This window comes from Sphingopyxis sp., from assembly GCF_016704835.1.
In the GTDB taxonomy this organism is placed as follows: domain Bacteria; phylum Pseudomonadota; class Alphaproteobacteria; order Sphingomonadales; family Sphingomonadaceae; genus Sphingopyxis.
The window spans coordinates 1-55,151 of record NZ_JADIZJ010000002.1; the positions used below are offsets into that span (position 1 = coordinate 1).

Genomic DNA, 55,151 nt, shown 5'->3' on the forward strand with positions numbered 1-55,151 from the left:
CATCAGAAAATTGGACCAGTTCAGGCTACCACCGCCGGGCAGGGTCAGAGGATGTCATGATCGCCGGTGCACCGCAGGCGCGCAACCCCGCCGCGCAGCTTTGGACGGCATACGCCACCAGGGATCCATTTTCGGTTCCAGTTTTGGCTGCTGATTGCTATCGATCTGTTGACATAGGCGCGCGCCCGTACAGTCAACTGGGCGAGTGACTCCCGGTTCCGCTACGTATGTCCAGGCGTCGGGTTAGCGTGGCGGTTCATGCTCCAGATGCGTTTCTTTTGCTCGGTCACTTTTTTCGCGATGCAACGCCTAGAATAATAATTGATTATTAAACAGTTTGGCGAGGTATACTTTTCAACTGCGATCCATCTTGGTCGCAACCTTGAAAAGGAACGTGGACACGAAACATTATCATCCCCCCCGGCGCCGCCCAGGACGAAACCCTCGCGCTGCCGTCGGGCCAGCAGGACGTCCAGCCTGGGACAAGTTTATCCTCGGCGGCTTCAGCGCCGACGATTGATCGATGCGTGGCGGGCAGTCCGCGCATCTCCATCGCCATCGTTCCTGGTCGCGCTTCCATGATGAATGTCATCAGTTCAGCCGCCACGCATTGGTGTGCATTTGGCGGCAACCTTCGTCTTTCTGGACTTGTCCTGTGATCGCTATTTCACGCTGAGCAGAGGGCATTTGGATCGCTTTGCCGGATCGCCGAAGCGCGCAAGAGGAGGGCGACGCGGACTGGCTTGCCGCACGCGGTTTGGTACCACCTGGGCGCCACCGGATTGATCAATCTTTTCCGTAAGATCGCCCGACCAGCAGCCCTCTAGGAGGAGCGGATCTCTGGAGGGGTTCTGCGGCTGAAACGGCCTGTGCGGTATTTGCCCTGGCCAGCTCAGCGGTACGTTCCGGAATCCGCTCCATTAGAAATCTCGGCCCAATCTTTCGCAGGGGCGGCGCCAGTACCACCGCAGCCTCGAACGGTCGGATGCGGCGCTGGCAGCAGCCGCTGCGTTTAAGCGAGCGCGGCATTATCTTTCCGGCATGGATGAATGCCTTCAGGCCGCGGCGTCGCGATGCGCCTGGCGCTGGCTGGAAAAAGGGGTGCGAGGCCCGGCTGGTGGATCGGCGTAACTTTGCCATTCGCAGCAGCACTGCTGGGTGCAGCTGGGCTCGGCGGTATTGGACCGATCCGCTCGATGTGCAATTTCGCCATTACCGATATTGGTCGCCTGATGCCGAGGTATTTTCGCATGGAGATTTCGACGCTTCAGGACAGGCTGATCGTGACGAGATTACGGACCTTACTCCACCCATATCGCTTCCAAGCGCGCGTGGCTCGGGTACGATCAATACCCGCTTGCCCTGGGTGTGCGGATATCTGATCGGCCATCTGTTCTGAGCGAGAAAAGAGCCGCCGCGTCGTTCAATCTGAACGAGAGACGGCGGTAGTAAAAATCGAGGCGCCCAGCGGCCGGTCGCTCGTGTCCGACTATTGGGGCGGCTATGTCGCCATCCTGGCACGGCCCGGTGGAGGTCTCGCGATATTTCGCGACCCGTCGGGGTTGTTGCCCGTTCATTACCGCATTGATGGGGCGGGCGTCACAGCGTTTCGAAGCTGACGCCGCCGATCTCGGCAGACGTGGCGGTGTCGATTATCCGGCGGTTGCGCGGTTTCTGGCCAATGGGGCGCGCCTAGCCGAGAAACCCGCCCGAAGGTGTCCAGGTACTGCTTCCGGGGAATGCCTGATCATTTCTCCTGCATCGCATCGTCTGGAAAGCTGGTGGTCGCCGTGGGATTGGACGCAGGCCTCCCACAAGCGGTTCGATGCGGCAGCGCGTGAGCTTCGTGTCGTGGCGCTCGACTGTATCGAAAGCTGGGCGTCCTGCTTCGATTCCATATTGATCGGCGTATCTGGCGGCCTCGATTCCTCGATTGTCGCCGGCGCCGCATCTCGCCACGCCGCCGCGCTTCATTGCCTGACGATGATCGAAGACGATGCGATTGGTGATGAGCGCCGTTATGCTTCCATTCTCGCCAAGGCGATCGGCGTTCCCTTGCTTGAAGCCCACTATGGCCTGGGCAAGGTTGATATTGGTCGCGCCGTGGCACCGCACCATCCTTGGCCGCACGCGCCATTCTACATGCAGGCAATCGCGTCGGTTCATGAAGAGCTCTGCCGCGAGAATCACATCGATGCCTTCTTCTCGGGCAATGGGGGGGACAATATCTTCTGTGCGATCCGCAGCGCCTCGCCGTTCGTCGATCGCTTCATGGCGCAAGGGCCGCGTCATGGGCTCTTCGACACCCTGCGCGATCTGAGCGATCTGACGGGAGCCAGCGGTGCGACCATCTTGCGGCACGCCTGGGATCGCTATCGCGACTGCAGCCGTCCCCCGCGCCTTCATCGCGACACTTCCGGGCTTTCTTCCGCCGCGATCGCCGAGCTGGATCAATCCGGACCCTGGCACCCGTGGATGGAAGCGCCCGATGGCACGCCGCCCGGCAAGGCGGCGCATGTCAGGCTGCTGGCGCGCGCGCAGCGCAGCATCGAGCTCTATCCCCGCCGCACCCATCCGCAGCATGTCGCGCCGCTGCTGTCACAACCGATCGTCGAAACATGCCTGTCGATCCCGACATGGCAGTGGATCGAGGGCGGCAGGGATCGCGCCGTCGCTCGGGCGGCATTCAAACCCATCGTCCCTGTGCAATTATTGCGCCGCACGTCCAAGGGCGGGCCGGGCGGCTTCATGCAGCGCATATTTCAGGCGAACGCGGAACATGCCGGCGACCTGCTGCGCACTGGCCTGCTAGCGCGGGCCGGTCTGCTCGACCTCAGGACATTGAAACGAGCCTCGCAGCCGACCGTGGCGGGGTTCGAGCAGGCGCAGCGCATCCTCGCGCTTTGTGCCGCCGAAAGCTGGGTTCGTTGGTGGACCGACGTGGGCGCGTCATAAGGCTATCGTCGCTCGGCGCCTGGCGCGCGCGTGCACCCCGGCCTCCATTGCGCCGCCATCTTCGCCCAGCGGTCGAATGCACCTCTGTCATCCAGTTGCGGGTCGCGCCGGTCGCGGAGCCAAAAATCGAACCACGCCAGATTCTCTCGCATCGCGCGTAGCCGATTCGACGGGATATGAAACAGATGGGTCTCATCGGTGGCGGTCGTCTCGCCGGGGTAGAGACTGATCTGCGCGGGAACTTTGGCTTCGCGAAGCGCGGCGTAGAAATCGATCGCTCCCGCAAAGGGAGAAGCCATTTGCTGGAGGATTGGGCCGCACGCCTTATCGGCCCGGAGCGAGGGCGACAGCTGGCGATAGGCGTCGAGGTGGTTGCCGGAAGGGGGACCACCGAAGACGACGTGGTACCCGTCTTTCGGATCCGAATAGGACGCGGGTTCGAGATAATTGCCGTCTCCGCTGGAAGCGGCGCGGAAAATATCCGATTGGGTCATGGCGACATTCACCATCTGCGATCCGCGGCTGTATCCGGCAATGCCAACGCGGTCGGGATCGACAATGCCTTCGCTTGTCAATTCAGCGATCGCGTCTTCGAAACTATAGACGCCGTTGAGCCAGATCAGCTCGCGCAGCTTAGCGGGACCGAGTGTGCCGGGGCCTCCCGACCACTCCATATAGGCGTTCCACAGGTCCGCCTGCTGCCGCGCCGAGGGGTCGTTCATGAGAATGACGACATAGCCGCGCTCGGCGAATAGCTGGGCGGGGTAGTTCCATTGCAAATCTGCGTTCGCGAAGCGCTCGTCCGCATCGCTGCCGTGGGTGATGATGATCGCCGGGTAGCGGCTGTTTGCCTGGTAATCGCGAGGCCAGATGATGAATCCGGTCGAACGGAAGCCAAGCCGGTTTGTCCATTGATGCGGCGTGACGCGCAACGGTGCGATCGGCTCATGGGCAGCGGAAAGCGGGGCGATGGTCTGCACGCGCCCGTCTTTCGGTTCGACATGGACGAACCGTGGCGCCTGGTTCAGACCTTCCTCGACGCAAATGCCCCACGCGAGATCCTCGCGAAAGTCGCAGGCCGTCAAGCTGCCGGGGCGGAGCAGCGACGTTGCGTGCCGATCGGTAAGCAGAACCAACCCGTACCGTGGATGCGAGGTCGTTCGCACCCCCAGCAGCGCGCTTAGCCCATCTCCCGAAAGCCAATTTCCTGCCGAACGCGGGTCACCGATGTAATAAGGCTGGCGACCATAGTGAGTTTTTCGGCCATCGGTGTGCGTCTCCCTGAGGGCAAGCGTGCTGCCGAAACCCTCACTTGCAAGAGTTCCGCCATTCGGGCCGCGCACCAGACCGATCGCCGGAAAACCCAAACTTTCCTGAATGGGCCGACTGGCCTTGGTTACAAAGCTCCAGGAAAAGGTCCCGATGCCGTCGGCCCGCTCCGCATCGGATTGCTCTAACTGGTAGCGCGGCCCTTCGTCGGTCCATTCGACATGGCCGCCATAATAGAAAGCAAGCCGGTCGCCGGATGGCCGCGATGCGACCAGCCAGTCTTCGCCCGTGGCCGACCGAATGCGCAGTTCGACCATCGCCCCGACCGGCGCGCGACGCCGATTGCGCTGGCTAACCACCGCGTCGTCGATGGTAACATCGACGGGTTCCGAACTCGGCTTTAGCGTGGCGTACCAAAGCCATTGTCCGTCGGGAGACCAGTCGTGATATAGAATCCCGATCCGGCGCGGCGCACCGCTTCGTACGGCGAACAGCGCGCCTTCGGTTTGGCCGACGGTAACCTTCGCATCACGCACCAGCAGCGGTGTGATCGTCCCTTCGGCGTCGAGCGCATAGAGCTGAAGCCCGTCGCCCAGATCGAGCAGGAGGCTCCAACCCTTGCCTTTCGGCAGCGGTCGGAGCTGCTCTGCATTTGCCGCTCGCAAAATCTCGCGCGAGGCGCGCGAGCGCAGGTCAAACAGATGAAGAATCGAGACGGTCTCATTCTTTTCAAGATCCGCTCGCCGTTCGAGATAGGCGAGCGACTTGCCGTCGCTCGCCAAGCTCAAATCGAAATCCGCCGGGACGGTCACCACATCTTCCACCGTCCAGCGCCGACCTTCCTCCGCGAAGACCGTCCCGCCATTCCCGAGACTGGCAAACAGAAGGAACGGCCATAGGCGGATGCTACCAGTCATGCCGAACCGTGACGCTCAGGAAGCGGCCAATTGCTGACCCGTTCGTCGTGTCAAACGGTGCATCGAAAGGCGAGGTGGTAAAGATCGGTTCGGGTTTGCTGTTGAAGACATTCTGTGCGCTCAGCGCGACCTCGGTCCCGACCCCCGTCCGAATTCGGGCGGTGAGGTCGAGCGTTGTCGATCCGCTGAGTTTGACGGCTGCCGGACGACGATTGTCCGTGACGCTCGCGCTGTGATTGAGAAAGGCCGCGAGCGAGAATGCCTTGTCGCTCAGCGTGAGCCCGCCACGCGCTCGAAAATGCGGCGGGCGGAAGATCGTTCCCGCAAGGTCGGTCACCGGCAGGCCGGGAAGCAATTGCTGGCTGCTGTCGAGCCAGGTGGCTCCAGCGTTCACGCTCAGCTGCCGGTCGCTGCCAAGCTGGGCATCATATCGCACCGCGATGTCGACGCCGCGATATTTCTGCCGCGCGATATTGCGGTCGCGGGCATCAAGGAAGGCGACCACGCGCGCGGGGTCGTAGGGAGACCCCGTAATGTTCTGGAGCCCGCCATCGGCACCGGCGAAGATGGTGTCGAGCAGGGCAGGCGCAGGATTTAAGGTAACGAGCTCGGCAAAGATCGGATTGTTCAGAACCCCGGCGCCCGAGGCGAGCGGCGGCGCAACCCGATCCTTATAGTCGATCCGGAAATAGCTTGCCGATACCTCCAGACCTTGGAGCGGTTTCACGGTCGCGCCGAAGGTCCAGTTTTCGGAGCGTTCAGGCTCGAGCTGGTCGTTTGGCCCGAGAGCATAAGCGACGGTCGAACCAGCGGGAAATCCCTGGCCGAAGCCGCCGACCGGCACGAGCAGCGCAACATAGCCGGAATATTGTTGATAGAGCGTCGGAAGTTTGAAGGATTTGCCCCATGACACCCCCAGCCGGACCTGCTCGACCGGATCATAGACGAAGCTCAGCTTCGGGGTGACGATGTCGCCGGAGTCCGAATAATCCTCATAGCGCAGCGCCCCGGTCAGCGAAGCGCGGTGCGCAAAGGCAAGATCCTGATCGGGGTCCGCGATCGGCAATAAAAGCTCGCCATAGGCAAAATGATTGCGGCGCGCGCGTGAAAAGCTGCGGGTTCCGATTTCGGATTTGAAACGGTTGGTGCGATAGCCGCCGCCAAAGGCCAGTCGCGCGGGGCCCGCGGGGAGCTCGAACAACGACCCCTCCAGTCCCGCCTCCACCGCGATATTCCGGTTGAAGAAGTGGCGGGCGGTGGCGGTGCTCGGCGCGCCGCCGCTGAAGTTCTGGCTGAGGCCATCGGTCGTGTCGGCGCCGAAAAACGCGCCCGCTTTCAGCTTCCAATTGGCCGACAGTTCGGCCGACAGCGTCGGTGCGACGCCAAATGTTTCGAATTTGGTGCGCGCCTCGAGCCCTGAGTTTCGGAGCGGCTGGGCGACCGTGAAACCGGTCGCTGACTCCATCCGTCCGCGTTTGTAAATAAGATCGGCAGCCAGGGTGACGCCGCCGCCAAGCGACTGGTGACCGCTCAGCAGAACCGCGTGTCGGCGAAGGTTGGGGAACAACGTAGAATCGGGGTTGTTCGCTGACGCATAGCTGCGATCCTTCGCCCGGATCGCCGTGCCGTGCGAATAATCATAGGCCGCGATGATGCCGCCGTCCGACCAGCGCGAGCCGCCGAGAAGATTATATTGCTGCTGAAAATTGCCGCCGTCGGTCGACAGGCCAAGCCGCGCGCTGGTCGACACGCCCTCATAGTCGCGCTTGAGCAGAATGTTGACCACCCCGGCGACTGCATCGGCGCCGTAGATGGCCGATGCTCCGTCGGCCACGATCTCGACACGGTCGACCGCCGCGATGGGAATGGCGCTGACGTCGATCACCGAATTGACGCTGCTGTAGGCAAAGCGATTGCCGTTGATCAGCGTCAGTGTCGCATTGGGACCGATACCGCGCAGGTTGAAAGTCGATGCGCCATTGGCGTTGACATTTTCATTCGCCGCGCCTTGCGAATTTCCGATCCCGGGGTTTTGGCCTCCACCAAAATTCTGCGGCAAGCTGCGCGCCACTTCGCCAAGATCGGCATGGCCGGAGTTGCGGATATCTTCCGATGTCACCCGGATCACAGGGGTTGCCGTGGGCGCGCCCGTAACCCTCGACCCCGTCACGACAATCGGCTCGGCGTCGGTCGCGGCGGCATTGTCGGCAGAGGCAAGTCTGGAAATGACGACCGAGCCGACTTCGAACCTCGCGGTGAGCCCGCTACCCTTGAGGAGCGCCTCGATTGCTTCGCGGCTCGTCAGATCGCCTTTCAGCGGCGGTGCGGTCTTTCCTTCCAGATCGCGCGATGACGCGTAGAGTTCAATGTCGGCAATCGTGGCAGCGCTGCGCAGCGCGTCGTCGAGATCCTGCGCGGGCATATCGTAGGGCTGGCGCTGTTGCTGCATGGCCAGCGCAACCGTAGGTGAAAAACAGGCGGCACTGCCGACCAGCAGCGCGACCAGCGAACGGGACTTCTTCAACATTATCACTCCCCCATTTCCTCGGCCGTGCTTCAGGCAGGCGGCCGGTGGGGGTGCGTTGACGGGGCGAAGGGGAGCCCCTTAGTCTTGGGTGAAAAAATTATCGGCGGCGCAGAAGGATGGCTCTCGCCGTGCGTTCGACCCTGAGACCGAACAGGATTGCGATACGTTCGGCGAAGGCATCGGTCTCGCTGAGATGGAAGCGGCCGGAAACCTCAAGTGCCGCGCTCGCCGCATCGTCGATCACGATCGGGATGACGGCATAGCGATTGGCCTCCGCAACCAGTCGGTCGAGCCTTATCGAACGATATTCGGCCCAGCCTTCGGGCCAGTTTGCGGGAATGTCAGACGCTTGGGCCCTGCCGAGCAGCAACTTGCCATCACGCTGGTAGGTCAGCGGTTTTCCCTGCGACAGCGCGGTCGCAGGACCGGTTTTGGCGTCTGTGCGCACGTCTGCCTCGCCGCGCCGGAGGACCGCGCTGACCGTTCCGGCCTCGTCGAGGCTCAGATCGATCTCGGCATCGTTCGCGATTGCTGCGCCTCGCCCGGCGTCGATGTGGAGCGGTATAGCCTGCTTGGAGATGGAAAGACGGACCCGGCCTTTTACCAAGCGGACGCCGCGGTTGCCGTCTCCGAACGCGACGTCCAGCCGACTGTCGGTATCGAGCGTCGCGCTCGAGCCGTCGGCAAGCTGGAACGTGCGGATCTCGCCGCGCTGCGTCATCAGCGGTTCGGCGGCGAGCGCGGTGGACGCGCTGCCGGGCTGGCCGGGAAGGGAGGCGCCTCCGGCCCCGATTGCTACAATCAGCAGCGCGATTGCCGTCGCGGCGGCGCCCCATGGCAGCCAGCCGCTTACCCAGCCCCGCCGAGCTTCGGCATGGCTTGTTCCGTACCGCTGCGATGTTTTGAGAACCGCCAACGCCGCCATTCGGTGTTCGGCGCGGCGATAGGCTTCGCCATGATCTGCCGACGCGAGGAGCCAGGCTTCAAACTCTCCGCGCAGCGCGCCGGCATCCTCGCCGCGCATCTTGATCAGCCACGCCTGTGCTACGTCGTCGACGGGGTAGTCGCCGCCGCTTGTGCTGGTCATCGGCCGCCGTCCACCACCTTCGAAATCTGACCGAGCGCTTTCATCATATGATATTCCACCGTCGCGATGCTGATGCCCAGCAGTTCATGTATCTCGCGGTAACTGAGTTCGTCCACCCGGTGCATGAGGAAAACGCGCCGCGTCTTTGGCGGCATGGCGTCAACCGCGGCTTCGTACAGTCGCAGCAAGTCCGCCGCTTCGAGGTTCCATTCCTGCGCCGCAGGCGTCGCGCCGTCGCGTTCCTCGCGGAGCGGAAAGAAGGTCGCTCGCGCGGACTTCTGGCGACGCGCGCGATCGATAAGAAGATTTTGGGCGATACGGCGAAGAAACCCGCCCGGATTGACGAGCTGGTGGCGCTGGGCGCTCCCCGCGGCGCGAGCAAAGACTTCCTGCATCAGATCGGGCGCTTCCTCGGATCCCGCTTTGCGGCGCAGGAAATGGAAGAGCGATATGCGATGCGTCCGATATATCGCGTCCAGATCGTGCCCGGCTTCAGGCTGCTGCTCGACCGGCGGCGGACGATCGGCCGGATGGGCATGGCAGGCCGAGGACACCGAAAAAGGGTGACGCGGCGGGGCACGGTCGCCGCAGGTACAGGAAGACACGACATAAATCCCGGAGGCACGAGCGGGTGCGACCGGCGCCTGCCGGATACCCGTCTCCCAGTGCTGTGCCGCCGTTCGGTCGCTTGCGCGGACCATGGTCCGGTTGGGCCGCCGGTCCGAGTGGGGACTGGCGCAAATGATGCCTGGCGAAATATTCCGCGCAGGAGCTGCCAGCGATGCTCGTGCGCGGACGAATCATGTCAATTGTGGGCGGCCCTGACAAGCAAAACGTCACTTCCCTTTCGGCAGCGATCATGGCTGTCGACCCGGATGCCCGGCGAGCGTCCGGGCGTAGGCTGCCGCATCATGCGCGCGCTTCTCATGATAGCCGAGCAGGAGGCTCCGAACGTGCGCCTGTGGTTCGGCTTCGGCGACAGCGTGGGCGATCGCATCATACTCCGCGTCGACATCGGCGAGGATCGCGGCATCGAAATGACGCGATAGTTGAAGCCTGTCGCCGATCGCCGCGATGCTCGCGACTATTTCGCTGTTCGACGAGCGTTCGGCGATTGCCAGGAACAGGTCGGCGACGCGATCGGGATAGGGCTGGTCAGCGGGCACCGACGTTACCGCCCCTTTTGGCGCCGTCGCGAGCGCCGCGAGCAGCAGGATCAGGTGCAGCTCGAGCAGGTCGCGAAACTCGGTCTCGGTCATCCGATGGACGTGAAAGCCCTCGCCGGGCGTGAAATCGACCATCCGCTCACCATTGAGCCGGTAGAGACTGTCGCGCACCGGGGTCATACTGACCCCGAAATCGTCGGCGAGACGGGCCGCCTCGATTCTGGTGCCGCTCGCCCATTCTCCGCTCATCAGCCGACGCTTGATCGCCTCATAGGTCGGCTCGAACACATGCGCCGGGCTCATTGGCCGTTCCTTTCGGCAGCGGCGAATTCGGCGACCGCATCCGTCTGGTCGGGCCGCAACGCATCGATCGCGCCGATATGATCTGGCCTGTCATCTCTCAGCAGGACCGAAGGGCATTGGCCTTCATAATTGCCGAGATTGGGGCGGTGCTGGGCATAACCGGCGAGCGCGGCGAGTTCAGGCGGAAACGTCCTGGCGACCTCAGGCGGATAGGCGAGCCACAAATTCTCGTAGGGCTTCAGCCATCCCAGGCTGTAGCTGACGAGCACGCCGCGCCGGACTTCTTGGCTGAGGTTCGAGCCCGCCCCATGCGCGGTCGATCCCAGAAAGCATATCGCTGCTCCCGGCTTGCCTTCGGCGAAAATGGGTGGCCCAAGATCGGTTTTCGCCATCCCCTTCACGCCGTGGCTCTTCGGAAAGATCCGCGTCGCGCCGTTTTCCTTCGTGAAGGGTGTCAGCGGCCAGAGGACGTTGACGAGATATTCCTGGCTACCGTCGGCGCCGCGCCACATATCCTGGTCGCGGTGTGGGAACTGCCGCACTTCGCCGGGATGAATCTCGATCGCCTGGGTGAGGCTCAGCTGGATCCGGTCGCAGCCAGTGCCGAGGATCGTCTCGACGGCGGAAAGTATGAGCGGGTTCAGCACCAGCTCGGCCATGTGCGGCGATCGTTTGAGCAGGCTGCCGAACCTTTTCGTACGGCGGCCATAGAAATTGCCTTCGCAAAAGGGCGTCGCCGAAAAGATGGGATCGAGATCCCTCGCGAGCGCGTGGACACGCGCGACGGCCTCGTTGCGAATGATGCAATAGCCTTTGCGGCGCAGCTCATCGACGAGCAGGCCAGGAAGATCGGCTTCGGTCAGATCCTTTTTCATCGCCCGGGCTCCCCGCCTTCCTCGAATTTGAGGACAAGCGGCGCGTAGGTGCCGGTGCGCTTGAGCCCTGCGAGCGTGTCCTCGTCGATCGCTATGCTGAGGGCGAGGATCCGGCACGCGCCATCCCGGTGAACCGCACCCAGCGTGCGGCATGTCCAGCCGAATTTGCTGATCGTGTGATACCATCCCGCTTCGGCGACACCGACATATTCACACATGCCGTGGCGGAGAGCATGGTCCGCGAGCGCGGTGACCAGCTGGTTGCGCGCGTCGCGGCGCTCGACCGCTGTTTGCGCCGGGTCGAGGCAAAAGCGGCTGATCTCCCACACGCTTTCACCAGACGGCGCCCCGTCGGCGCAAAGATGCGAATAGATGTCGCCGAGCAGGTGCGGCGCCGTGGTTGGGAGCAGCCGCGCCGACGCCCGGTGGCGCAGATCATCGGGATCGAGCAGGATGAGATAGCGCGCGTCCTGCGTATCGAACTGGTCGAGTTCGAAGCGGCCATCGAGGGCGGGCAAATCCCATTTGAGTTTGTCGATGAAGACCTGCTTGCGGGCGGCGAACATGGCGCGCAGTGCGGCGTCGCCGGGCGCGTCTTGCGCCTGCGAGAATTGATTGATCATGATATGTCCTTGGCTTGTCGGTGCCAGGATCAGACCATCATTCCCGCCGCGCGGCTATGCCCAGAAATGGGCAAGCCATAGCGGTTTTATGTGCGAGCATCAGAGCGGGCGCCACCAATCATAGACATCCGAAAAGCCGATGACCCCGTCGAACAGGGCGCAGAGGATCAGCATTTGCCGACACGGCACCGAATAGCGCTCGCGCGCGATTTTGAGGTGGCGCACCACGGTCTCTTCGCTGATGCCGAGAATGCCGGCGGTCTCGCCGGCGGTCTTGCCGCGCGCCGACCAGAGCACGCATTCGCGCTGGCGCTCGGTCAGCGTCGCCCGCCGTGTATAGGAGCCGGTCCCGATAAGCCGCCGCGCCGCGGCGAGCGCGACCGCCCCGACGATCTCGGCGGCATGGAGCATCTCGAGCGGAATCCTGGCATTGGGAGCGACGGCAAAGGAGCAGCTTCCGGTGGCTTCGCCGGGCAAGTGCCGCGGGACCGTGAAGCCGTCGCCGATGCCGCTGTCGCGGGCGACCTGCAGCAACTGCCGGTCACCGCGGGAAAGCGGGATGTAGTGATCGACATTGCGCCATTGGAAACCCGTCATGGATTTTTCGCCGGCGCGCCGGATCGGGTCGGTGCCGCTGAGATCGAAGCCGACATAGACATTCGCCCAGGCGTCGGGATAATTATGCACCAGCATCGATGCGGCTTTGTCGCCGCCGCGGCGATCGAACGCGAGCGCGAAAAGATCGAAACCCATGCGGTCGGCGGCGTTCGACAAGGCGGCAAAGAGCCGCTCTTCCTTGTCGGCGCCTGATATGTCGTGTGCGAGTTCCTCCGTCAGATTAAAATGCTTCACTTCGATTCATCGGCCGCCGGCACGTTCCCGACCCGTCCGCCCGCGATCCGCTCCATGGCTCATCGCTCCCGTTTCCTCTCCGGGAGACAATGAAGTTGGACAAGCTGCGCGATGGTCCTCGCACTGCGGCGGGCGAGTGATACCTCAGCCTCTCTACGCAATGCCGATCGCCTCTTCGGTGTAACGACAGGAAATCGCCTGATAAAGCGGCTTGGTGTGCTAATCGGACCCAGATTGACACCAATCGGTCCCTTTCGAAACCGGGCCGCGACAGGCCTCGGGTCGGGACTCAGGCACATGAATGACGATCGCCAAATGGCATTTGCCGACAACATGCGTCTTGCTTCGATTTCTCGATTGCCAAACCGTAAGCCTGGTCCAGGGATCGCGGACGGGTGCATGTGACAAAAGCTCCCACTGAATTGCGATGAGTCAGAGGTTTTGTCATATCGCGAACGGAGCAGCGGGGTCTTTCCTACATTGTCCGGCCATGGCATCGAGGGCCAATGGATCGGGAACCGAAATGGAAATCGCGTGCACTGGCGATCGAATTCTGGTTCGCGGCCGTGCTCGTTGGCGGCTCCTTTATTGCCGGACTCGTTGGCGCGATCCGATCCCTGTTCGGCGAATAAGGGATCGGCAGGCGATCCGGACCTTTCAAATTCATCGGGATCGTTGGGCAGGAGTCCGTTCGGCGCCGGCGCGCGTCACGACCCCCAAGCTAATGCGTCGCGAGGAGCGCTTCGCTTGCTTGGACGAGCGGCATGACTTCGACGCCACCGCCAAGCGGATATGTCTCCGACCCCGGATAAATGAGCAGACGCCGCGCCGGCTCAAGATCGAGACAGGCTTGGTGAAAGCCGCGTTCCAGCTTCGGCTGCAGGCTTCGCTTGATCTCGACGGCCCAACGCGCATCGCCCGGCAGCGTCAGCACGAGGTCGATTTCGGCACCGGCGGACGTCCGGTAGAAATTGGCACGCGTGCCTTCGGGTGCGGCGGCAATCAGGGTTTCGACCACAAGGCCTTCCCAGCTGGGGCCGGCGATTGGATGCCCAAGGATATCTTCGCTCGTTGTGAGCCCGAGCAGCGTATGCACGAGGCCGCTGTCACGCACATATATCCGCGGCGATTTGACGAGACGCTTGCCGGCGTTGCTGTGCCAGGGCTCTAGTCTGCGCACTAGGAGGAGATCGACCAGGAGGTCGAGATAGCCCGCAACCGTCTTGGCATCGACGCCGAGGCTGCGGGCGAGTTCGGCTGCGTTGAGCAGCCCCGATTGGCGATGCGCGAGCATCGTCCAGAAGCGCCTAAGCGTTTCCGCAGCGATGCGCGGACCCAGGAGCGGGATATCGCGTTCCAGATAGGTGCGGATGAAATCCTGCCGCCAGCGCTGGCTCGCCCGGTCGCTGCTGGCTAGAAAGCTGTCGGGAAAGCCGCCGCGCACCCAGAGGTGATCGAGCCGATCCGCGCCGACTTCGAGCGCATCGAGCGGGTGCATTTCAAGATAGCTTATCCGCCCGGCGAGACTTTCGCCCGATTGGCGGAGCAGATCGATCGACGCCGAACCGAGCAATAGAAACCGTCCGGATTTTCGCCCGCTGCGGCGGCCCGCATCGATGAGGCCGCGAAGGATCTGGAACAGGCCCGGAAGCCGGTGTACTTCGTCGAGGATGACGAGCTTGTCGGCATGGGCGGCGAGATAAAGCTCGGGTTCCGCGAGCTTCGCCCGGTCGGCATCGGATTCAAGGTCGAGATAAACGGAAGGTAGTGTCTCGCCCATCTCGAGCGCAAGCGTCGTCTTCCCGACCTGCCGGGGTCCAATCAGCGCAACAGCTGGTACTTCGTCCAGCCTTTCCGCCAACTCGGCTGCAATTCGTCTCTCAATCATGCTTGCAATTATGGAGTTGTATTCCCGATTTGCAAGGTTATTTTGCCGATCGGATCCAAATCCAATTCTTCGGTATCGGAAAATTATCGGTACCGCAGATCCAGTTTAGACATATCAATCGCCGCTCGGAACCCTGCGTCGTCGGCTACCTGACTCAAAGGAAGGTGGGCGTATCAGCGCTTTGGGGCTTGCGGCTGAACCAGGGAACTTCGGTCCGCTCGACCTCGAGCCGGTTTGCCGGATATTGGGTGACGAGCTTCATCGCTTCTTCGGGCGGGGCCTGAAGCCAGGCGTCATGATCCGCGGCGTGAAGAATGACCGGCATCCGGTCGTGAATGTCGAACAGCTCCTCGGTCGCGTCGACCATCACCATTGTATAGCAATCGCCCCACTCGTCGGTCGGACGCCAGAGGCCTGCACAGGCCGCGAGCGGCTGGTCGGTCACACTGAGCCAGGTTCGCGTCATCTTGCCTTTCTCGCCTTCGGCCTCGGCGAAGGCCGTGATCGGGATGAGGCAGCGCTGGGCGGGATTGGTGAACCAGCTTCGCCAGAAGGTCATCAGCTTGTCGTCGCGGGCGTTGTTGACAGGCTTGGGCTTGCTCGTCGGTTTCATATGCTTGAGCCGAACCGGGAAGCCCCAGGTCATCGACTGGAGCGCGCGCGTGCCCGCATCGTCGCGGACCACAAATCCTTGTCCGCCCGGATAGACTTCGCCGGGCTGCGCATTGGTGAGCGGGCGCCTCGCTCCGAACGCCGAGGCCACTTCGGCAACCGAAGCCTTGAGGGTCACGAGATTGCACATGGCGGCGGTCCCCTTGGGCTGTATCGGTCAGGCCGCGCCGAGCATTTCGTCGAAATTCTGCTGGATCGGCGGCATGATGCTGAAGCTATTCTTGGGGAAAGGCCGCAACATGTCCAGCGGCGGCCGTACCCCCATCAACCAGTCGAACCAGTCCTCGGGGCGGACCACGCCGACGTGGCGATCCTTGTGCGGCGCCAGATCGTCATAGGCCGGGACGGTGAGCGCCGCGAAACTCTCGGGCCATAGGCGGTGCGCCGGACGCCAGATGGCTGCGATGCAGAAGAAAGGCTCGTCGCTGATGAGGCTCGCGGCATAGACCGTCTTGCCGCGCTTCACGAGACCGAACTCATTGGCGAGCAGTAGGCAGGGCCGGTCGATGATCGCGGTCTCGGCCTTCAGGAGCGGGATCTGGAATATCTCGGCATCGCGCGAGGGCAGCCCCCACAGCATCTCCTTCTCGCGTTCGCGCTGGCCGTCCCACACCATCACGCGGTGGAGTGGGCCGATGCCGACCAGTGCGTCGTCCGTCTCGATATCCATAAGGTCAGTCCTCAGGCGCGGAAACGGCTCAGCGCGCGCTTCCATTCGCGTTCGTCGGGCATCGGCAGCGCGATGTCGTCGGGGCTCGGGTCGACAAGCTCGATCCGCACCGGGCGGACGCGCTTGCCTGTCCGCGCGCCGCAGCGGACACACCAGAATTTCTGGCACACCTTGACGAGATTGCCGTCCCACATCCTGCACTCGAAGCGCCACCAGATCCCATAGGGATTGAAGGTCGCGCTATGCCCGCAGCGGCAAACGGGCTTGATCGCCCGAAACCAGGCCGCGGCTTCGAAGACATGCGTGGCGCGATGCTGTCCGTCCTTCGTCCAGCCGCCCACGTCACAGGGAGAGTCCAAGCTGGTCGGGGCTTGCGGGCTCCGCGCCGGCACGGACGCTCTCGACGATCGCACGGGCGAGTTCGAACGCGGCCTCGACACGGATGTGATTCGTCGGCGCGGTGATACCCACGCGCGCCCAGCCGGGGGCGGAAAGGATGGTCTCTGCGACTCGGGCAGTATCGATATTGTCCATGCCCTAATGAGAACATAGAGAGAACAATTTGGCAAGTGGGTGCCGGGACAGCGCGGGCGGCCCGCATGGTCAGCGGGCGCTTGCCGCGGCTGTCGCCCGTCGCCGCCCGGTCCCGGGCCGCGGCCGCCACCGGCAGCGCCAGATACCGGCGAGGAAGAGATGGGCCGCCCCCTGGGTGGCGGACCGGGCGCGGCGAGAGAGGCTCGCTGCCGGCCGCCCCAGGAGACGCATGCCATGAAACTCTTGACCCCCGCGTTCGAGGCGCAGCTTCGCGCCAATCGTGCCGCCCGGATCGACGCGCTTTCGCGCGGCGAACGCGAGCTGGACCCCAAACCGGTTGTCCGCCTGTTCAGCCCCGTCGGCGCGGCGACCTGGCTCGCGACCGAAATCGACGACGAGGGTATTTTCTTCGGCCTCGCCGATCTCGGTTTCGGCTGCCCCGAACTCGGCAGCTTCGCGCTGTCCGAACTCGAGTCCGTCCGCCTGCCTTTCGGCCTCACCATCGAACGCGACCTCCACTTCACGGCAAGCCACCCGCTATCGGCTTATGCCGAAGCGGCGCGGCGTGCGGGATCGATCGTGCTGGGGGAGCAAAGGCTCCGCCGCGCGGCCGAGCGGCTTTCGGGGCGCGGCTGACGCCCCTGGCCGCCTTCCGGGACCGCAACGCGCGGCCCCGGGAGGAAGAGGGGGGCTGGCGCCTTCGTGACGGGTCCAGGAGCCGGGAGAGTGTCTCGCGGCGGCCCGTCATGGAGAAAGCCCATGGCCAGACAGGCCCCGAAACTCATCCTCAGCCCGTCGCGCGACATCCCGTTCGACCGGCTGTTTCTCTCCCAGTCCAATGTCCGGCGAGTGAAAGCCGGCGTGTCGGTCGAGGCGCTCGCCGAGGATATCGACCGGCGAACCCTGCTCCAGAGCCTCAACGTCCGGCCCGAACGCGACGCCTCGGGAAAGGAAACCGGCCGCTATGAAATACCGGCCGGGGGACGGCGCTATCGCGCGCTCGAACTGCTGGTCAAGCGCAGGCGTCTCGCGAAGGATGCGCCGATCCCTGTGTCGTGCGCGCGGCGGACAGCGAAATTCTCGCCGAGGACGACAGTTTCGCCGAAAACGCCATGCGCGAGAGCCTCCATCCGCTCGACCAGTTTCGCGCGATGCAGGCGATGGTCGACAAGGGCGACGATGTCGAGGCGATCGCGGCGCATCATTTCACCACCCCCGCGGTCGTGCGCCAGCGGCTGAAGCTCGCCGCGGTGTCACCGAAGCTCCATGACATCTACGCCGACGACGGCATGACGCTCGACCAGTTGATGGCCTTCACCGTCGCCGACGATCATCAGCGCCAAGAGGAGCTCTGGGCGCAGCTCGATCACAGTTTCAACAAGAGCCCCGGCTTCATCCGCCAGAAACTCACCGAGGACAGCGTGCGGGTCACCGACAAGCGCGCAGCGTTCGTCGGCGTCGATACCTATGTCACGGCAGGCGGCGGCGTGGTGCGCGACTTGTTTGAGGCCGACGGAGGCGGCTGGCTCACCGACCCGGCGCTGCTCGACCGGCTGGTCGACGAAAGATTGAAAGCTGAAGGCGAGCGCATTCTCGCCGAGGGCTGGAAATGGGTGACCACCTCGATCGACCTGCCGTGGGACGCGACGCGCGACCTGCGCGCGATCGACCGCACGGAGGTCCCGATGACCGACGATGAACAGGCCCGCGTCGCCGCACTCGAGGCTGAAAGCGAGGCGCTTTGCGAGCAATGGTCCGAGGTGCCGGAGGTGCCCGCCGAAGTGCATGCGCGGATCGATGCGATCGACGCCGAACTCGGCGCGCTCGTCGACCGCCCGCTCGTCTTCGATCCCGCCGAGATGGGACGCGCCGGCGCCTTCGTCTCGATCGACCGCGACGGGTCGGTGCGGGTCGAGCGCGGGTTCGTGCGGACTGAGGATGAGCTGGAGCGGGAATTGGCCGAGGGCGCGGCTGCTCCGGAAGCGAAAGCAGGAGGCGAAGGGTCCGGGCTGCGTGGCGGGGGAGATGGCGATCACGTCATACCGCCTGTGGACAGCGATGGCGGAGACAGATCCGATGCGCTGCGTCCGCTTCCCGATCGCCTCGTGTCGGATCTCACCGCATGGCGCACACTCGCGCTCCAGGACGCCTTTGCCCAGGATCCGGCCATTGCCTTCGCCGCAGTGCTCCATGCTCTCGTTCTCGGCTGTTTCTATTCCGCTACCCGCGAAAGCTGCGTCGAGATCGCGCCGAACCGCGTCTATTTCAGCAACGCGCCGACGAACCTGCGCGATTGCGCGCCGGCGCAGGCGATCGACGCGCGCGCGTCGGCATGGAAAGAGCGGCTTCCGCAGGACGACAAGGAGCTTTGGGACTTTCTGCTGACCCTCGACGGCGAGGAGCAGGCGAAACTCCTCGCGCATTGCACCTCGCTCTGCGTCAACGCCCAGGCCGAGATCGTTCCCAAATATGACAATGGTCGTATCTCGGCGCACGGCGTTGCGCGCCGGATTGCGCACAGCGATGTGCTGGCGCGGGCGGTTGGGCTTGACCTCGTTGCGGCGGGCTGGCGGCCGACGGTCGAGGGCTATTTCCGCTCGGTGACGAAACCGCGGATCCTCGCCGACGTCGCCGAGGCGCGCGGGCCGCAATTTGCCGAGATGATCGATCATCTCAAGAAGGCCGACATGGCGCGCGAGGCGGAGCGTCTGCTGAATGATGCAGCATGGCTTCCGGGGCCGATGCGCACGCCGGGGCTCGATGATGCTGAGCACGTCGACGCGGGGGCGATGCCGCCGATGGCGAATTGCCTGCTTTCCTTGCCGAGGATGCAGTCGAACTGGACGACGCGAACGACGCTGAACTGCCTGTCGCGGCCGAATAATCGGCTTCCGCCCATAACTCACATTCGAAGCTCGGACCCGGCAGCGATGCCGGGCCGAGCCCTTTTTTGGAGACCTGACATGAATAATGCAAATCCCATTCGCCGCTCGAACGATGGAGGCTGTCATGGCTGATCGCGTTCCCGCATCGATCCAGATCGGCGGCGAAATCTCTGCCGCAGTTTTCGCAGAGCTGCTCCATATCATCGCCTTTGAGGGCCTGTCGCCCGAATGGGGCGGCGAGCCCTTCGACGCTCAAAGCCGCGTCGTGGGCCAGCCGCTCGCGCTGTTCGACGAGAGCTGCGCCTGGGGCAAGATCGACAATCTCGAGGCCTTCTGCGTCGAGAAGTGTCTGCCCTTTGTCCGTTGGTCGGGCAGCTATCCCGGCGAATGGTCGCCCGAGCGGCTCGTCTACCGGGGCTCGGGTACGGTCGACAGCTATATGATCGATGAAAGCGACCGGGTCCTGCTTGATCGCCGTCTGCTCGTCGATCTCGGCTCGATCGAGGCCGCGATGGCCTATTTCGACGCTGCGGATTTCGAAGTGCCGCCTCTGGTCGTCGAGGGCGATCCGCCGCCGGTGCCGGCGGCGGCGGAAAGCGCTGCCGCACCGGAGGAGGTGAGCCATGGCTGACTATTTTTCCCAGACCGTTATCCGTCCGGATATCCCGCGCACTGCGATGACCGCGCTCGAATATAAGGTTCTCGGCCAGATATTCGATCATGAGGATGTCGGCGACGATGTCTATTTCTGCGCCGGCCATGGTCCGAACGATCTGCTGTTCCTGGACCTCGCGGAGGTGAAGGCGCTGCTCACCGAAGATGAGGGTGTCGCAAGCGGCCTTGCCGATCTCGTCCGGCAGGAGATTGCCAAATGCGATGCCGACGATGCCGAGCTCGAACTCGATATGTCAGCGATCGGCTTCGAGGGCATTTTCCAGGACATCGTTCAGCGGTCGGCGCTCGATTATGTCGAGGTCGAAGCCGCATGGACCTGTTCGAAGATGCGACCCGACGGTTTCGGCGGCGCCGCGACGCTGATCACGGCGGACGAAATCGAATCGGTCTCGACGGCGGGATGGCTCGAAGAGGCCATCGCCCGCCTGTCCGGCGACGCCCCCGGCTGACGCCTGTCCAGACCATCGTTCACCGACTGCGAAAGCCCGGCCCGCGCGCCGGGCTTTCGTCTTTTCGGGCCCTTGACGCGAGAGGAAGATCCCATGCCCTCGATTATCGAAACGACCGTTTATTGCCTTGATGAACTGCCCGAGGCCGCAAAGGAGAAGGCGCGCGCCTGGTATCGCGAAGGCGGTTTCGACTATGACTGGTTCGAATCTGTCTATGAGGATTTTGAGCGCGTCTGCGACATATTGGGGTCCGTCTCGACACGACCCCGGTGCGCCTCTTCGGCGGCGGGACGCGCCGGAAGCCCCGCATCTGGTTTTCCGGCTTCTGGAGCCAGGGCGACGGGGCCTGTTTCGAAGGCGATTACAGTTACGCCAAGGGCGCATCGGCGGCGATCCGCCGCTACGCGCCCAAGGATGGCGAACTTCATCGCATCGCCGATGCCCTTGGTTCGATTCAGCGCCGCAATTTCTATCAGCTCCGCGCGCGCATTGGCCATCGCGGTCGCTATTATCACGAATATAGCATGGACATTGCGGTCGAGCGCGACAGCCCCGTCGTCCAGGATATGACGGCTGACGCCGAGGACGATGTGAAGGAGGCACTGCGCGACCTGGCGCGCTGGCTCTACGGGCGGCTCGAGAACGAATATGAGCATCTGACGTCGGACGAGGCCGTCGAGGAGATGATCCGTCTCAACGAATATGGCTTCACCGAGGACGGGGTTCGCTTCGGTTGAGAGGGAGAGGTGGGGCCGGGAAGGGGGAACCCCCGGATCCTGGAGAGAGCAGCGGGCGGTTCATTCCTGCCCCGCTCTCTCAAGGATTTCAGCCATGCATATGACCTTCCCCGATGCGGCGGCGCGCGGCGCGGCGACCGCTCCTTCCAGCTCGGTCGCGCCAGCTTCCGGCGCCTGCTCGATGCCGCTCAGGCGCTTCAGCCTCTACTCGAGACGGGCCAACCCTTCTCCACGGCCCAGCTTCGCGAGGCGATGGCACGCGCCTTCGGCGCGACCGATGCTGAGGGCGCGTGGGACTGGAAGACGGCCTATGACGCGTGCGAGGCGGCGCAGATCCTGCTGCTTCGTCGCTATGGCCGCGCGCTCGTGGCGCGCGGCCGCTCGCCGAAAAGCCAGCTCGCGACATGGGAACGGCTGGCCGCGCGCATCCCGACGCAAACGCGCCGCTCGGAGGAAGGCCAGTCCCTCCAGCAATTTTCGACGCCCTTGCCGCTCGCCTTTGTGACGGCGCACGCGGCCTCGATCCATGCCGGCGACCGCGTGCTCGAACCTTCGGCCGGGACGGGCATGCTCGCGATCCACGCCGAACTTGCCGGGGCCGCGCTCGCGCTCAACGAGTTGGCCAGCGGTCGCGCCGAACTTCTCGAGCTGCTGTTTCCCGCCGTGCAAATCACGCGCCATGATGGCGCGTCGATCGACGACCGTCTCGACGCTGCTTTCGTCCCCGACGTCGTCCTCATGAACCCGCCTTTCTCCGCCACGGCGCACGTCGACCGCCCGATGCGAGGAACCGCACTTCGCCATATCGCCTCCGCGCTAGCGCGGCTCCGCGACGGCGGGCGGCTGGTCGCGATCGTCGGGGCGAATTGCGCGCCCGAGGCGGCCGCCTTCCGCGCCGGCTTTGTCCGATTACAGGAGCAGGCGACGATCCTGTTTTCGGCCGCGATCGCCGGAAAGTCTATGCCAAACATGGGACGACGACGGCGACGCGCCTGCTTGTTATCGACAAGGTGCCTGCAGCCGATCCATCCTGCTGCCAGCCAGCCATGGGAAGCACCCGACCTGGCGACGCTGCTGGCTTGGGTGACCAGCCATGTGCCGCCGCGACCTGCCCCGCCGGCCCCTGCGCCAGCGGCAACTCCGTTCCTCCGCGGCGCATCGACTGCTCTCAGTCCCCTTGCCAAGGGATCCGTGCGACCAGAGAAGTCCGCGTGCGTCGCTGCGGGCGAGCTGGTCTATGAGACGATCGCGTGGTCGCCGCCCATCGGTCAGCTCGGCGAGGCGATCTACGAGCCCTATGTGCTTCAGTCCTTGCGCATTGCGGGGGCGTCACCCCATCCGACCGCGCTGGTCCAGTCGGCGGCGATGGCGTCGGTCGCGCCGCCGCGCCCGTTCTATCGTCCGCATCTTCCCGAAAATCTCGCTGCCGACGGTCTCCTGTCCGACGCCCAGCTTGAGTCGGTCATCTATGCGGGCGAGGCCCATGCCGGCCATCTGTCCGGCGCGTGGACCGTCGACGAGACGTGGGACGTGGTGAGTGCCGCGAGCGAGGACAATGAGGCGGCGGTCCAGTTCCGGCGCGGCTGGTTCCTCGGCGACGGGACCGGCGCGGGCAAGGGCCGCCAGGTCGCGGGGATCATTCTCGACAACTGGTTGAAGGGCCGCCGCCGCGCGCTTTGGATCTCGAAGTCGGACAAGCTGCTCGAGGATGCGCAGCGCGACTGGTCGGCGCTCGGGCAGGAGCGCCTGCTTGTCACGCCGCTGTCGCGCTTCCGTCAGGGCACGGCGGTCCGGCTCGCCGAAGGCATCCTGTTCACCACCTATGCGACGCTTCGCTCGCAGGGCCGCGAAGGCAAGGCGAGCCGCATCGAGCAGATCATCGAATGGCTCGGGCCTGACTTCGATGGCGCGATCATCTTCGACGAAGCGCATGCGATGGCTAATGCGGCGGGCGGCAAGGGCGAGCGCGGCGACCAGAAGCCGTCGCAGCAGGGGCGGGCGGGGCTGCGGCTTCAGCACGCGCTTCCCGACGCGCGCATTGTCTATGTCTCCGCCACGGGGGCGACGACGGTGCAGAATCTCGCCTATGCGCAGCGGCTCGGCCTGTGGGGCGGGAACGACTTTCCGTTCGCTTCGCGCAGCGAGTTCGTCGCCGCGATCGAGCAGGGCGGCGTGGCGGCGATGGAGGTGCTTGCGCGCGATTTGAAGGCGCTCGGCCTTTACGCGTCGCGCTCGCTGTCGTTCGACGGGGTCGAATATGAGCTGCTCGAGCATCGGCTGACCGACGAACAAAGGCGGATTTACGACAGCTATGCCGGCGCCTTCCAGGTCATCCACAACAATCTCGCCGCCGCGATGGAGGCGGCCGGGGTGACGAGCGCCGAGCATGGCACGCTCAATGCGCAGGCGAAATCGGCGGCGCGATCGGCATTCGAGAGCACCAAGCAGCGCTTCTTCAATCATCTCATCACCGCGATGCAGACCCCGAGCGGCATCGCCAGCATCGTGCGCGACCTCGAAGCTGGCCATGCGTCGGTGGTCCAGATCGTCTCGACCGGCGAGGCGTTGCAGGAACGGCGCCTCGCCGAGATCCCGGCGGACGAGTGGGGCGACGTGTCGGTCGACATCACCCCGCGCGAATATGTGCTCGACTATCTCGCGCACGGCTTTCCGGTCCAATTGTTCGAGCCCTGCACCGACGGCGAGGGCAATCTTGCTTCGCGGCCCGCCTATGACGAGGCCGGCAACCCGATCGTCAGCCGCGAGGCCTGCCGGAGGCGCGACGCGATGATCGAGAAGCTCGCCGCGTTGCCGCCGGTGCCGGGCGCGCTCGATCAGATCGTCCAGCATTTCGGGACCGACCTGGTCGCCGAGGTCACGGGGCGCTCGCGCCGCATTGTCCCGCGGGTGGGGGAAGGCGGCGACGTCCGCTTCGCGGTCGAGAACCGCCCCGGCAGCGCGAACATCGGCGAGACCCACGCCTTCATGGACGACGAGAAGCGCATCCTTGTCTTCTCGGAGGCCGGGGGAACGGGCCGCTCCTATCATGCCGATCTCGGCGCGAAGAACCAGAGGCGGCGCATCCATTATCTGCTCGAGGCGGGATGGAAGGCCGATGCCGCGATCCAGGGCTTCGGCCGGACAAACCGCACGAACCAGAAGCAGCCGCCGATGTTTCGTCCGGTGTCGACCGACGTCAAGGCCCAGAAGCGCTTCATCTCGACGATCGCGCGGCGGCTCGATTCAATGGGCGCGATCACGCGCGGCCAGCGTCAGACGGGCGGGCAGAATATGTTCCGGCCCGAGGATAATCTGGAATCCTTCTATGCCCGCGACGCACTGCGCCAACTCTATGTGCTGATCGCGGGCGCCAAGGTCGAAGGCTGCTCGCTTTGCACCTTCGAGAGCGCGACCGGATTGTCCTTGCTCGACGTCGACGGCTGTCTGCGCGAGGAACTGCCGCCGATCACCACCTTTCTCAATCGCATGCTCGCGCTCACGATCGACCTGCAGAACATCCTGTTCGATGCTTTCGAGGGTCTGCTCGTGCATCGCATCGAGGCGGCGGTTGCTGCGGGAACCTATGAGATCGGCCTCGAAACCCTGCGCGCCGAGAGCTTCGCGGTGAACGCGCGGCAGACGATCTACACCCATCCCGGCACCGGGGCGGCGACGCAGCTTCTGACGATCGAGCGCAAGGAGCGGGTACTACCGCTCGACCTTGACGATGCATTGGCGCTCGTCCGCGAGCGCGGCGGCGAACTGCTTGTGAACCAGCGCTCGCAGCGCGCCGCGGTGAAGCTCGGGGCGCGCAGCGTGATCGATGACGACGGCGCAGTCCACCGGCGCGTGCGGCTCCATCGGCCCCTCGAGGCCAGCCACATGCTGCTCGCCGATTTTGTCATGAGCCATTGGCAGCCTGCCGACCGCGATCAGTTCGCCGATGTCTGGAAGGCCGAACTGGCGGACATTCCCGATTACGAGACGTCGACCCTGCACATGGTGTCGGGCTTACTGCTGCCGATCTGGCGCCAGCTTCCCAAGGAATCGTCACGCGTCTACCGGCTCCAGACCGACGAGGGCGAACGCATCATCGGGCGCAAGGTCTCGCCGGGCTGGGTCGCATCGGTGATCCGCGACACGCCGTGCGACCTCCCAAAAGACGAAGCGTGGCAACTTCTGCAGAGGGGCGAGGCTGTCTTTCACCTTGCGGACGGCCAGATGCTGCGCCGCGTTCGCGCCATGAACGACTGGCGGATCGAGCTTTCCGGCTTCAACGATCTTGGTGTTGACCGGCTGAAGGCATTTGGCTTGATTTCCGAAATCGTCTCGTGGCAACTGAAGCTCTACGTGCCGGCAGGGGCTGCTGGCGCCGACGTGTTCGCGCGGCTGGTGGATCGATTTCCGATCCAGCGGATCGCGGATCGCAAGGCCGCCTGAAGGAGCCCCGCCATGGAAAGTCCGGTCCGTGAACTTGCGCGTCGTCTCGGTGAAAATGCCGAGGCGGTGTGCCGCCACTATCTCTCGAACGGTCGCCGCGAAGGCCATTATTGGATGGTCGGCGATAAGGGCAATGCGCCTGGGCGCAGTCTTTATCTGCGTCTGGTCGACGGCGATGGTCGCCGCACGGCGGGCAAATGGACCGATGCCGCAACAGGCGAACGGGGCGACCTGCTCGACATCATCGCCGCCAACTGCGCGCATAGGAACCTCGCTGAAACGCTCGCCGAGGCGCGGCGATTTCTGAGCTTGCCTCCATCCGACGCGGGCACGCAGGGGCCGCGTCCGCGTCCGCGCCGGGCGCCCGCTGGCAGCCCGGAGGCGGCAGCGCGGCTTTGGGCGGCGTCGAAGCCCATCGCTGGGACACCCGTGCGCACCTATCTGGCGGGCCGTGCGCTTCGGCACGTCGGCGATGTGCCCGCGCTGCGATGCCACCCGCATTGCTACTATCGCCGGTCCGAGGAGGATGGCCCGTCGGTCAAACCGGCCTATCCGGCGATGATCGCCGCGGTGACCGACCTCGGCGGCTCGCTCATGGGCGTCCATCGCACATGGCTCGATCCGCACCGATCGACCAAGGCGCCCGTTGCTTATCCGCGGCGCGCGATGGGACATTTGCTGGGTCATGGCGTCCGCTTCGGGCTGGCGGATGAGGTGATGGCGTTTGGCGAGGGCGTCGAAACCATGCTCACGCTGCGCGAAATCGCCCCGGCACTACCGCTCATCGCCGGGCTGTCGGCCGCCCATCTCGCGGCGCTGGAATTTCCTGCGCCGCTTCGCCGCCTCTATGTTGCCCGCGAACGGGATGCAGCCGGACGCGCTGCATTCGCCGCTCTTGCCGAGCGAGCCGTCCAGCTAGGGATCGATATCCTGCCGCTCGATCCGGCCCTCGACGATCTGAACAGCGATCTGATGCAGATTGGCCGCTCGCAGCTTGCCGCTTCGATCGCCCCGCAGATGCACGTCGTCGATGCCGAGCGGATGCTCGATGCAGCCTGATCGCGCCTGGCGCCAGCGGCGCAACGCCTCCAGCAGCGCGGCGGCGAATTGGGACGTCGCAATCGCGCGCGCCATCCTCATGATGCCCGAAATCCCATAGTTGTTTCGGAAAGCGGTGTGTCACCTCGCCGCGGGGATCGGATCAAGCCGGTCCGGGAAGGGGAAGCCCGATCAGCCTGTTCTCGGGAGGCCGCGCCTCGGCCTTCGCTGGAGGGCGACTGCGGCAGCGTGCGCGGGCCGTGCAATGGCTCTGCTCGCGGCTATTTTCCGCCGGGGCTGGCGCCCCTTTGCATCGCGAAACAAAATAGCCGCGAGCCCGCCATCCTTCGCTGGCGCTTCGGCCGCGCGGGGTGCCGCGCGGTGCGAACCCGCACCCGCCGCCGCCGAGGCGTCGCCGCGAAGGCCGCGAGAGGCGCGGCCCCAGACAAGAGAAATGACATGATCGACCTGTCAGACCTTCCCGAACGCGGCGAACCGCAGCAACCCGGCGCCAGCGCCTACCTCCTCCAGGAAATGCAGCTTTACGGTCATAGGCCCTATGAGGACGAACCCGACGCACGGCCGCTTCCAGACGACCGGCTCGCTGGCGGCGCCGTCGCCGATATCTTCGACGCATTGGCGGGCTGCCTGGTCGATACCCGCATCGAGCCCGATCTTGAAGATCTGCTCTGGGGCATCGTCAATATCTTTCACCGCGCCGGCGAACGGATCGAGCGCGAGCTCGACCGCAACGAACAGGCGCAGCGCGAACTCCAGCGCGAGCAGGATGGAAGCGAAATTCGCTCGGTCGAACTCGAGCGCGCGATCGCCGAGGGCATCACGATGATCGAGCGGCGCGACACGATGGAATTTTTCCGCGAATGCGCCGCCGAGCAGTTCCGCATCCATGCCCGCAAGGCCTGGACCCCGCGCACTGGGTCGCGCGTCCGTCACAAGACGATGACCGCGGCGATGATCGACAGCCGCGACTTCATGGACAAACGCCTCCGCGAAAAGGCCCAGGCCCTGATCCCCGAGGGAACGCGCATCGCCTTCAGCGGCGGACCGGCGTGCAACGATCACCGCCACATCTGGTCGGCGCTCGACAAGGTTCATGCGCGTCATGCCGACATGGTGCTGATGCATGGTGCGACGCCAACCGGCGCCGAGCGCGCTGCGGCCTGCTGGGCCGATGCGCGCGGCGTGCCGCAGGTCGCTTTCCGGCCCGACTGGAACCGGCACAAGAAAGCGGCGCCGTTCAAGCGCAACGAGCGGCTGATCGATGCGATGCCCGCCGGGCTGGTCGTCTTTTCGGGCACCGGCATCCAGGACAATCTTGTCGACAAGGCGCGGGCGTTCGGCATTCCGGTCTGGGATTTTCGGCTCAAGGAAGCCTGAGTTGTCGATTTGGATCTGACGGCGCTTGCCATCCGGCGAGCAGGATTACAGGATGAAAATCAATGAAAACCGATCTCGATCATCTTCCGGCGAACAAGCAGCGCGAGCTCGAACGTGTGAAGGCGATCATCTTCGAAGAATTCGAGGATGCGATCGCGCTCGGCACCATGGGCTGGAAAAAGAAGGGTCGGATCGACAAGGTCATCCTCTACGGCAGCTATGCGCGCGGTGGCTGGGTCGACGAGCCGCACACCGCAAAGGGCTATCGTTCGGACTTCGATCTCCTGATCATCGTCAACGACAAGCGGTTGACCGACAAGATCGACTTCTGGTCGAAGCTCGACGACCGGCTGACCCGCGAGCTTGCGATCGACAAGACGCTGCACACGCCGGTCAACTTCATCGTCCACACGCTGCAGGAAGTGAACGATGGGCTGGCTCACGGCCGCTATTTCTTCATGGACGTCGCGGGCGACGGGATCGCGCTCTACGAATATGACGACAAGGAATTGCACAAGCCGAAGCCCAAGACGCCCGAGCAGGCGCTGGCGATGGCGCAGGAATATTTCGACGAGTGGTTTCCGCTCGCCATGCAGCGGTTCGAGCTGTCCAAGATGGGCCGCGAAAAAGGGTTTCTGAAGCCCGCCGCGTTTGACCTCCATCAGAGCAGTGAGTTTCTCTATCATTGCGTGCTCTTGGTCTGCAATTTTTACACGCCCCACGTCCACAACCTGGGATTTTTGCGCACGCAAGCCGAGCGATTAAACATGCGGCTTGTCGATGTTTGGCCGCGCGAGGTGAAGGCAGACCGCGCGCGCTTCGAGAAGCTCAAGGAAGCCTATGTGAAGGCTCGCTACTCCAAACATTATCGAATCAGCGAAGAAGAATTGCTCTGGCTGGCTGGACGCGTGGAGGAGCTGGGCCGCGCCGTGCATGCCATCTGCTCTGAACGGATAGCGAACCTTGAAGAAGCTGTGCAGGCTCCGGAGTAGACCCGGCACATGCGCGTTCGTGACTTCTTCCTTCTCGTCGCCGTGTGCCTGATCTGGGCATTCAACAATGTCCTGAGCAAGATTATAGTAACGGACTGGGCGGTCCCGCCGCTTTTCTATGCGGCGCTACGCTTTGCGGTCGTCGCGATGGTCATGTGGCCATGGTTGCTGCCGATGCCGCGGCCGGCATGGCGGATTGTTGCCATCGCCCTGTGCCTGGGCGGCGGAAGCTTTTCACTACTTTTCGTCGGTTTGCAGACTGTCTCACCTTCTGAGGCCGCGATTATTCTGCAGCTCGGTGTCCCCTTTACCATGCTGCTCTCGGTGCTGGTGCTCGGCGAGCGTATCTACTAGCGCCGCGGACTGGGCATCGCGCTGACATTGGTCGGCGTGCTGATCGTGACCTGGCGGCCCGGTGGACTTTCGCTTTCGACGGGGCTCTGGTTCGTCGCCGCCAGCGCCTTCGCCGGCGCCGCTGGCGCGGTGCTGATGAAGCAGGTTGATGGCGTCAAACCGTTCCGCTTTCAGGCCTGGGTGGGACTGGTGTCGGCGACCGTTCTGACACTCGCTTCGATCTTGCTTGAAGACGGTCAATGGACGGCGGCGACGACCACTGGACGGCCGCTTGTCGCCGCTGTCGTATTCACGGCGCTGATCGTGTCGGTCGGTGCGCACTCCGTCTATTACCACCTCATCGACCGCTATGAAGCGAACTTGCTCGCACCGCTGACATTGATGACGCCGCTCGCGACGATCGGGCTCGGTGTGCTGATCACCCACGATCATTTCGATATGCGGATGGCTATCGGCGGCGGGCTGGCAATGCTCGGTGCGTTGATCGTGGCGCTGCGGCGCAAACCAGCGACGAAATTGCTTGTCGAACGGGAGCTGCGATAGTCGGGGAAATTCGATCCGCATCGCGCGTATGGTGAAGAGTTGCTGCGACGGTCGTTAACCGATGGCGGGGGGGGGGGGGCGATGCAAGATACGTGTCAGAACTCTGGCTAAAGTGATTTTGTGTTGCGCCAATGCATCAGTCACGCGTAATTCCGTTACGGAATACTGATTTCGATGGCGTGCATTTTTTGCTGCTGTATGCGCCCCGATGCGACCCAAAAGGAGGGCTCCTCCATTCAACTTTGGCGGCCTTTTAGGCCGCCTTTTTTGTATGTCGGCTTTGCGCCTGTTTGTCGCTGTCCAAGTGAAAGAAGCGCGGATCCGAAAGCGGTCATTCATGGACTCGGCCCAATTGGCTATTGGCTGGCACTCCGTTTCTCGGCAATTCTAGCGCGATGCGCGTTTACCACTTCGTCAACTGCGAATACGGTCTCCAGGACATCGCCCGAAGGCGGTTGAAAGTCGCGACTCTCGCTGACGTGAATGACCCGTTCGAGATGCTTTCGTTGAACCTGAAAGATAGTGGTCTCCGCGCCACCTTGGGCAAGGCCCGAAAGGAATTCGGTGAGCGGCGGGGCATGCTGTGCTTCAGCCGAGGCTGGCGCAACCCGGTTCAGTGGAGCCACTATGCAGACCATCACCGCGGGTTGTGCCTGGGCTTCGACGTGCCTGACCGGCTGCTGCGGGATGTGCAGTACCGGAAGTCCCGCGCCGCCGTCGATGCCACCGTCATCGATGCGCCCGGGTTCGACATGGGATCATTCGTGCTGAAAGCGCTGGACGTGAAGTTTGTCCATTGGACCTACGAGGATGAAGTGCGCATGATCGTCGACCTCGAAACCTATGATGATGCGTGCCGGATCTGGTATCGCGGCTTCGATGGCGACCTAGTCCTGCGGGAGGTCATCGTAGGCGCCGACTGCCCCGCGACGCGCGCTCAGGTCGCAGAGGCGCTTGGCGATGGGGCGCGGGGGGTTGTAGCGCACAAGGCGCGCCTGGCATTCGGGACGTATCGCGTAGTTACGCAGCGGAGGGAGGATCTGTGGCAGTAATGGGTGGTTCGGAAGGCGAGGCGAGGGCCGAGGGCGATGGCGTTCCCGTCGTCTTGGATCTTCCTAACGATGAACTCGGCGCTGCGGCTGAAGGGCTTTTCATCTATCTTTGCCCGCGCGCGCTTATCGTCTGTAACAAGAGTGACCGCGACCGTTCGGGATGGGATTTCGTCGTGGACCTGCCTATGCAGGACGGCATCCTGGACCAGCGCAGCAAGACGACCTGTCATGTCCAGCTAAAGGCCACGAAGTCGGTCGGGACTGGCAATGTCCAACTGCGATTGTCCGCCGCGGACTTGCTTGCGAAAAGCCCGCTTCCCGCGGTCATCATCGTCTTCAGGATGAGGCCCGATGGCACGCCGATCAGGGGCTATGTCGTCCATCTTCTCGGCGCGCCGCTTGAGAAACTGCTCCGCAGGTTGAGGCACGAGCAATTCATCGGAAACCGCGATATCAACCGACAGTCGATCTCCTTCGACTACCGCAAGCTCGGCCACCCCTTTGAGGTAACGCCGCAGGGCCTTCGCGCAGCGATCGAACGGGCATGCGGCCCAGATCCTGCCGCCTATTCAGCCGAGAAGCTCGGCCAGCTCGCGGAACTGGGTTACGGTGATGACCGCATCGTCGGCGACGTCTTCTTCAGACCGGACAGCGACGAGCAGCTGACCCGCGTCGTGCTCGGCATGGTTCCGCTGAAGCCGTTGGCTATTCAGGCCTTCGACAATCGCTTCGATATGCCGGTGCCCTATGATCACGACATGCTGAACGCGGTTGAGGAGATCATGCTTTCGCCTCCCTCAGCCGGTGGTTGCGAGATCGTGGTGACCGGCGCGCCACTGACCCCGCCTGCTACCTTCCACGCCGAGATATTCTTCGCGCCTCCCTTCGACGCGCGCCTGCGGATGCTCATCCGTCACGCCGACTTCAGCTTCCTGTTCCATGAGCGCGAGGCGGATTTCGAGACCAAGGGCATCTTCGAGCAGGGCGGCCGGACGCTCGACGACCTCGTGATGCTGCTCCGCGCAATGGCCAACCTCGCCTCGGGCGAAGGTGCAATCGTAATGAGCGGTGACGACGGTCGCTTTGGCCCGATCAAACTGCCTATGAGCAATGTGCTAACCGGCCCCGACGTCGAGGACCTGCCGGCGCTTTACAAGATCGCCTCCGATTGGCGGCGGTTGCTTGAACTGGCCGGCGTGCGATCCAAGGCCTCCCTCGCGATTGGTGACCTGTGGGACAGCCGCTGGATCCAGCTGGCTGCGGATCTGCTTCTTCGGGCAAAGCCAGAGGCTCGGTTCGCATTCGACACGGATACAATCGCGGGGATGGGGGCGCCTTAAAGGCGATCTACTTCAACAGTGCCGAGCTCGCGGGCGACGGCATTAGCTACGGCGTTGAGATTGAACTTCAGCCCACCACGCGTGATCAGCGCGTCTACAGTTCGGTATCCTTTCGACCAATTGACGTGCGGCCGATGGTCCCCGATCTCTATGAGTACATGGAGGAGCTTGCATCACGATATGAGCATCCAATCATGATTCACCCCGATCACCTGCGGGAGGTCGGTCCGGAGCGGCTTGAGGTCGCCGAAGCCGTAGGTAACGGATCGGATTCTGGTCGGGAAACGCCGCTCCCTAGCCGTCAATGACCTCAACGGTTCCGGTTTATCGGCTTGATGGACCGCGGACGCCCTGAGCTCGCAACTTACACTTCGCACCTTCTACCCGGGTGGCTTCGTCGATTTGCTGGCGAGAACTTCGATGAACTTCTCTGCAATATCGAGATCATAGGAATTCAACCCGTCCAGATGCTTTTGGAGCTTCTGCGCAGCCACGGACGTGCCCACATCCTCGCTGCGCCCGAGCAGATAGTCGGTCGTAACATCGAGCGCGTCGGCGAGCCTCAGCAGATTGTCGAAAGATGGTTTGCGACCGCCACCTTCGAAATGCGAGATCGAACTTGCCGGGAGGCCAGTTTTTTTTGCTAGGTCGCCTTGGCTGATTTTCCTTGCATCACGGGCACTTGCAAGCCGGGCCCGGAAAATCTCACCTGATCCGCTGTTATCGGTCATGGCGATTTCGCGATGAATATATTGACATAAACGACATGTTTCCTATTTTAGCGTTATCGACACGATCATCATGTCGAAAACGTCAACAAGGCGCAAGTGCCTTCGTATGGAGAAATGTTGTGACGAACGAGAATTCCATGTCTGGGCGCTTTGCGATCACGATCGACGGCGTCGAACATCTGCTGAGCGACCCACTGGTCAAGGGCCGCGACCTGCTCGAAATCGCGGGCCGTATCCCGGTCGACGAGCATCTGCTCTTCTATCGCCAGGGCGACGGGTTGCTCGAAGACATCAACCTCGCTGAAGAAATCGACCTTCGCGCGAGCGGCAAGGAAGAGTTCAGCTCGGTGAAGGCCGACCGCCTCTTCTTCCTTGTCGTCGACGGGCGCCGTTTCCCTTGGGGTAAGGATGAGATCAGCGGCGCGGAACTCCGCGTTCTCGCGCTAGTGCCGGCGGCTAAGGATATCTTTTTCGACCCGAAGGGCGGCAGGGACGACCTCGTCGAGGATACCGAGAGCGTCACCCTCAAGGGCAAGGAGGTCGAGCACTTCTACACTGCCGACCGCTCGGACGAACCGCGTTACGTCAATGTTGACCTCAACGGGGACAAGGTCCGGATCCTCGCCGGCGACTATACGACCGAAACGTTGAAGGACGCGCTCGGCGTATCGGCTGATCTCGACCTCGACGTCGTCGACAAGCAGGGCAGCTTCCGCACCCTGCAGCCCGGCGAGGCGATCCGCGTGATCGCCCGCATGAAGTTCGTCAGCCACGTTCGCCAGGGCGGCTCCTCGTGAATGCCGAAGATCAGTTCGACCGCATCAAGGCCATCTACCCGGATGCGGTCGCGCTGGTCGAAGGTGGCCGTACCTTCGTCCATCTGCCCGGGCTGGTGATCGCGACGCGGGCGGGACCGGTGACGCGCGATGCGCTGCTCTGCCCTCACGAGCATAGCGGCTATAAGACGCGGCTCTTCCTTAACGCCGCCGTTCCCGGTCATCTCGCAAACTGGACCCAGCACAATCTCTTCACCCGGAACTGGTTTTGCTGGTCCTGGAACTACATCGAGGCAGAACAGCCATGGACTTCCATCCTTGCAAATCATCTGGCGGCCTTCCGGTGAACGTCCATTTCAAGATCCGCGCCCCGCTTCTCGACGCCATTCGAGGCGACTTGAGGCGGCGTCACGCCTTCGCATATGAGCGCGTTGGCTGGATTTCGGCGGGCGTGTCGCGCATCGGCGATGGCAGCCTATTTCTCCTCGCGCAGGATTATCACCCGGTCGAGGACGCCGACTATATCGACGACCCGAGCGTCGGCGCGATGATGGGGTCAAAGGCAATCCGCAAGGCGCTGCAGCGCAGCTACCAGTCGCGGACTGCGGCGCTGCACGTCCATATGCACGAACATCGCGGCCGTCCCGGGTTCAGCGGCACTGACATTCGCGAGAATGCGAAGTTCGTGCCCGACTTCTTCAACGTCGCCGCACATGTACCGCATGGCGCGATCGTGCTGAGCGCCGACAATATAGCGGGAGACCTCTGGCTTGCGCGTGGTCAGGGACCGCTCCCCATTGCCCGGTTCACCGCGGTCGGCGCCACCCTCTGGATGGAAGGAGCGATGTCATGAGCCGCTATGACCGGCAGGATTTTCTGGGGCCGGACAGCGACGCCCGGCTCCGCGCCGTGACGATCGGCATCGTCGGCCTCGGCGGCGGCGGTTCGCATGTGGTGCAGCAGCTCGCCCATCTGGGAATCGGGGGCTTCGTCTGCGTCGATCCCGATATCGTCGAGGACAGCAATCTCAACCGCCTCGTCGGTGCAACCGCCGCCGACGCCGAGAACGCGACGCCGAAAGCGGATGTCGCCGAACGAATGGTGCGCGGGCTCGTCGCGGCGCCGCGTTTCCTTGCTCTTGCATGCAGGTGGCAGGATGCAACCGAGGCGCTCGCCGAATGCGACATCATCGTCGGCGGCGTCGATTCCTACCGCGAACGGAGCGAACTCGAAGCCTTCTGCCGCCGGATGATGATCCCCTGTATCGATATGGGCATGGACGTTCACGACCTCGGCGATCAATTCGCGATCGGCGGCCAGGTCATCCTGTCTTCCCCGGGCGGGCCATGCCTCTGGTGCCTTGGCGTTCTCACCGACGCGCGGCTTGAGCAAGAGGCGCAGAAATATGGCGCCGCCGGCGGCAAACCGCAGGTGGTCTGGCCGAACGGCGTGCTGGCGTCGTTTGCCGTGGGCCTCGTCATGCAACTGCTGCTGCCGTGGATGCGCGAACCCGTCGCCAGCGTCTACCTCGAATATGATGGCAATCGTCATCAGGTCGCGACAAGCAATCGCTTAAAGGCGGTCGCCGGGCAAACATGTCGGCACCATGGCGCATGCGAGACCGGTGACCCGCTGTTCGATGTTCGACGTCCGGCGCCGGCAAGGCAGTCAGAAACGGAACGGGAGGAGACGCGCGTGGCGCCGACCAGCGGATCGTGGTGGCGCCGCCTGTTAAGCCAGCTTGGCGTCCGAATCTGACCCGGCGTCCGGCACTTCGCACTGGTCGAAGTCGGGCCAATTGCGGACCTTGGGCAGGAAGGGTTCGGCTTCGTCGGTCGTCCGGAAAATGAGGTTATAAGTCTGGGTCGGGCTGTCGGCGTCAAACGTCCAGAACATCGAAAGCCCGGGCACCTGGACGATCAGCATGCTCTCGCCGAACTTGCTGCCTGTCGCGTCGACGACGACATGGGCACGCACCTTCCGCTGGCACTGGTCGAAACCGCGAAGATCGTCGGGAAGCGAGAATTCGGTCACCCACACGTAGCGTGGATATTGGTGTCGGAAGATTTCGAACTTGAAGATATCGGGAAGCCGATTGCGGAGCGTCCTGCCCTTATAACGCCAGCCATAGGTAAGATAGGTCCGCGCCACGAGTCTTGAAGGCGAAACCGCAAAAAAGGAGGGATCGACGGCGATCGCCTTGCCGAGTGCAGCACTGCCTTCGCCGGCGCGCATGCGGGCGAGTTCGCGATACTCTTCGATGCGCTCGACGCAGCTCGCAAGAAAGTCGCGGCTCAGTGTTTCGGCAACTTCGCCGGTCATGAACACCTTCCCGGGCAGCGGCGTCACTGAATAAACCGCATCCTCTTCGAGCGTCCACGGATAGGCACCGGGCGCGCCCGCCTCCAGCGCGTCGTCCTTGTAGACCGGCAGGCGGCAGACCGGCCCCCTCTGGTCGTCGGCGACGATGAGATGCGAAATCAGTTCGGCCGAGGTCGGGTCATCGGGCAGGTCGTCATCGCCGCGTTCGCGCATCACCCGGCCGATGGCAACGACAGCATGGCCGACCGTCGCGCCGTCCCGGCCCTTTAGCCCGATCAGCACTGGGATGCCGGAATCGAGATAACGACCAATCACCTCATGCAGAGGCTTGATGCCGACCCCTTGTTCGACCGCGGCCTTGCCGAGATCGAAGACCGGATGACGGTCCATCGCCCGTAGCGCCCGGATTATGTTGTCGGGCCTCAGGAACTCCGATCCGGCGGGAAGTGAGCGGGTCACGAAATTGTCTGTGGGCTTCAGCGCCGCATCATTGATGTCAGGCATCGAGAACCAGGGTCCGCCATGCGCGCGATGGAAATGGCGTCCTGCCATCCAGATTGCCGCCTGCGCGCAGGCGCCGACGCGTGTGTCTTGCTGGGTGAGCGGGAATCCCGTGACAGTAAGGTCAGCCCCCACGAGGTGAACGGGATAATCCGCCGTTACGTCGATGATCGTCGAGGGGTCGGAAGCAATCGCAGCTGCCGAGATTACCGCCGCTGCAACCGGCGCGTGGGAAACGGGGCGCAGCACCACAAAGCCAAGATAGTCGTCGTCATGTGAAGCGACCTCGCGCGACAGGCCTTCGGGGCTATCGACCTTGCCGAGATACGAAAGGTCACACCCGAAGAAGTGGAGACGCTGGCAATATTTGAGATAGGGATGGAATAGGGTCGAATAGAAGGCCGAATAGGCGGCGGAGAAGTCGCGGTCGATATAGGCCCGCTCGAGGAGATAGGCCTTCGCACCCGCCTCCCTGTAATCGCGTAGCAATTGTTGCAGCAGCGCGGACTCGTCGGCCCCCACCAATTCGGCCAATTCAGTCCAGTCGTCTTCGCCGAGCAGGGGTCCTACCTGGATTTGAGCCTGCATTCAGCGATTGCCTCCCGATCAGCCGCGGTTCGCGCCGACGACGAAATTTCCGAGTCGCTGTTCTGCCGCGAGCGTCAGCTCTTCGAGCCGTTCGATTTCTTCGACGGCCTTCTTCGATGGTCGAAGATTGAAGTGCTTGAATTCCTTGCGATTGGAAATCTCTACACGTCCGTAGGTATTGTCCGCGAGTAACTTTATACCATTTTTCATGGGTCCTCCTCGCGAATCGAACGCGCCCTGCCGGGCCGGCAGGGCGCAATGATTCGCTTTCGCTACGAAACACAGGGCGAGTCGGCAATGAATATCGCCGCCGTTTAGCCCCAAAACTGCAGTATTCCTTAAAGGCCGCACGACTTTCTGCGAACCGGTTGGGAATTTCTGTTCCGAATCCAGTTGGATGTCGGCGATCATTGGCCGTTCACCTTGGCTTCGATTTTCTCGGTGGTTGCGATGATTTCGTCGAAGGCTGGAGCCTTGCCGAAGATCATTGCCTCGGTTGCGGCATAGTCGCGCCGCAGCGCCTCGCGCATCGCCTTGGCCGGCGCGAGGCTGAAACTTCCTTTCGCCGCTGAGGCGAGGTCGAAGTCGGGTCGATTGAAGAACATGCGGGCATGACGCACGCAGTCGGCGCCAAGTTCATCCTTCTCCATCGCTTCGCGGCCAAGCGTGGTATCCGCAAGGCAGTGAAGGTCATAATAGTGGCGCGATATACGCTGGCCCTCATTCTTGAGGACGCCTCGGCGATCGAACCAACTGCGCAGCCCGTGCGCGATGACGATCTTGTCCCAGAAGGTCCGCTCGGCGTCGATCGTCGTTACTTCGGCAACCGCGAGATCTAGATCCGGCAACTCTTCGGCGACATAGGGCGTGACCGTGGCTTTGCCGTTCGGATCGAGCGCCGATTTGGCACCAGATTCGATGCGGACGGCTGGCTTGATATAGCTCGCTTCGTCATGTTCGAGCGACGGATACCAGACTAGCAGGGTCTGGGAGTCGCGGTCGGCCTTGTCGATCTCTACGCGTCCCGCGCCGTTCGTGGCCTCGGCGAGGCGCGCCGCGATATCGGTCTGGAGAGGACCGGTGATATAAGTGCTGCAGGCGTCCCGGATGGCGTCGAGTCTCGCTTCACGCTTTTTGCCCGACAACGCTTCGAGCTCGTCGACGCTCGCGGCTTCGCCGAGATCGTCCCTGTATATGGTGACGTCGATATCCTCGGAAAAGCGCTTGATGAGGCCGTGCGCCTTCGAAAGCGAGGTGCCGCCCTTGAAGAGCAGCCGTGGCTGGTCGGCGCTGCGCTCATGATAGAGCTGGTCCAGCGTCCAGCAGACCCAGAAATCCTTCTCGACATTGCCGAGCGGCGTGCCAAGCCGGTTCGCGGCCGACAGGAACAGGTCCCGGCGATCGGCTTCTCTCGACCCGATGATCTGCTGGTAGCCGGCGCGGGTCACGCGCGCCGCACCTTGGCCGGCGTGACGAGTTCGCGGAGGAAGTCCTGCATCCAGATCGGAAGTGCGGCGAGGCCGTCCTTCAAGTCCTTGCGAAGGGTCCGGCCGTGCCTTGGGTCCAACAATATCGCGGAGAGCGCGTCATAGACGCGAGTGCGCTCCTCTTCGCTGCGGTCGATCACATCCTTGAGCCAATAGAGTGCTTGCACGATTCGCATTGCAGGGCGGCCAGCCCAATAGAGGCGGCTCGGAGCGGCGTGCTTGAAGGTGATTTCTTGGTTGCCGAGCGTGATCGGTTTCAGCCGCGCATCCACCAAGACCTCGATCCGCGCCGGCACAGCCGTCGTCAGGCCGAGGTCGTTAGCGGCTGTCATGCCGTCGACAACCATGCGGGCTTGGTCCCGGCGAATGACCGCCTCGATGACCGCGCGATAATCGGGGACCGAGGGCTTGCCCGTAAGTTCGTTGTGGACGGGGCGATCGTAGAGCCCTCGATCGATGCGGCGGAGTTCGCCAGCCTTGGTCAGACGCTGTAAATTCTTGTCGATGACCTGCCGGTTGCCGAGGTCGCTGAAGTCTGCCGGGGTCCATGCTTGGCCCAGCTTTCGCTTTACTCGGCGCATGATGTTCCTGCCCACATCATCGTCGGCTCCGGACGATTTCCCCATCATGTCCGAAGCATGATACATTTTTCGGACAATGTCTATTTTAATTTGTCCGAAGCATGTCACTTCGTTCGGACGGCAATGTCCGAACCATGATGTAAACTTCAGACAGCTATGTCCGAAGCATGTTGCACTCTTCGGACAGACAGAATGGCGCCGCGCCCAGCCTGTGGACCTTCAGCAGGAAGCCTCAAATCCTCTACTGCAAAAACCGGATTCCATTCGCACGGATTATGTGAGATTCAGCTTCACGAAAATTCGGTTGTCTAATCGATTTCGAGACGGGGCAAAGCAGAACGACAATGGCTGATCACAGCGCAATAGAGTGGACCGACGCTACGTGGAACCCCGTCACAGGTTGCACGAAGATCACCGCTGGATGCGATAACTGCTATGCCGCGCGCTTCTCCGAGCGGTTCCGTGGAGTGCCGGGCCATCCCTTCGAAAACGGGTTTGACCTGACCCTCCGGCCCGAGCGCTTGGATCAGCCACTGCGCTGGCGCCGTGGACGGATGATTTTCGTAAACTCGATGAGCGATCTCTTCCATAAGGCCATACCGACATCCTTCATCGATCGGATATTCGACACGATGGAGGCGGCCAATTGGCACACGTACCAGGTCCTGACCAAGCGGAGCCCGAGGCTCCGGGACTATATGAATGGCCGCTATGCCGACAGAAGCCCGCCCGCGCACATATGGGTAGGCGTATCCGTCGAAGACCAGAAAGGCGCGGCGCGGGTTGCCCATCTTCGTGCGGCCAAATCCGCAGTCCGCTTTCTATCGGTGGAACCTCTCATAGGCTCTGTAGGCCCTATTGACCTGAAGGACATACACTGGGTCATAGCGGGCGGAGAAAGCGGTCCCAATGCCCGCGTGATGCGGATCGAGTGGGCACGGGAGATACGCGACGCGTGCCGAGAACAGCGCGTGCCTTTCTTCTTCAAACAATGGGGCGGATTTCGACCAAAGTCTGGCGGACGGGAGCTTGATGGCCGCGAGTGGAGTGAGTGGCCCCGCCTGACGCGGGCGGCCGGCTAAATGCTCGATCCGCGCTGGTACGATGGTCGGGAACAGGCGCTGGTGAAGCACACGTTCCTCGATACCTATATGCCGGCCCAAATTCCCAAGATCGTCAGCTGGGCAAACGAATTCACCTATGTCGATCTCTTTGCCGGACCGTGGCAGTCAAAGAGCGGCGATTATTCGGACACATCGTTTGGAATTGCCCTCCGCAGGATGACGGAAGCCAAAGCGAAGCAGGCGGAACTCGGCCGTAAAGTGACCATGGTGGCTCACCTCGTTGAGAAAGATCCCGCTAATTTTGCAGAGCTAATCGACGCCGTAAAGCGCTTTCCCGACGTTGAAATACATTGTCACCCGGGTCAGGCCGAGGATCACGCATCCGCAATCGCGACCGCCATTCCTGCGAGAGCCTTCCGGTTCGTCGTCATAGACCCCAAAGGTGTTCCCGACGTTCGGAAGTTTCGATGCTTGATCTCGCCGGATCGAACGGAAGTTCTCATGAATTTCATGTTCCAATTCGCAAACCGCTTTGCGGGATCACAGGATCGGATGCCGACACTCGAAGGATGGCTCGGCGATCTGCAAGAAAATGGCGGTTGGAGAGCGGAGTTCGCTGAACTGCGCGGATCCGAAAGAGAAGCGGCCATTTCCGAGCGCGCCCGCCAAGCGTTGCGGCGCATGGGGGACTATAAATTCGCGCCGGCGTTAACCGTCGACGAGACGGCGGTCGATCGGCCCTTGTACAAGCTCATTTACCTGACTCGGCACCCAGCCGGCATCAAGGTGTTCCGTGACGCACACAGAAAGTCTCTCGAGACCCAAGCGACCTACAAATCGGCGAAAAAGGCGGAGACGCGGAGGGTTGCAAGCGGAATGAACGACATGTTTGCTGGCCAATCTGCCATGGAACCGGGCGAGCGAAGCGCTCGCGAAATATCCCAAGGCGAGGCGGCCGCGCGGTCAACGATGCTTCAAATCCTGTCGGAGAGCTCGGCCGATTTGAAATGGAAAGATGTCTGGCCGCGTGTGTTGGATCTTTGCGCGGTTACTTACGGCGCCCTCGGTGACATAGCTAACGACTTAAGGAAGCGCGGGCTCATAATTGTCCCTGCGTGGAGCGGCGACGTGTTGAGGCGCCCGAAGGATGATTTCTCTATCAAAATTGCTCCACACCTCGCGCCTTAAGGAGCGGCGTCCCCTTTTCATCCCAGGAAACTAAAACCTGTCGGTCTGCTTGCGGCCAGTTCTGCTTTTCCTACCGCTCGGCTTTGCCTGCGGTCGGCACTTGGTGGATCATCGCGGCGTCGATCATGGCTCGATAGATTCTTCCGACTTCATCTTTGCTAACGTGGCCAGCCTCGAGCGCTGCGGCGCTGATCATCGTCATGTCGGGTTCGCGAAGAGCCATGATCGCGGCCTGTGCCTCCGGCAAATAGTCTTCCCAAAGCGACTTGCCATCCATCCGCGCATTGGGTGGATTTGCATCCAACTCGCAAAGTGCGCGGGCGACTCGTTCTAGGCCGGAGGTCATGACGCGAGAATAACATAGAACGTCGACCTGATATGGGGGGATTTCGGTGTTTCTCACGATCAAATCGAGTCGATCCCGTGGTCCGACATCGGTGACTTTCCAAAAACTCGGTCCCTCTCTACAGCCGCCTAATGGCTAGACGCTCAACCATTGCAGAACGTGTCGAGGCGCTCGTCCGGCGAATGGATGGGGCGCCCCTTTGCGACGAATGCATTACAGACCGGCTCGACCTTTCTTCGGTGTCACAGGCAAGCGTCGCCACCGGAGCAGCTGCCGGCGTCGGAGGATTTGAGCGGCTCAAAGAGCCATGCGGCCTTTGCGGCGAGCCGCGGCACGTCATTCGTTACAAAGGCTGAACTTCGCAATTCGCCGCGGAAAGATCGAGCGCGGCTGAATGGGCGTGCTCTGGCGCCGGCAGGCGGCGCCAGGGGCCGCGCGTTATCTTGGGCCGCGCAGCGCACTTGGCTCGCTATCCTTGCCGGACGGCGGCTGGCCCACAGGCCCGCGCGCACGCCGCCCGGCTGCGGCCTCGCCAAGAGCGCGTTTGCCTTTGCGCGCTTCGCGCGGTTCTTTGACGCCTTGCGATAGTTACGGGGTTTGAATCGATCGGCGGTCGGCACTACGGATCCCGCAATGATATTCAGTCTGTTCCTGCTCGCCTCGGTCGTTCCGGCCGGCCAATCCTTCACCTGCACCCCCGTCGCAGTCTGGGATGGCGATGGGCCGATCTGGTGCGCGGAAGGTCCGCATGTTCGCCTTTCCGGGGTCGCCGCACGCGAAATGAATGGCAGCTGCAGTTCAGCGCATCCCTGTCCGGACGCCGATCCGGTCGCGGCGCGCGATCATCTCGTCGGCCTGCTCGGGACGCCGCAAGGGCGGAACCGGACTGGCCATATTCTCGTGCGCGGACCGGCCATGCGCTGCCTATCGCGCGGCGGGGCCGGCGGCACCCGCACCGCCGCCTTCTGCACATCGCCCCGGTCGGGCGATATCTCCTGTGCGATGACCCGCAGCGGCCTCACCGCGCGCTGGGACAAATATTGGGGTGCGCATCGCTGCGATTGATCGGACCGGATCGGGCGGGTGGGTCAGGTGGACCGGCCTTTGAGTCCGGCGCGGATCGTTGAATGGACGCGGCGGCAGCTCTCTCTCAGTTGCTCAAGGCCACCCCTTTTCTGTCGCCTTTCTGCGGGCCCGGCTCGCCTCTGGCCGTCAACCCCATGCGGGGTTCGCCCTCGCGTTCCGCTCGGTGACGGCAGCTCGCGGTCCCTTCTTCCGGCGCCATCGGGAAAGTCCCCGAGCAACCGAAGGAGAAAGTCCATGCCCACCATCGCCAACCTCAACGTCAAGGCCGACGGCAGCTTCGAAGGCACGCTCGCCACCCTCAACGTCACCGCGCAGATCGCGATTGTCCCGAACGGCCGCAAGGCCAAGGACAACGAACCCGATTATCGCATCCTCAGCCGCAAGAACGGCTTCGAACTTGGCGCAGCCTGGGTCAAGACCGCCAAATCGACCGGCGCCGAATATATCGCAGTGACGATGTCGGCCCCCGAGTTCGGGACCATCTACGGCAATGTCGCAAACGCCCCCGGCGACGACCCGATGAAAAAGGTCATCATCTGGAACCCGCCTGCCTGACGGGCACCCCGGCTCCGCCTTCGGGCGGAGCCGATTGATTTCATCACGTGAAGGCGGTCCTCTGGGCCGCCTTTTCGTGTCTTGTGCTGACGAGTGTGGGTTTCCGGGGCCCGGCACTCGGTTATCCTCCTTTTCGGCGACTGGGCTGTCGCAGACGACGAGTGCCGCGCATGTTGCGAACGGCAGAATGTCGACAGGTCTTCGAAATGAAAGGTCAGCGAGGGGGCCGGGACGCGGCGGCGAACCGGGGGCGGGTGGGGCGTGGGGGCTCTGCCGCATGGGATCGGGCCATACCCGCTCTCGATTGCCGCTGATCCCTTGGCCGAGGCCAGGCCTCCTTCAATCAACCCGTGAAGGGTCCCCACGCTTCGCTCGGGCCGCGGCTTCGCGCGCGGTGATTGCGGCCTGTCCCCGTCCGGCGGGGCGCCTGTCGAGCGGGAATGGCCCGCTCCCAAGGACAGGAGTTGATCCCATGCCGCTTTCCACCGCCCAGTCGCTCGGATGGAGCCTCGCCCGGACCATGATGACCGTGATCATCCTCATCGAGACCAGCGCCGGATATTCGGTCATGCCGCTCGATGAGTTCGACGGCGACCCCGAAACGATCGTCAGCGAATATGACCCGTTCAATCGCTAAGCGTCTGGAATTGGTTCCAGATTGGAGCCGGTTCGGGGTCTCCCCCGAGCTGGCTTTGGCTATGCTGTGCCTGCAGGTTGCGCTGCGGAGGTGGTGGCGGGCGCGTCCGATGGGAGGACGTTCATGACCCTGATGCTGATCCTTGGCGCGGTTGCGGCATTTTATGGCCTTCTCCTGCTCTTTCGCTGCGCGACTTACGCGCTGCCACTCTTCGCCGGGCTTGGTCTGGCCTTCACGCTTCGGGACCAAGGTTTCGGCTGGATGGTCATTTTAGCGGTGGGATTGCTCGCGGGTGTCTCCGTCCATACCCTCGGCCGGCACCTGGCGCGCGGCTCGGCTCCGCTCGCCGTCAGGCTTGGCGTCATCCTGATTTTCGTTGGCGCCGCCGCGGCTGCTGGCTTTCAGGTTGGGGTCGCGCTCGCGATGCTGGCCGACCTCAATCCCTGGACGCAGCGCGGCATGTCCATCCTGACCGCCGTCGTCACCGGCTATGCCGGTTGGCGTGATCTCCTGTCGCCGGGGGGTGGGATCGAGCGACCAGCGCTGCACAGCTAGGCGTTCGCCCGCCTCTCATCGTCTTCGCTTCCCGGCCGACCGGCAACGCAACCGTCCGCAGAGCCGTCCCATCGCGGCCTCTCGACATGCGCCATCTGTCAGCGCGCCGCTTCGCTGGCCCGGCTTGGTGCAACCGCGCCGTTCGACTTTCTTCCCCTGGCGTGCCGCCATTCCTCGCGAAACAAGAAAGACGAACGGCGCGATCCTCCGCTGCGCTGCGGGCCTGCGGCTGCACCGCCGGTCCCCCGCTGACGACCGATGCGCATCGAGGCCGCGATGGTGCGGCCCGAGCCAAGGAAGGAATGCGACATGGCCAAGATCGGCACGTTCAAGAAAGTCTCCGGAGAATATCGGGGTCAAATCACCACTCTCTCGGTGCAGGCGAAATCGGTTCGCATCGCACCCGAAAAAGACCCCAGCGGCAATGCTCCCAGCCACCGTGTTTTCGTTGGAGACGTCGAAGTCGGCGCAGCCTGGGAAAAGCAGACGCAGGACAAGCGCCCCTATCTTTCGGTCAAGCTCGACGATCCGAGCTTCACCGCCCCGATCTTCGCGCAACTGTTCGCGGGCGAAGGCGAAGAGCACGACCTGGTCTGGAGCCGCCAGACCCGCCGCGGCGACTGAGCCGCAGGGACCCGCCCGGCAGCGCCGGGCGGGATACCCATTACTGGGGATGGATATCCCCGCGTCTTGGAATTGGCGCATGCCCGCATATCGCCAACTCTTCGGTCTCCCCGGAGGCTGTTATGGCGATCGAGACGACGGCAAAAAGCGAAGGGCCGCTGCGCCTCGACTTTCCCGGCTACGCCCAGGAGTTTCTGCGCCGCAGTCCGGACTATCGCCGTGACTATCGAAGCGTGATGTCGGATCGCAAGGCCGATCCGGCGTCGCAGGAGGGCATGGCCCGGCGATGGGGCCTCTGCTTTCCCGGTCGATCCGCGTGTTTCCGCGCTCGACGCGCCAGCCTTCTGGGACGCGGCGGTCTGCCCCTATATCGTGATCCTCGACGCTGCACCGCCGACTTTTGCCGCTGACCTGCGCCTCGATCCGGCTCGCTGGACGCATCGCCTTTGCTCTCGGATCGCGCTTGACGGCGGTCATTATATATTGGGCGAAAACCGCATCATGCACCGGATCTGGCTGCGCTGCGATCCAGCTCACGGTGCGCTTGCTGCGCTGATTCCGTGCGATGGCATGGCCGAGACGCGCCTACAGGCGGTAGCGGATCTGGAACGATGGCTCCGCGGCATATCGTCGGCGTCGGCCGTGTCTCGGCCGACATCCTACCAGGCACAGCGCCTCGATTTGCTTCTGTCGATTCTCGATCTTCGCGGCGAACTGGACGTGACCAGCCATGAGGTCGCCCGCCGGCTCATCTATCCACGCCTGGATGTCGGCCGCGGCTCGGCGTGGAAATCCTCTCCCGAGCGGCGCCGGACCCAGCGGCTCATCCGCGAAGCCGAGGCGCTGGCGGCGGGCGGATACCGCGCGCTGCTGGCAGACCGGGCGGGGCGACAAAAATAGCGCCGCAATTCTGCCGCTCCCCCGCGCGCGCGCTTTCGCGCCACCACGCGACATCGCCCGCCGGCCCGCGCTTTCCGGTCCGGCCGCTGGAAGGAGCCCCCCATGACCACCGGTCACCCACCGCGTTTTCTGACGACCCCCGATGCCGCAAAGCGGGTCGGCCTCTCGCACCGGACGCTGGAGAAGCATCGCTGCTATGGAACGGGTCCCGCCTATCGCAAGCTTGGCGGCCGGGTCGTCTATGCGATCGACGAACTCGATGCCTGGGTCGAACTTGGCCGGCGTTCGTCGACGTCCGATCCCGGCACCGGCACCGTGCACCCGGCGCGGCAGGTGCAGCGCTAATGCGCGGCGTCGATTTTGAACGGGCGCTGCGCCCGCGGCTAACCGCTAATTGCAACGCTGGCACACACCCGTCGCCGCGTGACACCGCGCTCACTGAGGTCGAAATGACCTGGATCGAGGGGCGACACGAGCAGTGGATCCGCTTCGGCCGCATCGCAGCCGAGCGCATCTTGAGCCGCGCCAAGCGCGTCGCGGCGTTCCGGCCCGGCGCCGTCTTTGCTTACGTGCGCTGGACGTCGAACGACTTCGGGACGATCCATTCGACCATCGCGATTGCCGCGGCGGTTGTGCCTGGCGAAGCTTATGCAACGCTGCCGTTCGTCCATCCCGGCGCGGATATCCTCGCGCGGATCGACGGCTGGCCGAAAGTGCAACAGGCGCTTGAGGCGATCGACGCGGTCGAAGCGACCGGCATCGATGCCTGCGATGCGGCGCCCGATCATTGGCGCCATGTCGGCAGCCGGATTTCGGCGGGGCTGCCATTCCGGCCATATTCCCGTGACCGCCATACGGCATGGCTGCGCCGCCGGGCGGTCGAGTTATGAGCCGCCGGGCACTTCGCGCCACGGCGGCGGCCGCGGCGATCTTCAGCACATCGTTCGTCGCGGTTGCGTGGCTCAAGCCCGCGCCGCGCTTCCTCTGGAATGTGAGCGCCAGCGCTCCGACCGGCCTCTATTGGGTCGATGTGGGCGCGCCGCCGCGGCTCGGCGACCTTGTCGCCATCGCCCCGCCGTCCGCACTCGGGACATTCCTTGCGCAGCGCGGATATTTGCCGCGCGACGTGCCGATGCTGAAGCGGGTCGCCGGTCTTCCCGGCGCGCTCGTCTGTCGTTCCGGCGTCTTCGTCACGCTCGATGGCGTCGCGGCCGCCCGCGCGCTGGCGCGCGATCGGGCCGGTCGTCCGCTCCCCGTCTGGACGGGTTGCCGGATCGTCGGCGGTGACGAACTCTTTCTCGTCAATGCGGCGCGCGACAGCCTCGACGGCCGCTATTTCGGGGCGATGCCGGCAGCTGGTCTGCTCGGCACCGCGCACCCGATCCTCACCCGCTCGCATCCGACGGCGGCGCTTCGCTGGGGCTCCGCCGAACCCGACCACCCGCCATCACGCAGCAAGGAGACGTCATCATGATCATCGGGACAATGCGCCGGAATACGACGGGAGGATATTCCGGCTCGATCAAGACGCTCGCGTTCGACGCGCAAATCGAGCTCGCACCGGCAGCCTATTCTGAAAAAGAGAATGCGCCAGGTTGGCGCTTACTGATCGGAGATCCCGCACTCGGTGCGGAGATCGGGGCCGGTTGGGATCGCACGGGTCCGCGCGGTTTATATATTGCGCTGCAGATCGACGACCCGAGCCTTGCTGCGCCGTTGCGCGCAAATCTGGTTCGCCTGGGCCCAGACGACGGCGATTTGTCTATTCTCTGTTCGCGCCCCGAACCGCAGGCCGGGAACTGAGCCATGGGGCTGCTGCTGCGCTTCGTGGGTGGGTTCGCGCTTCGCGTCAGCGTGCCTTGCGGCGCGTTTCTTGCGTCATTCGCGATGCCTCTGGCTTGCCCGCCCGCTGCCGCGGCGGTGCAACCGGCGCGCCATCCTCATGCCGCACCGGTCGCCGAAGCCGCACAGCGCTTCGGCATTCCGGAGCTTTGGATCTGGCGCGTGATGCACGCCGAAAGCCGCGGCAAGGTTGGTGCGGTTTCGCACGCCGGGGCGATGGGGCTGATGCAGATCATGCCCGGAACCTGGGCGTCGCTGACCGCGCGCCATCGGCTCGGGGCGGATCCGTTCGACCCGCGCGCCAATATCCTCGCCGGTGCAGCCTATCTGCGCGCGATGTGGGACCGCTATGGCGACGTTCAGTTGATGCTCGCGGCGTACAACGCGGGGCCGGGCCGCGCCGATGCCTTCGCATCGGGGCGCCGCGGTCTGCCCGCTGAGACGATCGCCTATGTCGCCAAGATCGCACCCGAATTGCATGTATCAGGCAGCGCCGCAACTGCTCCGTCGATGCTGTCGCCCGCGCCGGGATGGCGCGATGCGGCGCTCTTCGCTGAGCGAAATTTGCCGTCTGACGACGCACAACCTGCAAGCCCGTCGGGAACGGCTGCGCCTGCCCGGGCTGCAGGTGCTTCCATTTTCATTCCCTTGTCCGATGGCCGTGACCGGTGACGGACGGCGGGGCCGCTGGGTTTTTTGACAGGCTCTGCTCAGGGCCGGTGGTCGCTTGCTGGAAGGGACATGGGGGAGGGCAAGATAAAAGCCGTGCCAGCTTCGGGCACTCCATGGTCGGTTTTCTGCGGGTTTGCGCGTATGGCTCTGCCGAAATCTGCCATATCATCGCGTTGAACGCGCCGTTTTCTCCCAACTTTTCGTATGGCACCGCCCCCGATGCGCGGTGACGACCATGATTTCCGCATCAGGCCGGGACGGAGCCGCGATCGCGGGGCAGGGTCGGCAGGCAAGGGCAAGCGGCTCGCTACGCAGGTGCGCAAAGCAGCCTCGCGGTCGGGCTACACCCGCTCGCGGCCTGGCCGCGGCGCTGGCGGCGGGACCGGCACGCATGGACGGGGCCGGCGGGCCATGGCGGCGATGCGCCGTCAGCCTGGCGCCCGGCGCGTCACGGTCATGGCGCGCGTCGTCCGCCACCAAGGCGCGCGGTTTCGCGCCGCGCCGCTGGCGCGTCATATCTCCTATCTCGAGCGGGAAGGCGTGACCCGTGACGGCCGCGACGCGAGCATGTTCGATGCGGGCGGCGACGCCGCCGATCGCGATGCCTTCGCCGCGCGCTGCGAAGACGACCGGCATCACTTCCGGCTGATCGTGAGCCCGGAGGACGCCGCGGATCTCGGCGATCTCCGTTCCTTCACGCGCGATCTCATGACGGACATGGGACGCGATCTCCAGACCCGCCTCGACTGGGTCGCGGTCGATCATTGGAACACCGACAATCCGCATATCCATATCCTCGTGCGCGGCGTCACCGATGATGGCGCCGATCTCGTCATCGACCGCGGCTATATCGCCGCAGGCATTCGCGGACGGGCCGAAGCCCTTGCGACGCTCGAGCTCGGTCCGCGCAGCGAGATCGACATGCAAAGCGCGCTCGCGCGCGAAGTCGATGCCGATCGCTGGACAAGTCTCGATGCCCGACTGCAGAGGCTCGCCGACGAAGCGGGCGGAGTCATCGATCTGCGCCCCGCAGCGAACGAAGACCGGCATATGCACGGCCTGCTGGTCGGCCGCGCCGCCCGGCTCGAGCAGATGGGTCTCGCCGAGCGGCAGGGCGCCGGCCTTTGGGCGCTCGGGGCCGGCGCCGAGCCGGCGCTGCGCGAGGTCGCGGTGCGCGGCGATATCATCAAGACGATGCACCGCGCGCTGTCGCGCGGCGGGCGCCGCTTCGATCCCGCCGCGCTCGCGCTTCACGACGGCGCGCCCGAGACCGCGATCGTGGGCCGCCTTGTCGAGCGGGGGTTGCATGACGAACTTGCCGGCAGCGCCTATGCGATCGTCGACGGCGCCGACGGGCGAACCCATCACATCCGCTTCAACTACATGGAGATGACCGGTGATGCCAGGCCGGGCTCGATCGTCGAGCTCCGCAGTTGGGAGGATGGCAAGGGGCGCGCGCATATGTCGCTTGCGACGCGCTCGGACCTCCCGCTCGCGTCGCAGGTCACCGCGCCCGGCGCGACCTGGCTCGACCGCCAACTCGTCGCCCGTGAACCGGTCGCGTGCGGGAATGGCTTCGGTCTCGAAATCCGCCAGGCGATGGAGAAGCGGGCGCGCTATCTCGTCGAGCAGGGATTGGCGTCGCGCGCCGGGGACCGGCTGACCCTGTCATCCGGGCTCATCGACAAGCTCGCTTCGCGCGAACTGGAAGCCGCGACCGCATCGATTGCCGAGCGGACCGGCCTTGCCCACAAATCGTCGGCTGCCGGCGACTATGTGAGCGGCGTCTACCGCGAGCGCGTGACGCTCGCATCGGGGCGCTTCGCCATGATCGACGACGGGCTGGGTTTCCAGCTCGTTCCCTGGCGCCCCGCGCTCGACTGCCACCTCGGCCAGCACATCACCGGCACCATGTCCCCCGGCGGCTCGGTCGATTGGGCGCTGGGTCGGGGAATCGGCATTTAGAAAGGCATTTGGCAATGAACGACAAGATTCTCTGGGGACAGATTACTGCGGTCGGTTCGATCGTGATCTTCGCGGTCTGGGCAGCAACGCAGTGGACCGCGGGCGCGCTTGGATTTCAGCCGGCGCTCGGCGCGCCCTGGTTCCGCATCGGTGACTATCCGGTCTATCCGCCGCCCGCCTTCTTCTGGTGGTGGTTTGCCTATGATGCCTATGCGCCGCCGATTTTCTACCGCGGCGCCATGATCGCGGCGTCGGGCGGCTTCGCCTCGATCATTGTCGCGATTTCCATGTCGGTGTGGAGGGCCCGTGAGCGGCAGCGCGCCGAGACCTATGGTTCAGCGCGCTGGGCCGAGGCTGGCGATATCCGCCGCGCAGGCATGCTCGACGAGGCTGGGGTCATCTTGGGGCGCTTTGGTCGGAGCTATCTTCGCCATGACGGCGCCGAACATATCCTATGCTTCGCGCCGACACGGTCGGGCAAGGGCGTCGGGCTTGTCGTGCCGACGCTGCTCACCTGGCCGGGCAGCTGCATCGTGCATGACATCAAGGGCGAGAATTGGCAGCTGACGTCGGGGTTCCGGGCCCAGCATGGGCGCGTCCTGCTCTTCGATCCCACCAATATCGCGTCGGCCGCTTACAATCCTCTCCTCGAAGTGCGGCGCGGCGCGTGGGAGGTGCGCGACGTCCAGAATGTCGCCGACGTAGTTGTCGATCCGGAAGGCAGCCTCGAGAAGCGCAACCATTGGGAGAAAACGAGCCACTCGCTTCTCGTCGGAGCCATCCTGCATGTTCTTTATGCCGAAGAGGATAAATCGCTCGCAGGCGTCGCGGCCTTCCTCTCCGATCCGCGGCGCGGTATCGCCTCGACCCTGCGCATCATGCAGTCGACGGCACATCTCGGCGAGAAGGGTATCCATCCCGTCGTCGCGGCGGCGGCGCAGGATCTGCTCAACAAGTCGGCTAATGAGCGGTCGGGCGTCCTTTCGACCGCCATGTCCTTTCTAGGGCTTTACCGCGACCCCGTCATCGCTGCGGTGACGCGGCGGTCGGACTGGCGCATCGCCGACCTTGTGGCGGGGGAGACGGCGACCTCGCTCTATCTCGTCGTGCCGCCCGGCGACATCAGCCGCACCAAGCCGCTCATTCGTCTGATCCTCAATCAGATCGGGCGGCGGCTCACCGAGGAACTTAATCCGCGTGCGCGGTCGCAGCGCCTTCTTCTCATGCTCGATGAATTTCCGGCGCTGGGGCGGCTCGATTTCTTCGAGAGCGCGCTCGCCTTCATGGCCGGCTATGGGATCAAGGCGTTTCTGATCGCCCAGTCCTTGAATCAGATCGAGAAGGCTTACGGCCAGAACAACGCCATCCTCGACAATTGTCACGTCCGAGTCAGCTTCGCGACAAACGACGAGCGGACGGCCAAGCGGATCTCGGACGCGCTCGGCACCGCCACCGAAATGCGCGCAATGAAAAATTATGCCGGGCACCGGCTATCGCCCTGGCTTGGCCATCTGATGGTCTCGCGGACCGAGACGGCCCGCGCCTTGCTGACGCCCGGCGAGGTCATGCAACTGCCGCCCGATCAGGAAATCGTCATGGTCGCCGGCGTCGCGCCGATCCGGGCGAGCAAGGCCAAATACTATGCCGACCCCCGATTGATGGCGCGGATCCTGCCGCCGCCCGCGCCGCCGCAAGTCGGCGAAAGCCGTCCCGACGACTGGAGCGCGTTGGAACGACCGAAAGACCTGTCCGGCGGGAAGGTCGAGATCGCAGTTCATGATGAGATCCCCGATGCGAGCGACGGCGAGGAGGACGATAGCGACGCCAACAGCGGTATCCGGCAGGAGCCGGCGATGGCCGACCATGAGAATATCGTATCTGAGGCTCGCCCGGATGTCAGCGAGTTCGATTTCGCAACCGAGGAACGAGAGGATGACCCCGTCCGCGAGCGCAAGGCGATCGACGGTGCGATGCGCCGCGGCGCCCGCCTGGCGTCGCAGGATCCGGACGACGGGATCGAACTATGAGGAAGTCGTCGGTCAAGCGGACCTTCCGGATCGATAGCGTGCTGGCGCGCCAGCTCGACGAACGCGCGAGCAGCCGCCGCATCACGCGCACCGACATCGTCGAGGCCGCGCTCGCATCTTTGCTCACTCCCGATCATGAGGAGCGACTTGAGGCCGTGCTGACGCGGCGGCTCGATCGGCTGTCGCGGCAACTCGACCGGCTCGAATGGCATGTCGAATTGTCGAACGAAGGCTTCGCGCTGTTCGTCCGCTCCTGGCTGATCAACAATCCCCCGCTCCCTGACGCGGCACTCCGGGCGGCGCAAGTGACTGGCAAGAAACGGTGGGAGGCCTTTGTCGATTCGCTGAGCCGCCGGATGGAGCTCGGGCCGAAGCTTGGTGACGAATTGTCCCGCGACGTGGACGGCGATCATTCGTCGCCCGCCGCGAAATAGGCCAGGAGGCGTTGCGCGAGATCGGGGGCCATCCGGATGAAATTGCGTCTTCCGTCGTGGCGATCCGGCTCCCGCGCCAACAGTCCCTCGTCGCAAAGGCGCTGCAGCAGCCTGAGGGCCGTCGTTCTCGGAAGGCCCGACGCGATACAAAGCGAGCTGGTCGATACTGATTTCGCCGCTGCCTCATGGATGAAGAGATCGATGAGCATATCCCAAGCCGGTTCGCCGAACAGGCCTTCTGCGCCGACAAGTTGTCGGCGCAGAAGGCGCCGCCGCCATACGCGCTGCGCGTTGGCGAGCGCCAACTCGGCATCGGGTGAGTTCCGCCAATCGGCAATTCTGTCGCGAAGTAGCGTGCCGGGCGAAGACGTCCGACCGGAGGCAGGTCGTCCCCGGAGGATCATCCGATGCCCCCGGAGCGCGACAATGATATGTTCCAGCACCTCAACGTCGAGCGCTTGTCCGATCGTAGCCAGGCGTTCGGTTGCCTCGATATCGAACCGGCTGGGCGCTGGGTCGCCGCTCGGATGGTTATGGACGAGAATGATCGCGGCGGCGTCGAGTTCGATCGCTCGCCGAAATATCGTGCGGGGATAGACTGCGAGATGGCCGAGCGTTCCGCGCTGCAATTGTTCATCCGCAATGAGGCGGTGCGAGGAGTCAAGGAACAGCACGCGCAGCGCCTCATCGGGAAGCGCCCCCATCGATGCCCTCAGATAACGCAGCAATTTGGGATTGTCGGGGTCGATGCCGCGACCGCTCAGCTCTTCGCGCATGGCCTCCAATGTCGCGCACCGTGCGGCGACGAGCATCGCGCCGACCGGGCTGTCCTTGCCGAGCGTTCGCGCCAGCGCTTCGGGGGACTGGGCGAAAAGGCGTGCGAGTGTCCGATGTTCCGCGAGCAGTCGCTCGGCTAGGGACTCGCAATGCTCGGGATCGATGGCCGCGACGAGATCTGCCAGCATGGCTCGTTGGCGCCGCGCGCCAGCCGACGCTGGTGGCGCCAGGTTGCGAGGATGAGGATCGCCGGCACCGGCCAGGACGTCGCCACCTGCATCGCGAGATAGGCTGCCGGATGCAGCGCCACGTCGAGAATCCGGCTCGAGTGCGCAAGGAGCGGGACCATGTGCAAGACGGCGATGCACATGGGCCAGAAGCGATGCGCAAACAGCGCGAGCGTGACGGTGGATGCGGCTCCAAACAGGTCGATCGCGAGATGACCGGTGTCGAGTGAAGCGAAGGTCGGCGGAACGAACAGGTGGAGCAATTGATCCAAGCCCACCATCGTTGCTGCGATCGCCGCCATCGTCCGTTCCGGCCCGCCGCCCTTCCAGGCGGCATAGCCGACAGCAACAGCCAAGAAAGCGAGAAACAAGGCGATGCGCATGCCCTGAAACTTTCACGGCTGTCGCTCCCGGTCAACCGGCGTCAGGCCGCGGCCGCCCGCACGCTCGTGCCCGCTTCCGCAATCGAAGGACATTCATGGAGGTCATAACCCGCTGTCTCGCGCCCGATATCGGCGAGTTCGCCATGAACCCGCAGAATATCGCCGCTGACATCGACCAGCGCCATTTGCGCCTTCATCAATCGGCGGATCGTTGCCTGCCCTCTGGTCGCCGGCACCCCGGCGGTGTCGCGCCGCGCGGTGACGACGCTGGTCATCAGCGAAGACACTGCGATGAGTGCATCGTCGATCCTGACTTCGGCGGCGGGTACGTCGCGGATCAGACGGGCTGCCGTGATTGTAAGTGCTTGGGACATGACTTCTCCTCTGCCGGAAGCATCGCTCCGGCCTATTGGTGACAGACAGGATGAAAGGATCAGCCGGAAATCAGACGGGTGAGCGTTTCACCGATCGTCACCCCCGCCAGCGTCAGCAGGATCAATCCGGCGAACATCGCCGCCATGATCCAGACTTTGCTCGAACGCGCGTGATCGCGCCTCCAGAGACCCTTGAACGGCGGGTCGACCGCATTGGGATGCTTGGCGAGCGATGCATGATCGTTCAGCGCCAATGCGGTCGGCTCTC

General features: G+C 63.7%; 60 protein-coding genes and 2 pseudogenes (1 of these 62 running past the window's edge). 39 read left to right on the plus strand and 23 right to left on the minus strand.

All coding sequences use genetic code 11. The features are described from left to right. The 3 genes from IPF76_RS07695 to IPF76_RS07705 form a co-directional block, all read left to right on the plus strand. Positions 1–209 (plus strand): hypothetical protein (locus IPF76_RS07695; RefSeq protein ID WP_293842055.1); only part of this gene is annotated, 209 nt, incomplete at its 5' end. Between the two features lie 776 nt (positions 210–985). After that, a complete protein-coding gene (locus tag IPF76_RS07700) occupies positions 986–1,399 on the plus strand; it encodes a hypothetical protein (protein ID WP_293842058.1) in 414 nt (137 codons plus the stop codon). Between the two features lie 452 nt (positions 1,400–1,851). Next, the gene (locus tag IPF76_RS07705; protein ID WP_293842061.1) at positions 1,852–2,955 is read left to right on the plus strand and encodes an asparagine synthase C-terminal domain-containing protein; all 1,104 of its coding nucleotides are present in this window, start codon (positions 1,852–1,854) and stop codon (positions 2,953–2,955) included. Positions 2,956–2,957: 2 nt separating this feature from the next. Here the strand turns inward: IPF76_RS07705 and IPF76_RS07710 are convergent, their stop codons facing one another. The 8 genes from IPF76_RS07710 to IPF76_RS07745 all read right to left on the minus strand — a co-directional run bounded on the left by IPF76_RS07710 (position 2,958) and on the right by IPF76_RS07745 (position 12,574). Next, positions 2,958–5,141 carry a prolyl oligopeptidase family serine peptidase gene (locus tag IPF76_RS07710; RefSeq protein ID WP_293842064.1) on the minus strand — a complete coding sequence of 728 codons (2,184 nt, stop codon included), beginning with the start codon at positions 5,139–5,141 and terminating at the stop codon, positions 2,958–2,960. Further along, positions 5,131–7,668 carry a TonB-dependent receptor gene (locus tag IPF76_RS07715; protein WP_293842067.1) on the minus strand — a complete coding sequence of 846 codons (2,538 nt, stop codon included), beginning with the start codon at positions 7,666–7,668 and terminating at the stop codon, positions 5,131–5,133. Before IPF76_RS07715 ends, IPF76_RS07710 begins: the two co-directional genes overlap by 11 nt. A 97-nt stretch (positions 7,669–7,765) precedes the next feature. Then, complete coding sequence (locus IPF76_RS07720; RefSeq protein WP_293842069.1) at positions 7,766–8,755, minus strand: FecR domain-containing protein; 990 nt, start codon at positions 8,753–8,755, stop codon at positions 7,766–7,768. Beyond that, positions 8,752–9,360, minus strand: coding sequence for an RNA polymerase sigma factor (locus tag IPF76_RS07725; protein WP_293842072.1), 609 nt, complete (start codon positions 9,358–9,360; stop codon positions 8,752–8,754). The genes IPF76_RS07720 and IPF76_RS07725 overlap by 4 nt, the downstream gene beginning before the upstream one ends. A 252-nt stretch (positions 9,361–9,612) precedes the next feature. Further along, complete coding sequence (locus IPF76_RS07730) at positions 9,613–10,224, minus strand: GntR family transcriptional regulator (protein WP_293842075.1); 612 nt, start codon at positions 10,222–10,224, stop codon at positions 9,613–9,615. Next, entirely contained in the window at positions 10,221–11,099 is an 879-nt protein-coding gene (locus tag IPF76_RS07735; RefSeq protein ID WP_293842078.1) for a phytanoyl-CoA dioxygenase family protein, read from the minus strand. The genes IPF76_RS07730 and IPF76_RS07735 overlap by 4 nt, the downstream gene beginning before the upstream one ends. Next, positions 11,096–11,722, minus strand: a complete 627-nt coding sequence (locus IPF76_RS07740; RefSeq protein WP_293842081.1) for an acyl-homoserine-lactone synthase — start codon at positions 11,720–11,722, stop codon at positions 11,096–11,098. The genes IPF76_RS07735 and IPF76_RS07740 overlap by 4 nt, the downstream gene beginning before the upstream one ends. Before the next feature lie 99 nt (positions 11,723–11,821). Then, positions 11,822–12,574 carry a LuxR family transcriptional regulator gene (locus IPF76_RS07745; protein WP_293842084.1) on the minus strand — a complete coding sequence of 251 codons (753 nt, stop codon included), beginning with the start codon at positions 12,572–12,574 and terminating at the stop codon, positions 11,822–11,824. A gap of 506 nt (positions 12,575–13,080) precedes the next feature. Between IPF76_RS07745 and IPF76_RS07750 the strand changes: the two genes are divergently transcribed. After that, positions 13,081–13,206 carry a hypothetical protein gene (locus tag IPF76_RS07750; protein ID WP_293842087.1) on the plus strand — a complete coding sequence of 42 codons (126 nt, stop codon included), beginning with the start codon at positions 13,081–13,083 and terminating at the stop codon, positions 13,204–13,206. A gap of 89 nt (positions 13,207–13,295) precedes the next feature. Here the strand turns inward: IPF76_RS07750 and IPF76_RS07755 are convergent, their stop codons facing one another. From IPF76_RS07755 to IPF76_RS07775, 5 genes are all read right to left on the minus strand, one after another. Next, on the minus strand, positions 13,296–14,462 hold the full coding sequence (locus tag IPF76_RS07755; RefSeq protein WP_293842090.1) for an ATP-binding protein: 1,167 nt from the start codon (positions 14,460–14,462) through the stop codon (positions 13,296–13,298). A 154-nt stretch (positions 14,463–14,616) separates the two neighbouring features. Further along, positions 14,617–15,264 (minus strand): SOS response-associated peptidase family protein, encoded by a 648-nt coding sequence (locus IPF76_RS07760; protein ID WP_293842093.1) that lies wholly within the window; start codon positions 15,262–15,264, stop codon positions 14,617–14,619. Positions 15,265–15,291: 27 nt separating this feature from the next. Then, positions 15,292–15,804, minus strand: a complete 513-nt coding sequence (locus IPF76_RS07765; protein WP_293842096.1) for a hypothetical protein — start codon at positions 15,802–15,804, stop codon at positions 15,292–15,294. Positions 15,805–15,815: 11 nt separating this feature from the next. Continuing rightward, entirely contained in the window at positions 15,816–16,145 is a 330-nt protein-coding gene (locus tag IPF76_RS07770) for a hypothetical protein (RefSeq protein ID WP_293842099.1), read from the minus strand. 1 nt (position 16,146) lies between these two features. Next, the gene (locus IPF76_RS07775; RefSeq protein ID WP_037556207.1) at positions 16,147–16,338 is read right to left on the minus strand and encodes a DUF6771 family protein; all 192 of its coding nucleotides are present in this window, start codon (positions 16,336–16,338) and stop codon (positions 16,147–16,149) included. Positions 16,339–16,572: 234 nt separating this feature from the next. Between IPF76_RS07775 and IPF76_RS07780 the strand changes: the two genes are divergently transcribed. From IPF76_RS07780 to IPF76_RS07840, 14 genes and pseudogenes are all read left to right on the plus strand, one after another. Beyond that, positions 16,573–16,974 (plus strand): DUF2958 domain-containing protein, encoded by a 402-nt coding sequence (locus tag IPF76_RS07780; protein WP_293842102.1) that lies wholly within the window; start codon positions 16,573–16,575, stop codon positions 16,972–16,974. 123 nt (positions 16,975–17,097) lie between these two features. Continuing rightward, positions 17,098–17,292 (plus strand): annotated as a pseudogene (locus tag IPF76_RS20735) (hypothetical protein); the annotation flags it as partial. A 101-nt stretch (positions 17,293–17,393) separates the two neighbouring features. Then, positions 17,394–19,355, plus strand: coding sequence for a chromosome partitioning protein ParB (locus IPF76_RS07785; RefSeq protein WP_366499421.1), 1,962 nt, complete (start codon positions 17,394–17,396; stop codon positions 19,353–19,355). Continuing rightward, positions 19,348–19,854 (plus strand): hypothetical protein, encoded by a 507-nt coding sequence (locus tag IPF76_RS07790; protein WP_293842105.1) that lies wholly within the window; start codon positions 19,348–19,350, stop codon positions 19,852–19,854. The genes IPF76_RS07785 and IPF76_RS07790 overlap by 8 nt, the downstream gene beginning before the upstream one ends. Beyond that, complete coding sequence (locus IPF76_RS07795; protein ID WP_293842108.1) at positions 19,847–20,347, plus strand: hypothetical protein; 501 nt, start codon at positions 19,847–19,849, stop codon at positions 20,345–20,347. Before IPF76_RS07790 ends, IPF76_RS07795 begins: the two co-directional genes overlap by 8 nt. A 93-nt stretch (positions 20,348–20,440) precedes the next feature. Then, positions 20,441–21,084: pseudogene (locus IPF76_RS07800) on the plus strand (antitoxin of toxin-antitoxin stability system). Positions 21,085–21,336: 252 nt separating this feature from the next. Then, complete coding sequence (locus tag IPF76_RS07805) at positions 21,337–25,524, plus strand: strawberry notch-like NTP hydrolase domain-containing protein (RefSeq protein WP_366499319.1); 4,188 nt, start codon at positions 21,337–21,339, stop codon at positions 25,522–25,524. A gap of 12 nt (positions 25,525–25,536) precedes the next feature. Further along, positions 25,537–26,583 (plus strand): toprim domain-containing protein, encoded by a 1,047-nt coding sequence (locus IPF76_RS07810; protein ID WP_293842111.1) that lies wholly within the window; start codon positions 25,537–25,539, stop codon positions 26,581–26,583. A gap of 438 nt (positions 26,584–27,021) precedes the next feature. Then, complete coding sequence (locus IPF76_RS07815; protein WP_037557223.1) at positions 27,022–27,960, plus strand: DUF2493 domain-containing protein; 939 nt, start codon at positions 27,022–27,024, stop codon at positions 27,958–27,960. 62 nt (positions 27,961–28,022) lie between these two features. Further along, positions 28,023–28,952 carry a HEPN domain-containing protein gene (locus IPF76_RS07820; protein WP_037557222.1) on the plus strand — a complete coding sequence of 310 codons (930 nt, stop codon included), beginning with the start codon at positions 28,023–28,025 and terminating at the stop codon, positions 28,950–28,952. Positions 28,953–28,961: 9 nt separating this feature from the next. Continuing rightward, on the plus strand, positions 28,962–29,306 hold the full coding sequence (locus IPF76_RS07825; protein WP_197411479.1) for a DMT family transporter: 345 nt from the start codon (positions 28,962–28,964) through the stop codon (positions 29,304–29,306). Positions 29,307–29,351: 45 nt separating this feature from the next. Then, entirely contained in the window at positions 29,352–29,849 is a 498-nt protein-coding gene (locus IPF76_RS07830; protein WP_293842121.1) for a DMT family transporter, read from the plus strand. Between the two features lie 395 nt (positions 29,850–30,244). Then, positions 30,245–30,901, plus strand: coding sequence for a DUF2971 domain-containing protein (locus tag IPF76_RS07835; RefSeq protein ID WP_037557221.1), 657 nt, complete (start codon positions 30,245–30,247; stop codon positions 30,899–30,901). Further along, positions 30,892–32,241: a hypothetical protein gene (locus tag IPF76_RS07840; protein ID WP_293842124.1), complete on the plus strand. Its 1,350-nt coding sequence runs from the start codon at positions 30,892–30,894 to the stop codon at positions 32,239–32,241. Before IPF76_RS07835 ends, IPF76_RS07840 begins: the two co-directional genes overlap by 10 nt. Before the next feature lie 380 nt (positions 32,242–32,621). On the opposite strand, the gene IPF76_RS07845 is transcribed toward IPF76_RS07840, so the two are convergent. Then, the gene (locus IPF76_RS07845; RefSeq protein ID WP_037557219.1) at positions 32,622–32,972 is read right to left on the minus strand and encodes a helix-turn-helix transcriptional regulator; all 351 of its coding nucleotides are present in this window, start codon (positions 32,970–32,972) and stop codon (positions 32,622–32,624) included. 137 nt (positions 32,973–33,109) lie between these two features. Between IPF76_RS07845 and IPF76_RS07850 the strand changes: the two genes are divergently transcribed. From IPF76_RS07850 to IPF76_RS07865, 4 genes are read left to right on the plus strand one after another with little or no spacing between them, the layout of a single operon-like run. Then, a complete protein-coding gene (locus tag IPF76_RS07850; protein ID WP_052182452.1) occupies positions 33,110–33,769 on the plus strand; it encodes a multiubiquitin domain-containing protein in 660 nt (219 codons plus the stop codon). Further along, positions 33,766–34,095 carry a hypothetical protein gene (locus IPF76_RS07855; RefSeq protein ID WP_037557218.1) on the plus strand — a complete coding sequence of 110 codons (330 nt, stop codon included), beginning with the start codon at positions 33,766–33,768 and terminating at the stop codon, positions 34,093–34,095. The genes IPF76_RS07850 and IPF76_RS07855 overlap by 4 nt, the downstream gene beginning before the upstream one ends. Continuing rightward, positions 34,092–34,601 carry a hypothetical protein gene (locus tag IPF76_RS07860; protein WP_037557217.1) on the plus strand — a complete coding sequence of 170 codons (510 nt, stop codon included), beginning with the start codon at positions 34,092–34,094 and terminating at the stop codon, positions 34,599–34,601. Before IPF76_RS07855 ends, IPF76_RS07860 begins: the two co-directional genes overlap by 4 nt. Next, positions 34,598–35,506: a ThiF family adenylyltransferase gene (locus IPF76_RS07865; RefSeq protein WP_293842131.1), complete on the plus strand. Its 909-nt coding sequence runs from the start codon at positions 34,598–34,600 to the stop codon at positions 35,504–35,506. Before IPF76_RS07860 ends, IPF76_RS07865 begins: the two co-directional genes overlap by 4 nt. Here the strand turns inward: IPF76_RS07865 and IPF76_RS07870 are convergent. Genes IPF76_RS07870 through IPF76_RS07885 form a run of 4 tightly spaced genes read right to left on the minus strand, consistent with a single transcriptional unit; the run spans position 35,480 to position 39,275 of the window. After that, complete coding sequence (locus IPF76_RS07870) at positions 35,480–37,159, minus strand: hypothetical protein (RefSeq protein WP_052182451.1); 1,680 nt, start codon at positions 37,157–37,159, stop codon at positions 35,480–35,482. The genes IPF76_RS07865 and IPF76_RS07870 overlap by 27 nt on opposite strands. Positions 37,160–37,177: 18 nt before the next feature. Next, complete coding sequence (locus IPF76_RS07875; protein WP_137752010.1) at positions 37,178–37,570, minus strand: hypothetical protein; 393 nt, start codon at positions 37,568–37,570, stop codon at positions 37,178–37,180. Then, on the minus strand, positions 37,567–38,607 hold the full coding sequence (locus IPF76_RS07880; RefSeq protein WP_052182450.1) for a nucleotidyl transferase AbiEii/AbiGii toxin family protein: 1,041 nt from the start codon (positions 38,605–38,607) through the stop codon (positions 37,567–37,569). Before IPF76_RS07880 ends, IPF76_RS07875 begins: the two co-directional genes overlap by 4 nt. Further along, on the minus strand, positions 38,604–39,275 hold the full coding sequence (locus IPF76_RS07885) for a DUF6088 family protein (RefSeq protein ID WP_037557226.1): 672 nt from the start codon (positions 39,273–39,275) through the stop codon (positions 38,604–38,606). The genes IPF76_RS07880 and IPF76_RS07885 overlap by 4 nt, the downstream gene beginning before the upstream one ends. A 296-nt stretch (positions 39,276–39,571) precedes the next feature. On the opposite strand from IPF76_RS07885, the gene IPF76_RS07890 reads away from it, so the two are divergent. Both IPF76_RS07890 and tcmP read left to right on the plus strand, forming a co-directional pair. Then, positions 39,572–40,309: a phage Gp37/Gp68 family protein gene (locus tag IPF76_RS07890; protein WP_037557212.1), complete on the plus strand. Its 738-nt coding sequence runs from the start codon at positions 39,572–39,574 to the stop codon at positions 40,307–40,309. Next, positions 40,310–41,479 carry a three-Cys-motif partner protein TcmP gene (gene tcmP / locus IPF76_RS07895; protein WP_037557210.1) on the plus strand — a complete coding sequence of 390 codons (1,170 nt, stop codon included), beginning with the start codon at positions 40,310–40,312 and terminating at the stop codon, positions 41,477–41,479. Between the two features lie 70 nt (positions 41,480–41,549). On the opposite strand, the gene IPF76_RS07900 is transcribed toward tcmP, so the two are convergent. Further along, positions 41,550–41,882 (minus strand): hypothetical protein, encoded by a 333-nt coding sequence (locus IPF76_RS07900; RefSeq protein ID WP_156419709.1) that lies wholly within the window; start codon positions 41,880–41,882, stop codon positions 41,550–41,552. A 576-nt stretch (positions 41,883–42,458) separates the two neighbouring features. On the opposite strand from IPF76_RS07900, the gene IPF76_RS07905 reads away from it, so the two are divergent. The 15 genes from IPF76_RS07905 to IPF76_RS07975 all read left to right on the plus strand — a co-directional run bounded on the left by IPF76_RS07905 (position 42,459) and on the right by IPF76_RS07975 (position 53,122). Then, complete coding sequence (locus IPF76_RS07905; RefSeq protein ID WP_037557225.1) at positions 42,459–42,890, plus strand: hypothetical protein; 432 nt, start codon at positions 42,459–42,461, stop codon at positions 42,888–42,890. A gap of 255 nt (positions 42,891–43,145) precedes the next feature. Further along, positions 43,146–43,466, plus strand: coding sequence for a DUF736 family protein (locus IPF76_RS07910; RefSeq protein WP_037557208.1), 321 nt, complete (start codon positions 43,146–43,148; stop codon positions 43,464–43,466). 472 nt (positions 43,467–43,938) lie between these two features. Then, on the plus strand, positions 43,939–44,103 hold the full coding sequence (locus tag IPF76_RS07915) for a hypothetical protein (RefSeq protein ID WP_167919412.1): 165 nt from the start codon (positions 43,939–43,941) through the stop codon (positions 44,101–44,103). 123 nt (positions 44,104–44,226) lie between these two features. Continuing rightward, positions 44,227–44,658 (plus strand): hypothetical protein, encoded by a 432-nt coding sequence (locus IPF76_RS07920; RefSeq protein WP_058539111.1) that lies wholly within the window; start codon positions 44,227–44,229, stop codon positions 44,656–44,658. A gap of 309 nt (positions 44,659–44,967) precedes the next feature. Then, positions 44,968–45,282 carry a DUF736 domain-containing protein gene (locus IPF76_RS07925; protein ID WP_037557681.1) on the plus strand — a complete coding sequence of 105 codons (315 nt, stop codon included), beginning with the start codon at positions 44,968–44,970 and terminating at the stop codon, positions 45,280–45,282. Positions 45,283–45,404: 122 nt separating this feature from the next. Next, a complete protein-coding gene (locus IPF76_RS07930) occupies positions 45,405–45,692 on the plus strand; it encodes a DUF6499 domain-containing protein (RefSeq protein ID WP_197411505.1) in 288 nt (95 codons plus the stop codon). A gap of 73 nt (positions 45,693–45,765) precedes the next feature. Next, positions 45,766–46,182 (plus strand): DUF2285 domain-containing protein, encoded by a 417-nt coding sequence (locus tag IPF76_RS07935; protein WP_293842152.1) that lies wholly within the window; start codon positions 45,766–45,768, stop codon positions 46,180–46,182. A 102-nt stretch (positions 46,183–46,284) separates the two neighbouring features. Further along, positions 46,285–46,527 carry a helix-turn-helix domain-containing protein gene (locus IPF76_RS07940; protein WP_037557574.1) on the plus strand — a complete coding sequence of 81 codons (243 nt, stop codon included), beginning with the start codon at positions 46,285–46,287 and terminating at the stop codon, positions 46,525–46,527. Between the two features lie 26 nt (positions 46,528–46,553). After that, positions 46,554–47,072: a DUF2840 domain-containing protein gene (locus IPF76_RS07945; protein ID WP_037557683.1), complete on the plus strand. Its 519-nt coding sequence runs from the start codon at positions 46,554–46,556 to the stop codon at positions 47,070–47,072. Beyond that, positions 47,069–47,656: a S26 family signal peptidase gene (locus IPF76_RS07950; protein WP_037557575.1), complete on the plus strand. Its 588-nt coding sequence runs from the start codon at positions 47,069–47,071 to the stop codon at positions 47,654–47,656. Before IPF76_RS07945 ends, IPF76_RS07950 begins: the two co-directional genes overlap by 4 nt. After that, on the plus strand, positions 47,653–47,985 hold the full coding sequence (locus IPF76_RS07955; RefSeq protein ID WP_037557576.1) for a DUF736 domain-containing protein: 333 nt from the start codon (positions 47,653–47,655) through the stop codon (positions 47,983–47,985). Before IPF76_RS07950 ends, IPF76_RS07955 begins: the two co-directional genes overlap by 4 nt. A gap of 84 nt (positions 47,986–48,069) precedes the next feature. Further along, positions 48,070–48,696: a lytic transglycosylase domain-containing protein gene (locus IPF76_RS07960; protein ID WP_081933254.1), complete on the plus strand. Its 627-nt coding sequence runs from the start codon at positions 48,070–48,072 to the stop codon at positions 48,694–48,696. A gap of 219 nt (positions 48,697–48,915) precedes the next feature. Next, the gene (locus IPF76_RS07965) at positions 48,916–50,661 is read left to right on the plus strand and encodes a DUF3363 domain-containing protein (protein WP_293842159.1); all 1,746 of its coding nucleotides are present in this window, start codon (positions 48,916–48,918) and stop codon (positions 50,659–50,661) included. A gap of 14 nt (positions 50,662–50,675) precedes the next feature. After that, the gene (locus IPF76_RS07970) at positions 50,676–52,688 is read left to right on the plus strand and encodes a conjugal transfer protein TraG (RefSeq protein WP_293842162.1); all 2,013 of its coding nucleotides are present in this window, start codon (positions 50,676–50,678) and stop codon (positions 52,686–52,688) included. Then, positions 52,685–53,122 carry a hypothetical protein gene (locus IPF76_RS07975; RefSeq protein ID WP_037557578.1) on the plus strand — a complete coding sequence of 146 codons (438 nt, stop codon included), beginning with the start codon at positions 52,685–52,687 and terminating at the stop codon, positions 53,120–53,122. Before IPF76_RS07970 ends, IPF76_RS07975 begins: the two co-directional genes overlap by 4 nt. Here the strand turns inward: IPF76_RS07975 and IPF76_RS07980 are convergent. The 4 genes in view from IPF76_RS07980 to IPF76_RS07995 are tightly spaced (at most 59 nt apart) and all read right to left on the minus strand, a layout consistent with a single transcriptional unit that may run on beyond the window. After that, positions 53,098–54,087 carry a JAB domain-containing protein gene (locus IPF76_RS07980; protein WP_293842165.1) on the minus strand — a complete coding sequence of 330 codons (990 nt, stop codon included), beginning with the start codon at positions 54,085–54,087 and terminating at the stop codon, positions 53,098–53,100. The genes IPF76_RS07975 and IPF76_RS07980 overlap by 25 nt on opposite strands. Further along, complete coding sequence (locus tag IPF76_RS07985; protein WP_037557579.1) at positions 54,036–54,509, minus strand: hypothetical protein; 474 nt, start codon at positions 54,507–54,509, stop codon at positions 54,036–54,038. The genes IPF76_RS07980 and IPF76_RS07985 overlap by 52 nt, the downstream gene beginning before the upstream one ends. A gap of 41 nt (positions 54,510–54,550) precedes the next feature. Continuing rightward, on the minus strand, positions 54,551–54,883 hold the full coding sequence (locus IPF76_RS07990; protein WP_037557580.1) for a hypothetical protein: 333 nt from the start codon (positions 54,881–54,883) through the stop codon (positions 54,551–54,553). A gap of 59 nt (positions 54,884–54,942) precedes the next feature. Then, positions 54,943–55,151: the end of a helix-turn-helix transcriptional regulator gene (locus tag IPF76_RS07995; RefSeq protein WP_293842171.1), read on the minus strand. The gene runs 307 nt beyond the window's last position; only the last 209 of its 516 coding nucleotides appear in the window; its start codon lies off the right edge, out of view; it ends in the stop codon at positions 54,943–54,945.

Coding starts and splice junctions, on each gene's coding strand:
- IPF76_RS07700 (WP_293842058.1), top strand. CDS start 986: ATGCGGCGCTGGCAGCAGCCGCTGCGTTTAAGCGAGCGCGGCATTATC.
- IPF76_RS07710 (WP_293842064.1), bottom strand. CDS start 5,141: ATGACTGGTAGCATCCGCCTATGGCCGTTCCTTCTGTTTGCCAGTCTC.
- IPF76_RS07715 (WP_293842067.1), bottom strand. CDS start 7,668: ATGTTGAAGAAGTCCCGTTCGCTGGTCGCGCTGCTGGTCGGCAGTGCC.
- IPF76_RS07720 (WP_293842069.1), bottom strand. CDS start 8,755: ATGACCAGCACAAGCGGCGGCGACTACCCCGTCGACGACGTAGCACAG.
- IPF76_RS07730 (WP_293842075.1), bottom strand. CDS start 10,224: ATGAGCCCGGCGCATGTGTTCGAGCCGACCTATGAGGCGATCAAGCGT.
- IPF76_RS07735 (WP_293842078.1), bottom strand. CDS start 11,099: ATGAAAAAGGATCTGACCGAAGCCGATCTTCCTGGCCTGCTCGTCGAT.
- IPF76_RS07740 (WP_293842081.1), bottom strand. CDS start 11,722: ATGATCAATCAATTCTCGCAGGCGCAAGACGCGCCCGGCGACGCCGCA.
- IPF76_RS07750 (WP_293842087.1), top strand. CDS start 13,081: ATGGATCGGGAACCGAAATGGAAATCGCGTGCACTGGCGATCGAATTC.
- IPF76_RS07755 (WP_293842090.1), bottom strand. CDS start 14,462: ATGATTGAGAGACGAATTGCAGCCGAGTTGGCGGAAAGGCTGGACGAA.
- IPF76_RS07760 (WP_293842093.1), bottom strand. CDS start 15,264: ATGTGCAATCTCGTGACCCTCAAGGCTTCGGTTGCCGAAGTGGCCTCG.
- IPF76_RS07765 (WP_293842096.1), bottom strand. CDS start 15,804: ATGGATATCGAGACGGACGACGCACTGGTCGGCATCGGCCCACTCCAC.
- IPF76_RS07775 (WP_037556207.1), bottom strand. CDS start 16,338: ATGGACAATATCGATACTGCCCGAGTCGCAGAGACCATCCTTTCCGCC.
- IPF76_RS07780 (WP_293842102.1), top strand. CDS start 16,573: ATGAAACTCTTGACCCCCGCGTTCGAGGCGCAGCTTCGCGCCAATCGT.
- IPF76_RS07790 (WP_293842105.1), top strand. CDS start 19,348: ATGGCTGATCGCGTTCCCGCATCGATCCAGATCGGCGGCGAAATCTCT.
- IPF76_RS07795 (WP_293842108.1), top strand. CDS start 19,847: ATGGCTGACTATTTTTCCCAGACCGTTATCCGTCCGGATATCCCGCGC.
- IPF76_RS07805 (WP_366499319.1), top strand. CDS start 21,337: ATGGCACGCGCCTTCGGCGCGACCGATGCTGAGGGCGCGTGGGACTGG.
- IPF76_RS07810 (WP_293842111.1), top strand. CDS start 25,537: ATGGAAAGTCCGGTCCGTGAACTTGCGCGTCGTCTCGGTGAAAATGCC.
- IPF76_RS07815 (WP_037557223.1), top strand. CDS start 27,022: ATGATCGACCTGTCAGACCTTCCCGAACGCGGCGAACCGCAGCAACCC.
- IPF76_RS07820 (WP_037557222.1), top strand. CDS start 28,023: ATGAAAACCGATCTCGATCATCTTCCGGCGAACAAGCAGCGCGAGCTC.
- IPF76_RS07825 (WP_197411479.1), top strand. CDS start 28,962: ATGCGCGTTCGTGACTTCTTCCTTCTCGTCGCCGTGTGCCTGATCTGG.
- IPF76_RS07835 (WP_037557221.1), top strand. CDS start 30,245: ATGCGCGTTTACCACTTCGTCAACTGCGAATACGGTCTCCAGGACATC.
- IPF76_RS07845 (WP_037557219.1), bottom strand. CDS start 32,972: ATGACCGATAACAGCGGATCAGGTGAGATTTTCCGGGCCCGGCTTGCA.
- IPF76_RS07850 (WP_052182452.1), top strand. CDS start 33,110: ATGTCTGGGCGCTTTGCGATCACGATCGACGGCGTCGAACATCTGCTG.
- IPF76_RS07865 (WP_293842131.1), top strand. CDS start 34,598: ATGAGCCGCTATGACCGGCAGGATTTTCTGGGGCCGGACAGCGACGCC.
- IPF76_RS07870 (WP_052182451.1), bottom strand. CDS start 37,159: ATGCAGGCTCAAATCCAGGTAGGACCCCTGCTCGGCGAAGACGACTGG.
- IPF76_RS07875 (WP_137752010.1), bottom strand. CDS start 37,570: ATGATCGCCGACATCCAACTGGATTCGGAACAGAAATTCCCAACCGGT.
- IPF76_RS07885 (WP_037557226.1), bottom strand. CDS start 39,275: ATGATGGGGAAATCGTCCGGAGCCGACGATGATGTGGGCAGGAACATC.
- IPF76_RS07890 (WP_037557212.1), top strand. CDS start 39,572: ATGGCTGATCACAGCGCAATAGAGTGGACCGACGCTACGTGGAACCCC.
- tcmP (WP_037557210.1), top strand. CDS start 40,310: ATGCTCGATCCGCGCTGGTACGATGGTCGGGAACAGGCGCTGGTGAAG.
- IPF76_RS07905 (WP_037557225.1), top strand. CDS start 42,459: ATGATATTCAGTCTGTTCCTGCTCGCCTCGGTCGTTCCGGCCGGCCAA.
- IPF76_RS07910 (WP_037557208.1), top strand. CDS start 43,146: ATGCCCACCATCGCCAACCTCAACGTCAAGGCCGACGGCAGCTTCGAA.
- IPF76_RS07915 (WP_167919412.1), top strand. CDS start 43,939: ATGCCGCTTTCCACCGCCCAGTCGCTCGGATGGAGCCTCGCCCGGACC.
- IPF76_RS07920 (WP_058539111.1), top strand. CDS start 44,227: ATGACCCTGATGCTGATCCTTGGCGCGGTTGCGGCATTTTATGGCCTT.
- IPF76_RS07925 (WP_037557681.1), top strand. CDS start 44,968: ATGGCCAAGATCGGCACGTTCAAGAAAGTCTCCGGAGAATATCGGGGT.
- IPF76_RS07930 (WP_197411505.1), top strand. CDS start 45,405: ATGGCGATCGAGACGACGGCAAAAAGCGAAGGGCCGCTGCGCCTCGAC.
- IPF76_RS07940 (WP_037557574.1), top strand. CDS start 46,285: ATGACCACCGGTCACCCACCGCGTTTTCTGACGACCCCCGATGCCGCA.
- IPF76_RS07950 (WP_037557575.1), top strand. CDS start 47,069: ATGAGCCGCCGGGCACTTCGCGCCACGGCGGCGGCCGCGGCGATCTTC.
- IPF76_RS07955 (WP_037557576.1), top strand. CDS start 47,653: ATGATCATCGGGACAATGCGCCGGAATACGACGGGAGGATATTCCGGC.
- IPF76_RS07960 (WP_081933254.1), top strand. CDS start 48,070: ATGCCTCTGGCTTGCCCGCCCGCTGCCGCGGCGGTGCAACCGGCGCGC.
- IPF76_RS07965 (WP_293842159.1), top strand. CDS start 48,916: ATGCGCGGTGACGACCATGATTTCCGCATCAGGCCGGGACGGAGCCGC.
- IPF76_RS07970 (WP_293842162.1), top strand. CDS start 50,676: ATGAACGACAAGATTCTCTGGGGACAGATTACTGCGGTCGGTTCGATC.
- IPF76_RS07975 (WP_037557578.1), top strand. CDS start 52,685: ATGAGGAAGTCGTCGGTCAAGCGGACCTTCCGGATCGATAGCGTGCTG.
- IPF76_RS07980 (WP_293842165.1), bottom strand. CDS start 54,087: ATGCTGGCAGATCTCGTCGCGGCCATCGATCCCGAGCATTGCGAGTCC.
- IPF76_RS07985 (WP_037557579.1), bottom strand. CDS start 54,509: ATGCGCATCGCCTTGTTTCTCGCTTTCTTGGCTGTTGCTGTCGGCTAT.
- IPF76_RS07990 (WP_037557580.1), bottom strand. CDS start 54,883: ATGTCCCAAGCACTTACAATCACGGCAGCCCGTCTGATCCGCGACGTA.